Here is a 56837-nt window from a genome sequence, read left to right as displayed (position 1 = left end):
AGTCGCACCGGCGGCTGCAGGCGCTGCGGCCGGGCGCGCTGTGGGGGTTCGCCAGCGCGCCGGCCGGCCACCACGACGGTCCGGGCTGGCACGACGACGAGCACGAGGTGCGGCGCTGGTGCCGGCTGGTGCGTTATTACGGCGTACCGTGCTCGGAAGAAGATCTTGATCTCGCGGTGCCGGGCGTGGACGTGCCGCAGGGGGTGACGATCATCCATCCGGGCGCGAAATCCCCGGCCCGGCGCTGGCCTCCGGACCGCTACGCGGCCGTCGCGCGACGGTTGCGGTCCGCCGGTCACCGCGTGCTGATCACCGGTTCCGCTGCCGAGAGAGACTTGGCGGTACGGGTGAGCGAGCTCGCCGGGATGACCGAGAACGACGTCCCGCGCACCGGCCTGGCGGAACTGGCGGCCCTGGTCGCCGGGGCGCGCCTGGTGATCAGTGGCGACACCGGCATCGCGCATCTCGCCACGGCCTATCGCACCCCGTCGGTGGTCCTGTTCGGGCCGGTCGCGCCCGCACGCTGGGGACCGCCCGCCGACCGCCCGTACCATCAAGCGCTCTGGCACGGCACCCACAGTGAGCGGGGGGACCTCCCGGGCCCGGTCCATCCCGCCCTGCTCGCCATCGGCGAGGACGAGGTCCTGGCCGCAGCCGAACGGGTACGCCATGCGGCTGCGGCGCACTGACCTGCGCAAGGCCGGCTACACGCGCCGGCCGGCCGGGAAGAACTTCAGCTATCTCGACGTGGACGGCGAACCGCTGCGCGACGACGACCAGATCCAGCGGGTCAAGGACCTGGTCATCCCGCCGGCCTGGCGCGACGTGTGGATCTCGCCGGATCCGCGCGGCCACATCCAGGCCACCGGGATCGACGCGGCCGGCCGCAAGCAGTATCTGTACCACCGGGCCTGGCGGGCGCAGCAGGACCGGGCCAAGTTCGACCACGCCCTCGAGGTCGGCGAGCACCTGCCCGCCGTCCGCGACCGGATCCACGCCGACCTCACCGGCCGCGGCCTCAACCGGGAACGGGTCCTCGCCGCGATCGTCGCGCTGCTCGACATGGGCATGTTCCGGGTCGGCGGGGAGGAGTCGGCGTCCCGCGAGGAGGATCCGACGTTCGGGCTGTCCACGCTGCGGCCCGCGCACGTCCGGTCCCGCGGCGGGTGCGTGCTGCTGGAGTTCCGCGGCAAGTCCGGGGTCGAGCACGCGGCGACCGTCGGCGACGGGGAGGTGTGCGCGGTGCTGCGCGATCTGCGGCGCCGGCGGCGGGGCGAGGAGCGGCTGTTCGCGTACTGGGACGCCGCCCGGCGCCGGTGGCAGGAGATCCGCGCCGGAACCGTCAACGACTACCTGCGGGAGATCAGCGGCGAGCAGATGACCGCGAAGGACTTCCGCACCTGGCACGGCACCGTCAGAGCCGCCGAGGTCCTGGCCGAGGCCGGGCCGCAGCCGACCGAGACGAAACGCCGCAAAGTTGTCGCGCACGCGATGCGGGAGGTGGCGGACCTGCTCGGCAACACCCCCACGGTGGCGCGGAACTCGTACGTCGACCCCCGGGTCCTGGAGTCCTACGCCGAGGGCGACGTGATCCCGGCGTCTCCGCCGCCCGACTCGTCCGCGGAAGAGGCCGTCATCGACCTGCTCACCGGGGACTCTGCTTGACTTGCCGGTATGAGTGGCTGGGAGGTGCGCCTGATCGGCTCCGGCGGGCCGGGGGAGACGGTGGCCGAGGGCATCGCCGCGCTGCTGCGCGACCTGGTCGCCGACGGCGCCGCCCTGGGCTGGGCGCATCCGCCCGCGGTGACCGAGGTGCACGATCTGGTCGCCGCGATCACCGCCGGGATCCCGTCCGGTGACGCGGCGATGGCCGTCGCGGTGACGTTCGGGCCGGGCGGCGCGGAGCGGGTCGCCGGGTTCGGGTACTGGCGCAGGGACCACCGGCCGCACGCCGACCTGGAGAAACTCGCCGTCGACCCGGCCGTGCGGGGCCGCGGGCTGGGCCGGACCCTGCTGTCCACACTGATCGCCGCCGCGCTGCGCCACCGCGTCGACGTCCTCACCCTGGACCTGCGCGGCGACGACAGCGCGGCCGCCGCCCTCGGCAAGAAGGCCGGCTTCCACGCCGTCGGGGAAACCCGCTACGCCCTGGACCTGCGCGACCTCCGCTGACCCGCCCTCACCAGTCCATCCAGCCGTCCAGCGGCGGCTTCTCCAGGTACTGCGGCTCGTCGTAGTCGATCGCGGTCAGCCACTGCGCCCCCGGCATCACCCGGTAACCCATCTTCCCCGCCAGCTCCCGCACCACCACCGGCATGTGCGCCGCCCCGAACACGATCGCCACCTCCATGTCCTCGGCCGCGAACTCGCCGTCGATCTCCCGGATCACCCCGAGCAGTAGCTCGTCTCGTTTGATCGTCTCCTCGTCCCGGTCGAACACCGTCCGGTCGGTGACGTCCAGCTTCTTGTTGCCCAGCCAGTCGCCGTCGCCGGTGAGCGCCATGTGCAGCGCCAGCACCGGCGTCAGCACGGTCACCACGGCCCGCTCGTCGGCGGCCATTCGCCGTTCCGGGTCGGCGTCCGGCAGCAGATAGGCGTCCGGGAAGATCACCGGCACGCCCAGTGACCCGTAGTCGATGTCCTGATGGACCAGGTCACGGCTGGCGCGCTGGCGGGCCAGGCGCAGCGCCCGCGCGTACAGCAGACCGGTCGAGCTGGGCCCGTCCCACACCTCGGCGATCACCGCCTGGCAGGACCGGAGCCGCTGCCAGATCGCCCAGTAGTAGTCGGCGTGCCCCATGTGGATCGTCGGAACGAGAACCCACCGCAGACCGGCGCCGCCCCGCCGGAGGACGGTCACCGACGTCCGGTATCCAGTGACGCTCATCTCCGTGAACTGCATTCCGCCAGCGTAGGTACCGGGGTAAACCCCGGCTGGTTGTCAGGGCCGCCTCGACGCCGTCGAGACAGCCCTCAGAACCAGCCGCACAAGATCTCAGAACAGGGATTCCGCCTGCGGCGGGTCGAGAACCTCGCGTAACGCCGCCAGTTCCCGCCGCCAGGCCCTCGCGGTCTGCTCCTCGAACCAGGCGTCGGCCATCCCACCGGCCTCCACCCGGTTCAGGGCCTTGAGTGCGGTCTCTCGCAGATCCCTGGCGAGTGACGGTATCCGTTCATCCGGGCCATAGACCGACGCGACCGGGACACCGCCCGCGCATCGTCGCCGGCGGCATCGTCGTCCTCGGCGGCGTCGACGAACCGCTCCAGCACCTTCCGGATCATGTCCGGCCGTGCCTCCGGCGGAGCGTCGTCCAGGTCACCGGCGAAGTCCGCCGCACCGTCGTTGTCGAACGGCTCCGGTCCCCAGGCTCCCACGTGATCAACCTAGGTAAGGGTGAGCCGGGCCGTGAGCAGGGGGACGCCGGGGCCGGACAGGTCGGGGAGGGCGGCGGCGCGGCCGGTGGCGGCCATGCCCAGGGCCTCGGCCGGGCCGGTCAGCAGCGGGCCGTCGCCGGTGGACCAGTCCAGGTCGGTGGCGGACAGGCGCAGGCCGGTGAGCCGGCCGGGCGGGGCCAGAGCCGGGGCCGCGGTGGGGGAGACCAGGTAGTCCAGCAGGATCCGCCAGTGCCCGGGCGGGACGTCGGCGGGCAGGCCGAGCGGGCGGGCGATGTCCCGCAGGTGCACGCACGTCTCGGCGAACGGGCCCATCGGGCCGACCCGGGGCGGGTCGACACGGTCGTTCGCGTGCTGCCGGAGCAGGGTGATCAGTTCGGCGCGGGGGCGGCGGGCGATCTGGCGGGTGAAGTGGTCGACGGTCCGGTCGGTGTCGCCGCGGTAGCGAATCGCGGCCAGGAAGAACCGCCCGAACCCGACGAGCATCGGCTGGACGAAGTGGGCCGCCATGTGCTGGACCGTCCAGCCCGCGCAGAGTGTCGGCTCCTGCCAGGCCGCGTCGTCGAGGCCCTCCAGGAAGTCAGCGATCATGAGCCGGTTTCCGCTGGTCAGCCGGTAGACGTCGGTCATTCGGCACCACCGCGGGTCTCGGTCTTCTCGGTGCTTGCGGCGCGCATGTCCCTTTCGGCCCTTTCGTCGAGTGCGGCTCGCTCGGCTCGTTCGGCGCTCTCGGTGCTTCCGTTGCTTTCGTTGCTTTCGGTGCGGAGGGCGGTGGCGCGTCGGCGGACGTCGCGATTCAGGGAGGTGAGGACCCGCAGCGCGGCGGCGATCTCCTCGTCGCTGTGCTCGGGGGCCATGGCGCCGAGGTGGGTGAGCTCGTCGGCGCGGATTCGGGCGAAGGTGGCGGCGCCCGCCTCGGTCGGGGCGATCAGGACGGACCGGCGGTGGGCGGGGTTCGGGCGGGACTCGACGAGACCCAGCGCGGCCAGGTCGTTGACGTGCCGCTGGATGCCCTGGCGGGCCAGGTCCAGGCGGTCGGCGATGTCGGGGACGGTCATCGGGCCCTGTTCGGCCAGCATCTCCAGCACCGCCCGCATGCCCACGCTCAGGCCGTCGTCGCGCAGGGACGCCTCGACGACCCGGGCGGAGTTGAGCACCAGGGGGCGGACGTGGCGCAGGAGGTCGTACAGCATCGTGCCTCGCTCCAACATGACAACGATGATGTCATATCGAGGGCGATTGCAGGGTTGTTTCCCGGGAGTCGTCCTCTGGGTTCCTCACCTCCGCGTCCGCACTCGGTGCGCGCCGATGGTGCGAAGTCGGCCTTCGCGCCGGGGGCCTCAGTGGTCACGGCTCAAGATCGCTGCGCGCGAGCGCCGATCCCGTCGAGGGATGGCGGACGCGGACGGATCTGGAACGCGTACAAGCGCTGACTCCCCCGAGGCTGTCACCGGAGTTCCAGGAGGACCGTCGCGCCTGCGGTGGTGAGGTGGCCGGCCAGCAGGCGCAGCTCCATCTCGGTGCCCGGCCGCCCGGGGCCCTGCAGTTCCGCGACGGCGGCCGGCGCCTCCCGCAGCGGGACACCGCGGTCGCGGAGGACCTTCATGACCGCGAGCCGAGGCCCGGCAGTCAGGCGCAGGCGGTAGGTGCCGCACCGGTCCAGCAGGGCCCGGCGCAGATCGGCGGGCGGCTCGTCGTGGCCGCAAGGGCATGGCCGTTGACGTCGTCCATGACGGGGTGGCTGCGCTGGACCCGGTCCGCGCGTCCCGCCTGGCCCCCACCGAAGCGCTGGCGGCGGTCTAGGCGCGGTCGGGCGGTTCCGCGGCGGCGCGGACCAGTTCCGTGACCCAGTCGACGGCGACCTGCGCCTGGGTGGGTGGGCCCGAGTGCAGGCCGTTGACGATCAGCCAGATCCGGTCGGCGAGGAGTTCGTCCCCGCCGATCCGGGCGACCAGACGATCGAGTTTGGCGCGGCTGTCGGCCAGGAAGCTCTGCGCGACCCGGGCCGGCTCGTCGGACTCTCCGGGGAACTCGGTCAGATAGTTACGGAAGGCGCAGCCCCGGTAGCCGGGGCGGCGCACCATGTCGGCGATCTCGGTGACCAGCGCGATCAGCCGGTCGGCCGGATCGACCGGCCAGCGGAGGGCTTCGGTGGTGGCGCGCTCCCGTTCCCGGCGGACAAGCGTGAGATATGCCGCCGCCAGCTCCGCTTTGCTGGGAAAGTGTTTGTAGAGCAGGTTCTTGCCGCAGCCCGCCGCCTCGACCACCTGTGCCATGCCGACGGCGCGGACACCGTACTCGTAGAAGAGCCCGGCGGCCGCGGTCAGGATCGTGTCCCGTGTTCCGGGAGCGGGCGTCCGTGCCATGATGCCCACTTTAACGGACCGATCAGTCCAATCGGACATGTCACCCGATAACCCTGATCCTGCCATCCTCCAGGGCGAGGGTCCGGTCCACCAGATCGAGGCCTTCGCGGCGATGCGCGAGCACCAGCACGGTACGGCCGGAGGCGGCGTCCAGCAGATCCGCCATCAGATCCGTGGCACCCGCCTCGTCGATGCCCTCCGTCGGCTCGTCCAGGATCAGCAGATCCGGCTCGGCGAGCAGCGCCCGTGCGGTCGCGAGCCGCCGCCGCTGTCCACCGGAGATCGTGCTGCCGCCGGTACCCAGCCAGGTGTCCAGCGGCAGCCCGCCCAGCCCGACCCGGCCCAGCACCTCGGCAAGCCGATCATCGCTTGCGGTGGGCGCGGCGAGACGCAGATTCTCGCGTACGGTCGACGCGAACACATGCCCCGTCTCATCCCCGACGAGCACCGTGTTCCCGCCGGACCGGACGACTCCGGCCCGCGGTTCCAGCAGGCCGGCCAGCACCGCGGCCAGCGTCGACTTCCCGCAGCCGGACCGTCCCACGACCGCCGTCCGCGACCCCGCCGCCAGCCGTAGCTCGAGCCCGTCCAGCACCGGACCGGACTCCGCATCCCAACCGGCCACCAGCCCGCTCACCCGTACCCCACGGGGTCCGTCCTTCTCGTGGTGGATCTCGTCCGGCTGGTCGTCACGGCTTTCCCCGGCGCCCATGCCGGCGGCGGTCCCGTGCTCGCCGGCGCCGGTCAGCGTGGCGACGCGGTGTGCGGCGCCCGCGGCGCGGCGGCGGGCGACGGCGGCCTCCGGCAGGGCGACCAGCGTCTCGCCGAGGACGACGGCGCCGAGCAGTGTCACAGCGCTCCATTCCGCGGACAGCGTGCCGCCCGCCAGCACCACGGCGACCCCGGCCACGGCCACGCCCCAGCCCGCATGGGCGATCGCCGCGGCGAGCCCGGCCGTCCGCGCCGCCCGCGCCTCCAGGCCGGCGAGGGTGCGGCTTCGCTGCCGGGGTACGCCCGGACGGCCACCACCGGCGGCCAGTTCCTCGACGCCGTCGACGGTCTCGACCATGGCGTCCCGCAGCTCGGCCCGGGCCGTACCGGTGGCCGCCTCCTGCCGATCGGCCTGCCACGCGGCGACCGCCGGGGCCAGCACACCGGCGACCAGCACGCCGAACACCAGCGGGACCGCCACCGCCGGAACGAGCCATGCCACCACGGCCAGGCAGACTCCCGCCGTGACGGCCGCGGCGACGGCCGGCAACCGGCCCCGGAGCAGGCCGTCGACCCGGGCGTCCACATCGTCGACGAGGCGGGTGAGGAGATCACCCCGCCGGCGCAGGCGCGGTCCGGGCACGTGCGGGATCAGGGCGGCGTAGACCCGGGCCCGCTGCCGGCCCAGCCGTGCGAACGCGACATCGTGGGCCACCAGCCGTTCCAGGTACCGGAGGAGGGGCCGTGCGACGGCGCTTCCCCGTACCAGCACGACAGCCGCCGACAGGCTGAGCACCGGCGGCAACGACGACGCCCGCACCAGCAGCCAGGCCGCCGCGGCGGTCAGCACGATCCCGGCCAGCGACGACGCCGCCCCCAGCGACACCGCTGTCCCCGGCCGTCGCAACCACCCTCGCCGGGGCCTGCCCTCGGTCCCGGCCCTTGACTCGTCTCTGCCCCCAGTCCTGTCTCCAGCCCTGTCTCCGGCCTCGGTCTCGGTCCCCGCGTCGAGGGGCCTGGCCGGTGGAGGCGCGGCGTCGAGTGCGGCCCAGGAGGGGCGCTCGCCGCCGGAGTGGATGGTGGCGGTGACGGTACGGCCGGCTGCCGCGGACGAGTCGATCTGGAGGATGCCGCCGGTGGGCGGGAGCAGGCCGACGACCCGGTCGGCGGCGGTGAGCAGGGCGGGGCGGTGCGCGACCACCAGGACCGCGCAACCCCGTGCGGCGAACTCGTGCAGCCGGTCGATGATCAGGAGTTCGGTGGTGAGGTCGAGATGGGCGGTCGGCTCGTCCAGGAGCAGCGTGACCACCGAGCTCGGCTGTTCGGAGAGGGCGCGGCCGGCCCGGTGCAGAAGGACGGCCAGAGCGAGGCGTTGCCGCTGGCCGGCGGAGATCCCGGTGACGTGTTCGCCGAGCGGTGTCTCCGGGGTGATCTCGGCGGCCAGTCCGGTGTGGCGCAGCGCTGCTCGTACCTCGTCCCGGGTGGTCTCCGGAGGAAAGGCCTCGGCGACGGTACGGGCGTGCGGCAACGCCGGCCGCTGCGGCAGATAGAACGTTCTGCCGACGGCGATCGCGCCTGCCTCGGCGGGGTGCAGCCCGGCCAGCACGCGCAGCGCTGTCGTCTTCCCGGCCCCGGACACTCCGCGGAGCGCGACCATCTCCCCGGCCCGGACCCCGAGTTCGTCCAACCGTACGGCGTCACCCCAGGCGCCCGGATAGGTCGCGCGCAGTCCGGCCACCCGTACACCCCAGCGCCCGTCCGCCCCGAACACCTGCCGCGCCGCCCGCCGCACCCGGGCGGCCTCCAGCCCCGCCACCACGTCCGTACCGGAGACGTCCGGCCGGCTCACAGTGCTGTCTCGCCCGGTCCGAGACGGCCCGACGGCATCCGACTGCGGCGCGGAGTCGCTCAGCTGGTTGTCATGGCTGTCTCGTGTGGGTTGAGACAGCCATGAGGGCCGGCCGGGGCTGTCCGGCTGGTTGTCAATGCTGTCTCGGGGCGAGTGAGACAGCATTGAGGGCCTGCCGGGTCTGTCCGGCTGATTGTCGTGGCTGTGGTGAGACAGCGCTGACGGCCGGCTGGCGTGGTGGGGCGGGGGAGCGGTGAGGATGGTGTCGACGTCGGCGATGACGGCGGCGGCGTCGGCGGAGGCGTGGTAGCGGGCGGCCATCTCGCGGAGCGGACGGTACGCCTCGGGGGCCAGCAGGATCACCAGCAGGGCCGGGCCCAGGTCCATCGTGCCGGCGGCGACGCGCAGGCCGGCCTGGACCGCGATCAATCCGACGGAGAGGGTGCCGACCAGGTCCAGGGCGGTCGACGAGAGGAAGGCGACCCGCAGGACCCGGAGCGTGGCCGTGCGGTGCCGGTCGGTCAGGTCGGCGATGACGTGGATCTGGCGTTCGGCGCGACCGTACATCCGCAGCGTGGCGAGCCCGCGCACGACGTCGAGGAAGTGGCCCGCCAACCGTGCGTCCGCGGCCCAGCGCTGTTCGGCGCGGGCCTTCGTGGCCCAGCCGATCAGCGCGCCCAGGATCGGGATCAGCGGCAGCGTGAACAGGGCGATCGTGGCGGACGCGGGGTCGGCCACGGCCATGATCAGGACGACCAGCGGGGGGAGGAGGACGCCGAGGATGAGCGCGGGGAGGTATCCGGAGAACCAGGGGCGAAGGGCTTCCAGACCACTGCCGAGTACGGTGCTGAGCCGTCCGGAACCGAACGCGGCTACCCACGCGGGGCCGCGGTGGACGATACGGTCCAGCAGGGACTGCCGTAGTTCGTCGGTCACACGGGCGGCGGTTCGCTGGGCGGCGATCTGTTCGGCCCAGGCCAGTAGCCCGCGTACCACGAACGCCCCGGCCAGCAGCGCGATCCCGGCCATCGGCACAGGTGTGCCGCCGAGGACGAAGCCGGCGGGGAGGTTGTCCGAGACGGGGCCGGGCAGGAGGCCGCCTCCGGCCACGATCCAGGTCAGCGCGAGGGCGATGGCGATCGTCGCTGCCGCCTGCCCGATTCCGATCAGGGTGAGCAGGGCGATTCCGGAACGGCTCGCCCTGGCGTGGCGCAGGAGCCGCGGGTCGATCGGCCCCCTGGCGGCCCGCGCGGCGCTAGTGGTAGCCGCATTACCAGTAGTAGCGGCGCTAGTGGTAGCTGCATTACGGGTAGCAGCGGCGCTGGGGGTAAGGGCGGCGCTGGTGGGAGCGGCAGCGGTGGACGTCTCGAGGGAGGGCCCGGGGGTCACGAGGGAACCCGCTCGCTGGCGATGCGGCGCCGGAAGACCCAGTAGGACCACGCCTGGTAGAGCAGGACGCCGGGAAGGATGAGGACGCCCGCGACGGTGATCAGCTTCAGGGCCTCGGGGCCGGCCGCCGCCGACGTCCGGGTCAGGGACCATGCCGGGTTCAGGGTGCTGCGCAGGACCACGTCCCCGTGGACCGTGAAGACGGCGACGACGGCGGTGGTGACGGCGACCGCGACGGCGGCGAAGGACGTCGCCTCCCGGGAGCGCCGGGCCTGCAACCCGGCCACGAACACGAGGGCGGCGGCGAGGAGGACCAGGCGGTTACCCGTACCGATGCCGGTCAGAAGCAGTGCGACGGCGCCGAAGGTGCCGGTGTGCCGGGCGATGTCGCGAGCCCGCCGGCGGACCGGCCCGGTGGTGCGCAGCGACAGGAAGGTGGCGCCGAGCAGCACGGCGGCGAGCAGCGCGGCGAGTGCCCCGAGACCGGCGGCGGGGGTGAGCAGCGGGCCCAGGCTGCGGCCGAGCCCGGCGCCGGTGACCTCGCCGCCGGGGCCGAGGGCGAGTCCGTCGACGAGGATGCCGAGGACGGCGCCCCACATCAGCACGATGCCGGCGGAGCTGACGGACAGCAGGATGTCGGCGCGCAGCCGCCAGGTCGGCGAGTCGTGTTTGCCGCGGAACTCGAGGGCGCAGCCGCGGATGGCGAGGAGCAGCAGGATCGCGACCATCGGCAGGTAGAGGGCGGACATCAGGGCGGCGTACCAGTCGGGGAACGCGGCGAACGTGACACCGACGGCGGCGACCAGCCACACCTCGTTGCCGTCCCAGAACGGGCCGACGGTGCGGACGATGGCGCCGCGTTCGTGTTCGCCGCGGCCGGTGAACATCAGCATGCCGACGCCGAAGTCGAAGCCTTCGAGGACGAAGTAGAGCACCCAGGCGAGGACGAGGACCGCGAACCAGAACGTGATCATGAAAGGTCGCTTCCTAGTAGGCGGGGGCGGGCTCGGGCGCTTCCGTGGCGGACTCCGCCGGAACGAGCGGCTTGCGGGACAGGTGGACGACGAGACGGAACCAGACGAGCGCGAGCAGGCCGTACACCAGCGTGAACCCGGCCAGTGACGCGATCACCTCGGCGCGGGTGAGGCCGGGGGAGATGCCGTCGGCGACCGTGGAGATGCCGAACGCGAGCCACGGCTGCCGGGCGGTCTCGGTGAAGATCCAGCCGAACGTGTTGGCGGCCGCCGGGATCATCGGGGCGATCAGCACGAACCGCGTGAGCCAGCGCGGCGTTCCGCCGCCGGGTTGCAGGATCCGGGGGAGCAGCGGTACGCGGCGGGTCGTCTCCCAGGTGGACCAGAGGTGGTACGCGGCCAGCGCCATCCCGAGCACCCCGGCACCGATCATGAGCCGGAACGTCCAGAACGCCACCGGGATCATCGGCACGTAGCTGCCGGGACCGAACTGGGCCACGTACTGCGCCTGGAGGTCGTCGATGCCCTGCACGGTGCCGCCGAACGACCCGGTGCCGAGGAACGACAGCAGTCCCGGGATCTCGATGCTGAAGAACGGCCGGTCGTGGCCGAGTTCCCCGATCGCGAAGAGGGAGAATGGCGCCGCGGTGGTGGTCTCGTAGAGGGCCTCGGCGGCGGCCATCTTCATCGGCTGCACGGCGGTCATCACCTTGCCGAGGTGGTCGCCGCTGATCGCGGTCACGGCACCGCCGATGAGCATGGTCCACGCGCCCACCTTCGACAGGGTCAGGAACGCGCGGTCGGCGACGGCGCGCCAGATCCCGATCGCCATCAGCAGGCCACCGCCGGCCATCGCGGCGCCGCCCATGGTGTGCGGGAACGCGGCGAGCACCACCTCGTTGGTCATCAGGTCGGTGAAGCTGGTGAGGTGGGCGCGGCCGGTGGTCTCGTCGAACGCGTACGCCACCGGGTTCTGCATGAAGGAGTTGGCGGCCAGGATGACGTACGCCGACAGCAGCGTCCCGACGGCGACGACCACGATGGTGGCGGCGTGGACGCGGCGGGGGAGCCGGTCCCACCCGAAGTACCACAGCGCGAGGAACGTGGCCTCGAGGAAGAACGCCAGCATGCCCTCGATCGCGAGGGTCGGCCCGAAGACGTCGCCGTAGAACCGGGCGAACGCGCTCCACCCCAGCCCGAACTGGAACTCCTGCACGAGCCCGGTGACCACGCCGACGGCGAACGTGACGATCAGCAGCTTGCCGGTGAACTTGGTCAGGTGCAGGTACTTGTCCTTGCCGGTGCGCATCCAGGCGAGCTGGAGCCCGGCCGCGGTGGCGGACAGGCAGATCGACACCGGCACGAACAGGTAGTGGTAGATCGTCACGACCGCGAACTGCAATCGCGTCAGGTCGAGCACGTCCATGGCAACCCCTCTACGACGATTCGTAGTAGATACTACGACGCGTAGTACGACGTCTTGAAGTAGAGTGGCTCACATGGCGAGGAACGATCTCGAGCGCGAGGTCATGACGAAACTGTGGGACGCGCGCGAGGCGCTCACCGTCCGGCAGGTGCACGAGCTGCTCAGTCGTGACCGCGACCTGGCGTACACGACGGTGATGACCGTCCTGGACCGGCTCGCCAAGAAGGGCCTCGTCGTCCAGCAGCGCGCCGACCGCGCCTACCGGTACGCCCCCGCGCAGACCCGCGAGGAGATGACCGCCGGTGTGATGCTCGACGCACTCAGCGCCACCCCCGACCGGGACGCCGCCCTCGCCTACTTCGTCGGCCAGTTGCCGCCCGAAGCTCTGACGGCGCTGATCGAGAAGGCCCGTAACATCGAGCGGTGACCGCCCTCCTGCTCGGCGCCCTCGGCCTGACCCTGTCACTGGTCGTGCCGACCGTCCTGGCGCGTGCCCGCTGGACCGACCGCGCCCCGGTCGCCGGCGTCCTGCTCTGGCAGTCACTGACGCTCACCGCCGTACTCTGCGCCCTCGGTGTGGTCCTCGCCGCTCCGGAGGAGATGGCCCGGGCCGCCGGCGCCCACCACCCGGAGACCGTCGCCGCGCTGCTGTTCTCCCTGGCCGTCGCCGCGACCATCGTGATCCGGCTGATCGTCTCGCTGGTCCGGGTCAGCTCCCGGGCCCGCGCCCGCCGCGCCCGGCACCGGATGCTCGTGGACCTGCTCGACCGGGTCGAGCGCCACGAGGATCTCGGCGGCGAGGAGGTACGGGTCCTCGACGGCCCCCTGCCGCTCGCCTACTGCGTGCCCGGCCGTCAGCCCCGGGTGGTGCTCAGTGACGGGGTGCTGCGCGTGCTCGACCGTGACCAGGTCGACGCCGTCCTCGCCCACGAGCGCGCCCACCTGCGGCACCGGCACGAGCTGGTGATGGAGTCGTTCACGGCGTTCTATCAGGCGGTGCCGCGGCCGCTGCGCTCGAAGGTGCCCCTCGACGCCGTACATCTGCTGCTGGAGATGGTGGCGGACGACGCCGCACGGCGCCGGACCGGCCCGGGTCCGCTGCGTGCCGCCCTGGCGACGCTGGCCGACGCCGTCCCCCTGGCGGAGGAGGTGACCGCCGACCCGGAGGGGGAGTCCCGGCGCCGCCGGCTGGCCCGCCTGTCCGATCCGGACCGCGCCTCCGCCGCCCTCACCGTGGCCGGCGCGGCCGCCGCGACCGGCCTGCTGGTGCTACCCACCGTGATCTTGGTGGTGCCGTGGCTGGGCAGGGCCGTGAACACCTGGCCTTTTTGATCACGCTCCGTGTTGCTGACAGTGCGTAACGTGCGGCGGCGTGTGCGACCTTCATTTGCCGCCTTGATCCGAGTACGGTGGTCCCCGGTTCGGCAGCCCCCCATCGGTCAACCGGCTGATCTGGCGAACCACCGCCTAATCGCGGATGCGAACCGGGGAACCGAGCAACTGGGGTGAAGCCGCCTTCCTGCGGAGGGCGGCCGGGCAGACTTCCCGCCCGAACCCGTCAGCTAACCCGGTCGGCGGCCGAGTGGGAAGAAAGGACAACGCGCTTACGTGAAACGGATGCGCACCCTGCTGCTGTCCGTCATGGCCACGGTAGGCATCGTTCTCGCGGGTCCGTCCGTCGCCTACGCCACTCCCTCGCCGTCTGACGTCGAGGCGCAGATCGACGGAGAGTGGAACAAGCTCGAGCCCGTCATCGAGGACTACAACAACACCCACAACAAGCTGACCAAGCTGCGGACGCAGCAGAAGTCGCTCGCCAAGACCCTGGCCCCGCTGCAGAAGCAGGTGGACGCCGCGATGGTCGAGGTGCGTGGGCTGGCCGTCGACGCCTACATCGCGGGGCCGCCCAGCGTGGCCAACGCGCTGCTCAGCGGTGACCCGGACGGGTTCGCCGAGAAGCTCACCCTTCTCGACCAGCTCGCCCAGAACCGCAAGGCGTCGATCGTCGAGGTCACCAAACTGCGGGACAAGTACGCCGCCGACAAGGCCGCGGTCGACAGGATGACGTCGGAGATCACCGTCCGGGACACCGACCTCAAGCAGAAGAAGACCGCGATCGAGAAGGAGATCACGAAGCTCCAGCAGCTCCGGATCGCCGCGTACGGCAAGGCGAACGCCGACGACGGCCCGCTGCGCACCGGCCCCTGCCCGGTCACCTACACGAACGACAAGGGCGGCCGTGCCGCCCAGAAGGCGTGTGACCTGATCGGCAAGCCGTACGTCTTCGGCTCCAACGGCCCGAACAGCTACGACTGCTCGGGTCTGACGCAGGAGGCGTGGAAATCGGTCGGGGTGCACCTCGAGCACTACACGAAGGATCAGTGGGGCTCCACCACGCCGGTGAGCCGCGCGGAGCTGAAGCCGGGCGACCTGGTCTTCTACTTCTCCGACGTGCACCACGTCTCCATCTACATCGGAGGCGGCATGGTGGTGCACGCTCCGCACACGGGTGACCATGTGCGGATGGCGACCATCGACCGGGGGCCCATCGCCGGTTACCGCCGGCCGGGCTGATCGCCGATCATCCCGCGGAGACCGCCGTCGCAGTCCGACGGCGGTCTCTTTCGTGTCAGGCGCGGCCGTCGGCCAGCGCCGGCAGGCCGGGCACCCCGTCCAGGTCCTGCAGCTGCCGGTGGACGTGGTCGCCGAGCGCCGAGCGGTAGCCGACGGCCAGCTGGTCCAGGCGGGCGATCTCCTCGATCACGGCCGCCCGGCTCCGGGCCAGATCGTCCATCGCCTCGGTGTGGCTGCGCTGCGCGTCCGCCTCGATGGCGCCCGCGGACCGCTCCGCGTCCCCGGTGACCTGGTCGGCCTCGGCCCGCGCGCCGGCCAGCAGATCCGCCGACTCGCGCTGGGCGTCCCGGACGTGCTCGTCCGCCGTCCGCTGCGCCATCATCAGCACCCGGACGTCACCGTCACCGGCCGGCGGGCCGGCCGGCGCCGACCGCGCCTCCTCGTGAGCGCGCTGCAGCCGCATCTGCATCTCCCGGGCCTCGTGCTCGGCCCGGGCCAGGCCCTCGCGCATCTGCCGCAGCCGGGCGGTCAGCTCGGCGACCTCGGAGTTCAGCACCGTCGTGACGGCCACCCCGGGATCGCCGCCGGTATGCCGTAACCGCTCGCTGAGCGCGCCGTTCTCTTCGATCAGCCGGACCAGCTCCTGCCCGGCCTCGTCCAGGAAGGCGTCGACCTCCTCCTCGTCGTAACCGCGCTTGCCTATCGGCGGCTTCCGGAAGTCCACGTTGTGGATGTCCGCCGGAGTGATCGCCATCAGAACCTCGAATTCCCGCCGGGACCGGTCCTGCGACCCGGCGTCGCTTGTCGACAGCCCCTTGCCCGGCAGTGTCACCGTTCAACCACAAGGAGCGGCTCGGCGAATCGTATCCGTGCGTGGCCACCCCGTCGCCGAAAGTGGACCGGCGTCACCCGCTGGCCAGGCCCCGGAACAGCGCGAACAAGGCCGAGTGGGGGAGTTTCAGATCACATTCGCGTTCCCGGTGGAGCACCCCGTCCGGGTGGCGGGCGGGCTGGGCCGCGCCGGGCATAATCGCTTGTCATGAGCGATGCCTTGATCAACAGCCTGCTGGCGGCCGTCGAGGCCCGGCCCGACGACCTGACGCTGCGGCTGCACCTGGCCGAGATGCTGGTGGCCGCGGGCCGCGGCCCGGAGGCGATCGGGCACGCCGCGGCGATCCTCGCGCGGGAGCCGGGCAACACGGCGGCGCAGCAGTTGATGACCCGGGCGCTCGGCGGGCCCGCTCCGGAGCCCGCGCCCACCACGGAACGCCCGCCGGCGCGGGAGATCGACTGGGCCGCGATGGAGGAGCAGTTCGGCGACTCGGTGCCGCCCCGGTTCGCGGGGGCCGACGGGGCGCCGGATCCGGTGCGCGGGCAAGCCGACCGGGCGTTCGACGTCGAACGGTCGGCGATCACCCTCGACGACGTCGGCGGCATGGCCGACGTGAAGCAGCGGCTCGAGGTGTCGTTCCTCGGCCCGCTGCGCAACCCCCAGCTGCGGACCCTGTTCGGCAAGAGCCTGCGCGGCGGGCTGCTGCTGTACGGGCCGCCCGGCTGCGGCAAGACGTTCCTGGCGCGGGCGGTCGCCGGGGAGATGGGCGCCGCCTTCGTCTCGCTGAGCATCACCGACGTCCTCAACATGTGGATCGGCAGCTCGGAACGCAACCTGCACGACCTGTTCGAGTCCGCCCGCGGCCACGCCCCGTGCGTGCTGTTCCTGGACGAGATCGACGCGCTCGGCCACAAGCGCAGCCAGTTGCAGTCGTCGATGCGTACGGTGGTGAACCAGCTCCTCACCGAACTGGACGGGGTGGACGGCGGCAACGACGGGGTGTTCGTGCTGGCGGCCACCAACGCGCCGTGGGACGTCGACGCGGCGCTGCGCCGGCCGGGCCGTCTGGACCGGACCGTGCTGGTGCTGCCGCCGGACCGGCCGGCCCGGGTCGCCATCCTGGAGTACCACCTGCGGGACCGGCCGATCGCCGGGATCGACCTGGGCGCGGTGGCCGCGGCGACCGAGCACTACTCCGGCGCGGACCTGGCGCACCTGTGCGAGACCGCCGCCGAGTTCGCGATGCGCGACTCCATCGCCGGCGGCGAGGTCCGCATGATCAACCAGGCGGACATGCTGGCGGCGGCGCGGGAGGTGCGGCCGTCGACCGACGCGTGGTTCGGCACGGCCCGGAACGTGGCGATGTTCGCCAACGAGAGCGGCGAGTACGACGACCTGGCCGCGTACCTCAAGAAGCGCAAGATCCGTTGAGTGCCGCGGCACGGGCGCGGGCGCTCGCCGGCGTCGGCCGCCTCGACCAGGCCGAGCGGGCGGTCCGGGACGGCCTCGCCGAGGCGCCGTCCGACGCGGAGCTGCTGGGCCTGCTGGCCGGCCTGCGGCGGCTGCGGGGCGATCATCAGACCGCCCTGGAGTACGCCGACGCCGCCGTGGCCGCCGCCCCCGGCCGGTCACCGGTGCACATCGAACGCGCCGAGTGCCTGCTTCTCCTCGACCGCCGCGCGGAGGCCACCGACGCGGCGCGGCGGGCTGTCCGGCTCGCCCCGGACCGTCCCGAGCCGCATCGTTGCCTGGCCCGCTGCCTCGCCCTGAGCCGGGACTTCACCGGCGCCCGGGAGGCGGCGACCCGCGCGATCGCCATCGCCCCGCACTCGGTGCCCGACCTGATGACCCTGGCCGAGGTGGAGCGCGGCGCCGGCCGCCGGGACGCCGCCCGCGCCGCGACCGCCCGGGCCCTGGCTGAGGATCCGGAGGACGCCGAGGGCCGCTGGATGACGGCGCTGCTGGACGCGGAGCGGTTGCGGGTCCGGGAGGCGATGCGCGGCTTGCGGCGGCTTGCCGCGGACCATCCCGATCGGTACGGTGCCCCCGCCCTCACCTGGCCGGTCCGCGGTCTCCTCGCCGGCCTGCGCGGCGGTCTGCTCGCCGGTGTCCCGCTGGTCGCGGTGCTGGCGGCGGCCGCTCACTGGTGGCCCCCGGCGCTGCTGCTCGCGCGGGGCGCTGCCGTCGTGCTGGCGCTGGTCCCGGCGGCGCTGGCGGTGCGGGTGCTGGTCCCGGCGGGCCGGCTGCCGTGGATCTGCCTGGGCCTGCTGCCGGCGCGCACGCGCCGGGCGGTCGGTGCGGGCCTGGTCGCCGCGGGCGTCTCGGTGCCGCTTCTCCTCTGGTACGCCGTGAGCGCCCCGTGGACCCTGCTGCCCCTGATCTTCGCCGTCCTGGCGGTGCTGCTGGCCACCGGAGCCGTCGAGCGAACGTGAACGGCGTGTCACATCACTCGTACGCCGGGAATCTTGCGCAAACTGCAAGATCGCTGGATGCTAGGTCCCCTTGACCGACGGGGGAGCCGCATGGGCACAGCACAGCACGCCGGAAAACCCCGTGCGCTGCGGGAACTCGCCCTGATCGGCGCGCTGTTCCTCGTCTACAAGACGGCCCGGGTCGCCGCGAACGGCCACGTCGCCGAGGCGTTCAGCAACGCCCGGGCGATCTGGGACACCGAACGCTGGCTGCACCTGCCCAGCGAACTCACCGTCCAGCGGACCCTGCTCGGGTGGGACGCGCTGATCGAGGCGGCGAACAGCTACTACGCGTACGTCCACTTCCCCGCCACCGCCCTCTGCCTGATCTGGCTGTACCGGTACCGACCCGCCCACTACCGCTGGACCCGCAACGTGATCGTGCTGCTCACGGCGGGCGCGCTGGCCGTCCACTTCCTGATCCCGCTCGCGCCGCCCCGGATGCTGACCGAGACCGGGATGCTCGACCTGGGCCGCCTCTACGGCCCCGCCGTCTACGGCCCGCCGGAGACCGACCAGATCTCCAACCAGTACGCGGCCATGCCGTCCCTGCACGTCGGCTGGGCCCTGGTCGCCGCGATCGCCCTGATCGCCGCCACCACGAGCCGGCACCGCCTGCTGTGGCTGCTGCACCCGGCGATCACGCTCCTGGTCGTCGTCGCCACCGGCAACCACTACTGGCTCGACGCCGTCGCCGCGGCCGCCCTGCTGGCCGGCGCTTACACGCTCCTCCGTACCCAGCGGCCCTCCGCCGTTCGCCCCGCCGTCGTCCTCCCCACGCCACGGCGGAGCCCCGAGGCGCTGTCGCACACCCCACGCCCCGAGCGCGCCTGACAGCTAGATCTATGTGCGGCTGGTTCTCATGGCTGTCTCACACGCCCGGAGACAGCCATGAGCACCAGCCGGTCGGTGTCGCTGCGGAACCCGCCGGCCCACACCGCTCCAGGCGTGTTGAGTTCGGCCGTCATACGCGCCCCGATTCCACACGCCGTTGGGTGTGTTGAGTTCGGCCGTCATACGCGCCCCAACTCAACACGCTGGCTGGGTTTCAGCCGGACGCTGCGGACCGCCCGCAGCAGGCCGTGGACGAGCACCCCGCACGCGACCCCCAGGACCCCGCCGAGCACGAGGGCCACGCCCGGCGGCACGTCGTTCGGGGGCGCGACCAGGACCAGGGCCGGTGTCGCGTACGCCGCCCACCGCCGGGCCCGCTCCGACCCCGCCGCGGCCAGGGGCACGAACCCCCACAGCAGGTACCAGGCGTGCACGACCGGGCTCAGCAGGACCAGAACGACCAAGGTCTGCCCCAGGCCGGCGACGATCCCGGGGCCGGTGGCCCGCCACAGCAGCACGAGGGCGATCACCCCGGCAGCGAGCAGCCCCGCCAGCCAGAACACCTGCCGGGCCGGGCCGCCGAACAGAGCGCCGAGGTCGGTGGTCACCGACATCCAGGTGCGGGCGAGGGTGGGCGTACGCAGCGCCGGAACCCAGCCGAACCCGGTCCCGGCCACCGCCGTCACCGTGACGGCGGTCCCCACCGCCGCCAGCAGGGTCCCGCCGATCGCGCGCGGCCGGCGGAACCGCCCGGCCGACCGGCCCGCCCACAGCACCACCAGGAACGCCAGCCCGGCCAGCGCGGGCCCTTTCACCAGCCCGGCCAGGGTGATCAGAACGGCGCCGAGCACCGGCCGCCGGTGCAACGCCAGCAACAGGCCCGCACACATCAGCCCGATCATCACCGCCTCGTTGTGCGCGTCGGCGACCAGGTGCAGCAGCAGGAGCGGGTTGAGCACGCCGAGCCACAGCGCCGCCGCCGGATCCACCCCGCACGCGCGGGCGATCCGCGGCACCGTGACCGCGATCAGAACCGTCCCGGCCACGGCGAGCAGGCGCATCCCGATCAGGCCGGGCCACACCTGGTCGCCGGTCAGCGTGGTGACGGCCCCGGCGAGGCGGAGGAAGACCGGGCCGTACGGGGCGGGCGTGTCCTGCCAGATCGGCGGCACGTTGACGGCGAGGTCACCGCCGAGGGCGGACGGCCCGAACCGGTACGGGTCCAGCCCGGCCACCGTCATCGCGCCCTGCGCCAAATAGCTGTAGACGTCCCGGCTGAAGATCGGCCCACTGACCGCGAAGGGCAGCGCCCACAGCACCCCGGTCCGGATCAGCGCGCCGGGTTCCGGCAGCGCCCGGCCGATCGCCCACCAGGCCAGCAGGAGCAGTGTCATCCCGAGGTAGACGACGGCGGTCGGCCACAGGATCGCCGTGGTGGCGTGGTGCGGGATCTGGGTGGTGTCCTCCGCCGGGCCGACACCGGCGTGGATCCCGCCGAGCACGACCAGCACACTGCCCAGGAACCCCAGCCACCGGGTCCTGCGGTCGTCATTCGTCAACGGTCCCCACCAGCGGCGATCGGGGTGCCCCACCGGCACCGGCGCGCCTCACCGTAGCGATCGTGGGGGAACACCCGGCACAACTGGGGTGAACGCTCAGCGCCGGTAGTGCCGCGGCAGCTCGGTCAGGCTCCGCACCCGGGCCACGCCGGCGCCGGCGTGGACGCCGGCACGGTCCACCAGCACCGCGGGAAGGCCGGCGGCCCGCGCGCCCTGTACGTCCTTCTCGACGGAATCACCGACCATCAGCGCCCGTTCCGGGTCGACGCCCAGCAGCGCGGCGGTGTGCCGGAAGGCGCGCGGATCGGGTTTCCCGGCGGGCAGCATCGACGAGGCGACGAGCACGTCCACCGCGGCGGCCAGGCCGAGCCGGTCCAGTTTGGCGCGCTGCTGGGTCTCGTCGCCGTTGGTCAGAACCACCGTGGCCAGCCCGGCCGCCCGGACCGCGTGCAGGGCGGGCAGCGCGTCGTCGAAGGCGGTCCAGCCGGCCTCGTACCGTCGCAGATAGCCGGCGAACAGGGCGTCCGCCTCGCGGTCGCTCAGCGCGGCCCCGGCCAGATCCCGGACCCGCTCGCGCCGCTGCCCGGCGAAGGTGATCTCCCGCTTCTGGTAGCGCGCGTAGTGCCGCTCGGAGATCGAATCCCAGCGCTGTTCCAGGCCGGGGTCGCTGATGCCGAGGTCGGCGGCCCAGGCGAGCAGGGCAGCCCGGGCCGGGGTCCGCTGATCGACGAGGGTGTCGTCGAGGTCGAAGAGAACGGCGTCGATCACGTGCGGAGAAGTTACCGGACGCAGCGAACCGCCGGCCCGATGTTCCGGGCCGGCGGTTCGGTGAGGTGCTGTCAGGCGGCGGCCTTGTACAGGGCCTCCGGGGTGACGGCGCCGGCCAGCAGCCGGCCGTCGTCGGTGATCAGGGCGGTGAACAGCGAACCGTTCAGCAGGCGGCCGCTGCCCCACGGGCCGCTGACCTTCTCCAGGGTGTCGAGGAAGCCACTGGCCAGCTTGCCGGCCTCGATGCCGCCCGGGGTGGAACCGGCCTCGGCCGACGCGGCGGCCTTCTCCAGCTCGTCCAGCTTCGGCGCCTTGGTGACCAGGATGGACGTCCAGCCCTTGCCGACGACCTTGAGGTCACCGCTCTTCTCGGCCTGGGCCAAGGCCTTCTCGGCCTCCTGCTCGTTCGTGGCGTCCGGCTTGCCCTTGTGGCCGTCGGCCGGGAGCGTCTCCTCGGTGATCTTCGCGCCGGCCGGCGGGTTGAACGCGAACTGGTCGTCGCCCGGAACCGCGAAGCTGATCTGCTCGAACGCCACCCGGAACGCCGGGTTGGTGTTGTTCTTGGCGAAGACGTCGACGCGGAGCGGGATGTGCTGCTCCGGGTCGATCGCCAGCCGGACCTGCCCGATCTTCGACGTGTCGTCGCGCGGGCTCAGCACCAGCTCGTACGCCGTCCGCCCGGCCACCTCGGCGGTGCCGGTGGTGGTCACCGCGGTGGTGGCGTCGATGGCGGCGAGCGCGGCGTCGGCGGCCTCCTGCGGGCTGCTGGGCAGTCCGCTCGGGGCGACCGGCGGCGTCTTGTCCGTCACCGAGGCGGGCAGTTTCACGTGGGTGCCGGTGTTGTCGGTGCTGCTCCACACCCACACGTCGGTCCCGTTGCGGATGACGTCGGTCTCGCCGGTCGCGCCGAGCAGGGCGAACCGGGCCTTCTCCTCACCGGCGTACCAGACGCGGGCGGTGTTGCTGCCGGCGATCAGGCTGGTCAGCCCGCCGCTGCCCTGTACGTTGCCGAGCAGCCCCGCGATGCCCGGAAGCCCCAGGTCGGCGCTCTGCACGACGGTGCCGGACAGCCCTTCCGGGTCGGCGTTCTGCAGGTCGACGAGCAGTTGTGCGGCGCTGCGCTCGGGCAGCGCCGGGTCGGCGTTCGCCACGATTGTTCCGGCTGCCGCGCCGCCCCCGATGACCGCCAGCGCCGCAGCCGACGGGACCAGCCAACGGAGCGCGGGCCTGGACCTCAATACGGACACGTTGTCCACCTCCCGAATCTCTGCGACCCATCGTGCTTCAGAAGGCCTGTGATCCGGCTGAGAAGGTCCCCTAGGGGTCTTCCCTGCATATAGCCTAATACTGGACAAAGGAGACGTAATGGCTGAATATGAGGGGCATCCGCTGCCCCGCCCCGACGAGGAGATCGTCGACCAGGGCCTCGGATTCGACCTGGCCACCATGCGCCGGCGGCAGGTGCTGCGCGCCTTCGGGCTGGGCGCGGTCGCCGTCGGGCTCGGCGGCTGCGGCAGCGACACGGGCGAGCAGACCGCGACCCCGGGCGCCAGTTCCGCGGCCACGGACGCGCTCAGCGAGATCCCGGACGAGACCGCCGGGCCCTATCCCGGCGACGGATCCAACGGGCCGAACGTGCTCACCGAGAGCGGGGTGATCCGCAGTGACATCACGTCCAGCTTCGGCACCGCGACCGGCAAGGCGGAAGGCGTGAAGATGACCCTCACGCTCACCATCAAAGACCTGGCAAGAGCGGGTGCGGCGTACGCCGGGGCGGCCGTCTACGTCTGGCACTGCAACCGTGCGGGGGAGTACTCCCTCTACTCCACGGCGATCGCGAAGGAGAACTACCTGCGGGGCGTGCAGATCGCCGACAGCGCCGGCACGGTGACCTTCACCAGCGTCTTCCCGGCCTGCTACTCCGGCCGGTGGCCGCACATCCACTTCGAGGTGTACCCCGACCAGGCGAGCATCACCGACGCGAGCAAGGCGATCGCGACCTCGCAGGTGGCGCTGCCCCAGGAGATGTGCGACACGATCTACCAGGAAAAGGGGTACGAGGCCTCGGTCACGAACCTCGCCCAGGTGTCCCTGGACGGCGACAACGTGTTCGGCGAGGACTCCGCGGCCCTGCAGCTGGCCACCGTCACCGGCTCGGTGATGACCGGGGTGCAGGTCACCCTCGACGTCGGCGTGGACGGCACCACCACCCCGACCGGCGGGCAGAACACCGGCGACGGCGCGCCGTCCGGGGCGCCGGGTGGTCCCGGCGGGCCGCCGCCGTCCGGTGGCCCGGGTGGGATGCCGCCGCCGAGCCGCTGAGAACTCACTGAGAGCCGGTTAAGCATTCCGGCCGCCACGTGGCAGGGTGTGGGAGTGCGGGTGCTGGTGGTGGAGGACGAGGCGCGGCTCGCCGCTGCGTTGCGGCGGGGCCTGCAGGCCGAGGGTTTCGCGGTGGACATCGCCGGTGACGGCCAGGACGGCCTCGAGATGGCCCGGCACGGCGGGTACGACGCGATGATCCTGGACGTGATGCTGCCGCGCCTGTCCGGGTACCGGGTGGTCCGGCAGCTGCGCGCCGAGCGGCACTGGCTGCCGGTGCTGATGCTCAGCGCCAAGGACGGCGAGTACGACCAGGCCGACGGCCTGGACTGCGGCGCCGACGACTACCTGACGAAACCTTTCTCGTACGTCGTCCTCCTCGCCCGTCTCCGGGCCCTGCTGCGCCGTGGCGCCCAGGCCCGCCCGGTCGTCCTCGCCTTCGGTGACGTGGAGCTCGATCCGGCGGAACGCCGTGTCCTCGTCGCGGGCGAGGAGGTCACCCTGACCGCCCGTGAGTTCGCCCTGCTGGAATACCTGATGCGCCGCCCCGGTCAGGTCGTCTCCAAGACCGAGCTGCTCGACCACGTCTGGGACGCCGCCCTGGAGACCGCGCCGAACGCCGTCGAGGTGTACGCCGGCTACCTGCGCCGCAAGATCGGCCGGGAGCGGCTGGAGACCGTCCGCGGCGCCGGGTACCGCCTGGCCGTCGTCTCCCCGGGCGGCTAGATGGCCCGCCTCAGGGAGCTGAGCCTGCGGGCCCGGCTGCTGCTGGTCTCCGCGACCGGCCTGGTGCTCGGCCTGGCCGCCGGCGGCGCGCTGCTGGTGCTGGTGCTCGGGTACGCGCAGATCCGCTCGGTGCACAGCGAGGCGATGTCCACCGCCCGCGGCGTCGCCGCCCTGATCGGCCAGAACTCGCTGCCCGCGGTCATCAACGTGGACCCGGGCGTGCAGGTGCAGGTCATCGACGGCAATCGCGCCGTGGTGGCCCGGTCGCGGACCGCCGACGCGATGACCCCGATGCTGAGCCGCGCCGAGCTGGACGGTTTGCGGGACGGGCACGGCATCAAGATCCCCGGGTACCGGATCGGCGACCAGGGCGACGTCCGGGTCGTCCAGGTCACCACCGGCCCGCCCGGCGCGCCGGTGCGGATCCTGGTCGCCCGGTCCACCGAACAGATCACCCAGAGCGTGCACGTGCTCGGGATCAGCCTGCTCATCGGGTTCCCGCTGCTGGTGGTGCTGCTGGCGGCGGGGCAGTGGCGGGCGCTCGGCGCGGCCCTGCGCCCGGTGGACGCGCTCCGGGCCGGAGCGGAGGAGATCACCGGAGGGACGCGGGCCGGGCGGTTGCCCGTACCCGACTCGAAGGACGAGGTGCACCGCCTCGCCGTCACCCTCAACGACATGCTGCACCGCCTGGACGCCGCCCGCGCGCGGCAGCGCGCCTTCGTCGCCGACGCCGCCCACGAGCTGCGCAGCCCGCTCACCAACATGCGCACCGAACTCGAGGTCGCCCAGCACCTGCCGGACGACACCGACTGGCCGGAACTCGCCGACGACCTGCTCGCCGACGTGCAACGACTGTCCCGGCTGGTCGACGACCTGCTGCTGCTGGCCCGCTCGGACGAGGGCGTGATCACCACCCGGCTCGAGGAGATCGACCTGGCCCAGTTCGTCGGGGAGGCCGCCGAACGCTACCCGGACGTCGAGTTCGACGACCCCGGCGCACCGCTCCCGGCGCTGGCCGAGCCCGACGCGCTGGCCCGGGTGATCACGAACCTTCTGGACAACGCGGTGCGGCACAAACGCTCCCGGGTCCGGGTCGCCGCCTTCCGCGAGGGGGACGAACTGGTCGTCGTGGTCGCCGACGACGGGCCCGGCATCCCGGCGGCCGACCGGGAGCGGGTGTTCCAGCGGTTCACCCGCCTCGACGACGCCCGGGCCCGCGATGCGGGCGGCTCCGGCCTCGGCCTCGCCATCGTCCGGGAGCTGGTGCGCCGGCATCGCGGCACGGTCACGCTCGGCGACGCTCACCCCGGGCTATCGGTTACGGTACGGCTCCCGAAGTCCTGTTAGGCTCCCGCCCGGCAAGATCATCGACGTGGTGGAGCAGCCCCATGACATCCCGCCTCTGGCACGGCGCCCTCGCGCTGATCGTCGTCGCCTCACTGATCACCCAGATCGTGCTGACCGCCCAGGGCGCACCCGGCCCGGACGGCGTGGTGCAGCCGGTGGTCACCCGCTTCGTCCGGCTGTTCAGCTACTTCACCATCCAGAGCAACATCCTGCTGCTGATCGTCGCGGTCACCCTCACCGTGAACCCGCACCGCGACGGCCGGCTGTGGCGGATCGTCCGCCTCGACGCCGTCCTCGGCATCGTCATCACCGGCCTGGTCTACGCGACGGTCCTGGCCGGCGCCGCCAACCCGACCGGCGCGGGCTGGTGGTCCAACCTCGGCTTCCACTACGTGGCCCCGTGGTGGGCGCTGCTCGGCTGGCTGCTGTTCGGCCCCCGCTCCCGGATGGACGCCCGCACCCTGGCGTGGGCGGTCCTGTGGCCGGTCGCCTGGCTGACGTACACCCTGGCCCACGGCGCGATCACCGACTGGTACCCGTACCCCTTCACCGACGTCACGAAGTTCGGTTACCCGGCGGTGCTGATCAACCTGACGGCGGTGGTGGTGATCGCGGTGATCTTCGGTGCGGTGCTGCGCCTGCTCGACCCGCGCCTTCCCGGTGGCTCTCCGGCAGCCGCCGAGCCGGCTGCTCCCATGGTGCCGGGCCCGAGTCCCCGCGCGGAGCCGGTGACTCGTCACGGCGAGTGACGCCACCGATTGCCGAGGTGGTGACCTCTCCTCCGGGTCTCCATGATTTCGGTTGCGCTCGACGGAGGGAAGCCGACCGCGTCGCAGCCACGGCATCAGCCCGTGGGGCCGCGAGAACATGAGCCCCGGCGCCTACACCGAGATCGCCGCGCCGCAAGCGCCTTCCCGCCGCACGACGACTACTGATGGTTACGTGTCTCCACGGCGGAGCAGGCCGCCGTCGGCGGCGAACGGGGCGCCGGTGACGTACGAGGCGTCGTCGGAGAGCAGGAACAGAGCCACCGCGGCCACCTCCTCCGGGGTGCCGGTCCGCCCCCGGCCGCCAGCCCGGTGGCCCAGGACCGGGCCGCGGCGGTCCGCGCCGCCTTGGTGGCCGCGTAGACGCTGGTCATCGCCGCACCCCCGGACGCCGAGGTGGACGCCGGCATTTCCCGGGCCGCCCCGTCCCGCCGTCCGGGGTCGGCGCCGGTCACCGTGACCCGGCGGCGGGTGGCGAGCGCGCGCCGGCACCGGGTGGTCCGGCAGCCCGTGGAGGGTTCCGGGACCACGCGGGTCAGATGCCGGCGGTGAGGAGTTTCGCGGTCTCGCGGGCTTGGGCGTGTGCTTCGCGCCGGGCGGTGTCCGCGTCGGCGGTCACCAGGTTGGGGCGGAAGTGGATCGGGCTGATGTCGGTCACGCCGGTCCAGCGCAGCCACTCCTCGAAGTAGGGCGCTTGGAAGTCGGCGCCGAAAGCGGGACCGCGGTCCGGACCGTACACCGCACTGGTGTAGATCACGGCGGCGCGCTTGCCGCGCAGCAGCCCGGAGTAGCCCTGGGCGGGGTCGAAGCCGAAGGCGAGGCCCGGCTGGCTGACCACGTCGATGAACTGCTTGAGGATGTAGGGCACGCCGGAATTCCACATCGGCACGCTGAACAGGTAGGTGTCGGCGGCGTCGAAGCGGCGGAACGTGGCGGTCACCGAGCCCCAGGCGCGGGCAGCGTCACCGGACGGCTGTTCACCGGCGAAGACGGCCATCTTCGCGGCGACGGCGTCGGGCCCGAAGGCGGGCAGGGTCCCGTCCCAGAGGTCCCACTCGTCGATCGGCAGTGCCGGGTTCACCTCTCGGGCGGTGTCGAGGAAAGCGGTGGCCACGGCGAGTGACTCGGAGCGCGGGCCGCGGGGTGAGGCGGAGATGTGCAGCAGTGTCATGGCGTTCCTCCCGAACCAATTTGAATGCGTGCGCACGCACATTCTTACTCCGATGCGTGCGCACGCACAAGATTTGACTAGGCTGCGGTGATGAGCGACACCGATGTGGCCGCCTGGGCCGCCCTGCTGCGAGTGCACGCGGCACTCGTCCCGGTTCTCGACCGGGAACTTCAGGCCGCCTGTGCGTTACCTCTGACCTGGTACGACGTACTCCTGGAACTCAACTATGCGCCCGGCAGGCGACTCAGCATGGGCGAGCTCGGGCAGAGGGCGGTGGTGAGCCGCACCCGCGTCAGCCGGGTTGTCGATGCCCTCGCCGCGGCCGGCCTGGTGTCACGGGAGAGCAACCCCGACGACCGGCGGTCCGCCTACGCGACGCTCACCGAGGCGGGACGGGAACGGCTCAAAGCCGCCGCGCCGACCTATCTCGACGGCATCCGGCGGCATTTCACCGACCGGATGACGGGGCACGAGTCCCGTACGATCGCCGAAGGTCTCGCCAAAGTCCTGGCCGCGAGTCAGGACAGTGGACCGGACGCCGGGGGCGACCGCCAGGGGAGGTCAGGTCCGTTTCCGGGTGAGGGGTGAATACTTCCCCCGGCGGTGCCACAGCCCCGGCCCGGTGTGGAGGCCGCCGCCGGCCAGGACCGCCATGACGACGGCTCCGAGAGCTGCCGCACTGACGGATGCGGTGTCAGGCGGGAGTGCCGGCGAGGATCCACCGGCTGCGGCCCTGTCGTTTGGCCTGGTACATGGCGGTGTCGGCGGCGCGCAGCAGGGCGGCCGGCCGCCAGTCGGTGTCGGTGCCGTCGGTGCCGGCGATGCCGATGCTGGCGCCGACGGTGTACCAGCTGCCCTCGTGGTCGACGGGCATGGCCACGTCGTGCAGGATGCGGTCGGCGACCCGGATGCCGTCGGCGCTGCCGAGGCCGGTCAGGATGACGGCGAACTCGTCGCCGCCGAGGCGGGCGACCAGGTCGCATTCCCGTACGGCGGACTTCAGGCGCCGGGCCACCGTCTGCAGGATCGTGTCGCCGGCGGCATGACCGGCGGTGTCGTTGACCGTTTTGAAGCCGTCGAGGTCGAGGTACAGGACGGTGGAACCGGGCGGGCAGGCGTCGAGTTCGTCGCCGAGCGCGGCCCGGTTCAGCAGCCCGGTCAGCGCGTCGTGGCGGCTACGGTAGCTGAGCGTGCGTTCGGCCTGTTCCAGTGACCGCAGCGCGGTGGCGAACCGGGCCAGGATGAACCCGGCGATGGCGACCGTGGCGGCGAACAGCAGGGCGCGCTCGGACTCGATGTATTCGTGGCGGGCGAACAGGACCGCCGGCGCGGTCAGCAGGCCCACCCCGAGGAACCAGATCCGGGCGGGATGCAGGGTGGGCGCCTGGCGGGCCGTGACGGTCAGCTCGCCGCTGCTGACGTGCAGGGCGGCCGCGACGAGCAGGGCGTTGCTCAGCAGGATCACACCGGTCCCGACCGCCATGGCCAGCTCCAGCGAGGGGATGAAACTGGAGCCCAGGTCCGCGATGATCCGCAGGACGGCCGACAGCAGCAGCAACCGTGTCGCGCCGGTTCGCCGGCCCGGCGACAGCACCAGCAGCAACACCCCTGCCAGGATGGCGATGTCACCGAGCGGGCTCAGCACGTACAGGTAGGCGCCGAGCGGGTCCATGATCAGTTCCGCCAGGTACGGCGAGACGAAGACGACCCAGATCACGATCGACGACGCCACGGTCAAGGTGAGCATGTCCAGGACGGCAGGCCGCAGCCACCGTCCCGCCCGGCGCCGCGCCATCGCGACCAGTGCCGCGCCGTAGGCCAGATAGCCGATGGTCCACAGCACCGCCGACGCCGATCCGTCGTCCGGCCGCTGCAGCAGCGTGCTGATCGGGTGGACGGCATCCCCGGCCAGCCAGGCGACCTGCCCCAGTGCGACGTACAGCCAGGGCAGCCGGTCGCCGCTGCGGCGCCGGCTCACCGCCGACCAGCAGACGAGAGCCACGATGCCCGAGTACGCGCCGAAGTACAGCAGATCGCCGGCCGGTCTCCCGGACGTCAGACCCGCCGCCGTGGCGGCGAGTCCGGCCAACGCGAGATAGGGGATGAGCATCCGGCGGGTCATGACCCACCGCATCGGCACGGGACGCCCGGCCCTTAAAGCTCCGGCGAGGAGAGATGGTTCAGCGCCACGGCGCGCAGCCGGCCGTGGACACCCCCGTACGCCTCCGCCGCACCCAGATAGCGCTTGGCGACCTTGGCGAGCATCGTGTAGTTGGGGTCGCAGACGTTGCCGACCGGAGCCTCCCCGGCCTGGCTGATCAGCTGGTACGCGTCCGGCGGGTCCAGCCCGGCCAGGTCCGCCGTCCAGGTCACCAGGTCGTGCTGGCTCATCCGGTAGGCGTCCTCCAGTGGGCGCGCCGAACCCGCCGACATCAGTGCCTCGTCGTTCTCGAAACGCGGGTTGGCCGTGGTCACGCCCTTGATCACGTCGACGATGAGCACGGTGTTCATGGCCGATTCGGCAGCTCGACGCTGAAGTCGCCGCGCCGGGCGTGATAACGCACGACGCCCGCGGCGACGTCGACGTCGTAACGCCAGACCACCTCGTCGAGCGCCGGGTGCAGCATGGCCGTGGCGTGCGTGGTGGTCAGTGCCCCGAAGTGCGGGAACGTCGAGGAGACCGCCCAGTCGCGGGCCGGTGTGATCTCGGCGAAGTGCACGGCCAGGGTGTCACCCGGCTCGGCGCCCTCGATGTGGAACGGGCCGGTGACGGGGTTGAGGTAGGGGAATTCGCAGACCCGCGACGGCAACCGGCAGCTGGCGGCCGGGCTGGCCGCCGAGGCGTCAGCGTCGAGCAGTGGCGCATCCTGCGGGCGCTCTCCGACGGGCGCGGTCATGCGATGACCGACCTGGCCGAGGCGGTGCTGATGCCGCACCCCACCCTGACCAAGGCGGTCGACCGCCTGGTCGACAGCGCCGTGGCCTATCGCCGCCAGGACACCGCCGACCGGCGGCGGGTCGCCGTCTACCTGTCCGACCTCGGCCGCGACCTGGTGGCCCGGCTGGACCGCCGGGCCGCCGAGCATCACGCCGAGGTGGCGGCCGCGTTCGGCGCCGACCGCACCGAGCGCCTGATGCAGGAGCTGGAGGCGCTGGCCGTCGCCTGCCGCCCGTGACGCGAACGGGCGCGACGCGCCGGTGAGATCACGCCGCGTTCGCCTGCCGGCGGCTCGTGGCCTCGGGCGGGGCGGCCCGCCGCGCGGTCTTGTGCCGGTACATGTCGGCGTCCGCGGCCGACATGAGCCCGTCCGCACTCAGGTCCGTGCCACTCCCGTACGCAACCCCGACGGTCACCCCGAACGACAGTTCCTGCCCCTGCCACACGGCGGGCGCCGTCGCCGCGTCCTCGATCCGGCGCCGCAGCACGTCCGCGTCACCTGCCGTCGTGCCGGCGCCCAGGATCAGGAACTCGTCGCCGCCGATCCGGGCCGCGATGTCCTCAGCGCCCAGCGTGCCGCGCAGCCGGCCGGCGAACACCCGCAGCACCTCGTCGCCCGCCTCGTGGCCGTGCTCGTCATTGATCGCCTTGAACCGGTCGAGATCGCAGTAGAGAACGGCGACCCCGGCCCCGGACCGGACCGACTCCTCCAGCAGGGCGAAGAACCGGCGGCGGTTGACCAGCCCGGTCAACTCGTCGTGGTGCGCCTGGTAGCGCAACGCCTCCTGGTCGGCGGTCCGTTCCGCCATCAGCAGCCCGATCCGCGAGACGACCAGCGGGATCACCATCAGCGTGCCGAACGTCAGCAGCATGGTGTCGGCAGTGCCGCCGAACAGCTCGGGAACGCCACCGACGATCGGCACCATCGCCAGCACCAGCCCGAGATGCGACAGCCGCACCGGCCGCAGACGGCGCCGGCGCCACCCGGCCGGCTGGGTGAACTCGGTGGAACTCGGGTGCAGCGCCGCCGCGGCCAGCGCCAGATAGCCGATCATCGCGAACAGATCCACGAACGGCGAGTAGTAGTCACTTCCCGGCCGGGCCGACAACAACGACGACACCACGCTGACGACGGTCGCGCCGATGCTGATGAAGAAGTAGATCAACGACGTGCGGGCGGTGCCGGCGGTCCGCGCGATCCGCAGCAGCGCGCCCAGAGTGCCCGTCAGCAGCAGCATCTTCAGCAGATAGATCCCCTGGTCGGGGCCCTGCACGTCCAGCGCGAGCAGGTGCGGGCGCAACACGAACTCCCACACCGGGGTGATCAGGCCGACGCCGAGCAGGGCCGCGTCGATGACGCCGCTACGGTCGCCGTCACCGTGTCTGCGGATCACCTGCAACGCCGCCAGCATGATGCTGCCGTAGGCGAAGACCTGGAGCACCAGGGTCGCCGGGCCGTGGGCCCCGGCGTCCCGGCCGAGACCGAGCTCCACGAACCACAGGTAGTTGAAGACCGTGAACAGCACCGACGCCGCGAGCAGCAGGTACCAGGCGGTGCGGTTGACGATCCGGTTGATCCGCATCCCCACGGCGATCCCGGCCGCCGGCAGCGCGCCGGCCACCGTCACCACAGCGAGTCGTCCGGCCAGGCCACCGAAAGCCCACGCGGCCACCGCGCCGAGCACCAGCACGGCGAACCCGGCATGCACCAGGATGCGGTGCACACCGGCGCCGTGTCGCCGGCCGGCTCCGCGGTCAGGCACGGGGGAAGCCCATGGTCGGGTGGGGTGGGCCGCCCACCTGCGCGGAGAGGGCGTCGGCGAGTTGCCAGAGGACGGCGTCGTCGATCGCCGAGGCGCGCTCGGCGATCGAGGCGATCACGGTCTCCCAGTCCGCGGTCCGCATCTCGATCGGGGTGTCGCCCGTCTGTTGCCGGGCGGCCTGGAAGATGGGCCAGAAGCGCGGTGGGTCGGCGAGCACCGCGGTGATCCGCTGCCATTGCGACGGTGGCAGGACGACCGTACGGGAGACGTCCTCGATGTTGAGGGAGCCGGGGGTGGTCGTGGCGATGCGGAACGCGCGCCACGGGGACCACTCGCCCGCCGCCGCGGGGCGGATCCGCCAGCGGTAGGACTCGCCCCGCCCGAGGCGGAAGTCCCGGCGCGGGTACAGGGTCACGGAGCCGGCCCCGGCCACGGCGAGCAGCGTCGCCCAGCGGACCCGGTGGGAGGAAGGGCGCGGATTCGTCACGGCTCGTCACGTCGGCAGGCGCCGTCCTCGACTTGACGATTTCTCCCGAGAGACCGCACACCCGGCCGGTCGGTGTTCGTACGGTCGCAGCCGCCGTTCTGGTGGCGGCAGGCCACCTGGCGCCCGTGAAGACAGTGGCGGCAGTCACTGCGGGGCGCGATACTCGCGGCTATGCGGGGAGCGATTCGAGGGTACGCCGCGGTGCTGGCGCTGCTGGGCGCCGCGGCCTGTGACGGCTCGCCGCCGGAGCCTCCGGTGGCGTCACCAGCCGTGCCACCGCTCCGGTGGCCCACGGTGGCGGCCGGGGCGCCGTGCCCGGTGACGGCGCCGCAGCCGTGGGCGGGCCCCGGGCAGGCGGCCCCACAGGTGCTGGGGGACGGGCCGGTCTATCCGGTCGCCACCTACTTCGGCGAGGGTACGGTCCTCGACCTGCGGCCCGCCGACCGGCAGGCGGACGGCAGCTACGAGAAGAAGGTGCGGTGGATCGCCGCCGGGTACACCGGGCCGGTGCTGCTGCGGGCCGCCCGCCTCGACGGGCCGGGTGCCGCGAGCGCGAAGTTCTCCTATCGCGGGGAGTCCCGGGACGGCGGGCATTTCGTGGTCCTCACCAGCGAGAACAGCGATCTGCCCGGCACCACCACCGTCGCCGGGCCCGGCTGTTACGCCTATCAGGTGGACGGCACCGGGTTCAGCCGGACCATCGTGTTCGCCGCCGCCCGCACCGGCGAGTGACCGGCGGGGGCGCGCATCGCGTCCTCGTAGATCGCGCGCGCTTCGGCGGCCGCCGGTGAGCCCCCGGCCGCGGGGGTGACGAACTTGTAGCCGACCTGCCGGACGGTGCCGATCATCGACTCCGAGTGCGGCCCGAGTTTGGCGCGGAGCCGGCGGACGTGGACGTCGACCGTACGGGTGCCGCCGAAGTAGTCGTAACCCCAGACCTCCCGCAGCAGCTGATCCCGGCTGAACACCCGGCCCGGGTGCTGGGCGAGGAACCGGAGCAGCTCGAACTCCTTGTAGGTCAGCGCCAGGGACTCGCCGCGCAGCCGGGTCGTGTAGCTGTGCGGGTCGATGGCCAGGTCACCGATCCGGATGACGTCCTGCCCGGTCGCCGTCTGCGCCCCGCGCCGGCTCACCGCCAGGCTCAGCCGGGCCGCCACCTCCGCCGGGCCGGCGGTCGTCAGGACGAAGTCGTCGACACCCCAGTCGGTGGCGACCGACACCAGGCCGGCCTCGTGCACGACTGCGATCAGCGGCACGTCCGGCCGGGTCCCGCGGAGCAGCCGGCAGGCGGCGCGCGCCTGGGTCAGCTGGTCCCGGGCGTCGACCAGGACCGCTGTCACGTCGGGCGCCTTGGCGGCCTCGGACCGGTCACCCCGCCCGGCGATCCGGACGGTGTGCGGCAGCAGGTCCAGCGCGGGCAGCACGTCGGCGTTGCTGTCGGTCAGCAGGAGCAGGTTCATGGCGTCCTCCACGGCACCTCGGAGCGCGAGCACGCCGGGGAAGGCGCTGGCCAGCACGCTAGTGAGGGACTGTTTCCGGCGGATATCGCGGCGATGATGATCCGGGACGGCTGGCGGGCGTCGGCTACCGTCGCCAGCGCCAACCAGTGAAGATCTCGAGAAATGGACCATGATGCAGAAACGCTGGCCGACAGTGATCCTGATGGCGACGATGGTCGCCTTGAGCGGATGCACGGTCAACGTGAACACCCCGGCAGCCGACGTGACGGCGCCTCCGGCCGGGACCGCCACCACGACCCCCACGGAAGCGGCCGAGACCACGGCGCCGGTGGCCGAGCCGGTGCTCGACCCGGCGGCCGGGGCGACGACCACACCTCCGCAGACCTCGATGTACGCGTTCGTGAGCGTGTTCCGGGAGAAGCTGCCGGAGCTGGCCACCGGCCGTGCCGACGAGGAGCTGCAGACCATCGCCGACACGGTCTGCGGCGCGCTGGCCAAGGGCGCGACGAGCGAGGACGTCGTCGACGGGACCCAGCGGATGGCGTCGCGGGACGGGCTGCCGGTCGACTACGCCACCGCCAACGAGGTGATCAAGCTGGCCATCGACACGTCGTGTCCGGGGCAGGCGTCGCGGGTCGACGAGTTCTGATCCCGAGGGCGTCAGCGCCGGCGGAGGGGTGACGGCGAGGAGCTGAGACGCCCCTCACGCCGGTAGTATCCAGCGTCGGTTCGAATACTGGAGCGTCGATGACCTACCCCCCGCCCCCCGGACAGCCACCCTATCCGCCGCCGGGTGAGCCGCTCCCGCCACCCGTCGATCCGTACCATTCGCCCCAGCCGACCGAGTTCGTCCAGGGTCAGCAGCCCGCCTACGGCCCGCCCAGCTACCCTCCGACGGCGTACGGTCCGCCCACCTACGCCCCGCCGGCGTACGCCCAGCCGTCCTACCCGATGACGCCGCCGGCCCGGTCGCGGACCGCGGCGATCACCCTGTTGTCGGTGGCGATCGCGCTGGTCGTGGTGATCGGCGGCGGCACCGTGATCTACCTCGCGGGTGACCGCTCCGACGACAAGAAGGGCAGCGACGTCTCGCAGCGACAGAGCGCGAGCCCGAGCCCGAGCGCCGGTCCGTCCGAGGCGCCGGGCAAGGACCGGATCACGGTCAAGGAGCCGGCCACGCTGAACGGCCAGCCCAAGATCGAGCTGCCGGAGCTGGACTCGCTCACCACCGGGATGGAGAAGGAGCTGGAGGGTTACCCGGGCGCGGCGAACGCGTTCGGGGCCGTCTACGGCTCACTCTCGAAGAAGAAGATGACGGTGGCGCTGGCCGCCGAGGTCGACATCGACGACCCGCGCATCATGCTGGACACCATGTTCCAGTCGTTCAGCAAGACGTATCAGCTCACCAGCGTCTCCGAGGCCAGCACGGGTCAGCTCGACGGGGTGGCGCAGTGCGGCAGCGGCGTGATCGGCAAGGACGATCTGACGCTGTGCGGCTGGGCCGACGAGGGCAGCGTCGGACTGTTCCTGTTCTTCTACGAGACCGCGGTGGACGTGAAGGGCGACTTCCCGGGCATGCGCGCCGAGATCGAGACGAAGGCCTGACCCACCCCGGTTGCGGTTGGGGTGGGGACCGCCCGGATCGGTCAGGTCGTTCGGCGCGGGGCCGAAGGACAGCTCGTGACGGGTGATGGGACGGTGCGCAAGCGGTGGAGCCGGCTGGTGGAGGCCCCGGCGACGGCCCGGTCGGCGATCGCCGGCACCGCCGTGGGCATCGTGACCCTGGCGGTCGCGGCGACGATGGCGACGACCGGGACGGTCACCACCACCGATGAGGTACGCCGGGTGCAGACGGTCACGCAGAAGCTGAACGGCATCTCCGTGCAGATCAACGCGGAGGACGCGGCGCTGCGCCAGTACCTGACGACCAAGGGCACCGAGTACCGGCGCGACCAGCTGGCGGAGACGCTCGGCGGGGCCCGGGCGAACCTGGACTGGCTGCAGCAGAACAACGGGATCGACCGGGCCGAGCTGGACGCCATCCGCGGCAGCTACGAGAACTACAACCGGATCGTGCTCGACATCATGACGCACGCCGAGAGCGGCGCCGACGTCGACGGCTACACCGATCTCGCCTCGATGACGTTCGCGCCGCTGCGGGACAACGTGCTGCGGATCGGCGACGACCACCAGCGGCAGCTCACCGAGTACCTGCAGGAGGTGAACCGGCGGGCCGACGTGCTGCAGGCGATCGCGCTGGCCACCATCGCGGTGGTGGCGGCGCTGTTCGCGGTGTGCGCGACGGTGCTCGTCGGCTATCAGCGCCGGGCCGAGCGGCAGGCGGCGAACCGGCTGCACGAGGCCACCCACGACCCGCTGACCGGGCTCGGCAACCGGGCGAAGCTGCACCGTGAGCTGGACGCCGCGGTCCGGTTCGGCCGGCAGGCCGAGGAGCCGTTCAGTCTGCTGCTGATCGACCTGGACCGGTTCAAGGAGGTCAACGACACGCTCGGCCACCACGCCGGTGACGAGCTGCTGGTCGAGGTGGCGAACCGGCTCGTCGAGGGCTGCCGCGCCGACGACGTGGTGGTCCGCCTCGGCGGCGACGAGTTCGCGCTGATCCTGCCGGCCGCCCCGGACCACCCGGAGGCGATCGCCGCCGGGCAGCGGATCCTGGCGGCGCTGCGCCGGCCGATCATGCTGGGCGGCCTGCTGGTCGACATCGACGCCAGCATCGGTGTCGCGTCGTACCCGCGGGACGGCCACGACCCGGCGGAGCTGCTGCAGCACGCCGACGTCGCGATGTACGCGGCCAAGCGGCGGCACGGCGGGGTGGCCGGTTACGACCCGGACCAGGACAGCGGCGACACCAGCCGGCTGGCCCTGCAGAGCGAGCTGCGGCAGGGCATCGGCCGCGGCGAGCTGGTGGTGTTCTACCAGCCCAAGGTCGACGTGAGCACCCGCCTGCCGTGCGGCGCCGAGGCGCTGGTGCGCTGGCAGCACCCGGTGCGGGGGCTGCTCGGCCCGGACACGTTCATCCCGCTGGCCGAGGACAGCGGCCTGATCGACCTGGTCACCGCCGCGGTGCTGGACCAGGCGCTGGCCCAGATCAGCACGTGGACGAGGCTCGGCCACGAGCTGCCGGTGTCGGTGAACATCCCGGCCCGGTCGCTGACCGACGACACGTTCCCGGAGGTCATCGCCGAGGCGCTGGCGGCTCACGGCGTACCGCCGAAGCTGTTGACCTTGGAGATCACCGAGAGTGCGGTGATCGCCGACCTGTCGCGTGCCGGGAAGGTCCTGGCGCGGCTGCGGGAGCAGGGCGTCAACATCTCGATCGACGACTTCGGCACCGGGTACTCGTCGATCGCCCATCTGCGGGACATGCCGCCGCACGAACTGAAGATCGACCGGAGCTTCGTGATGAGGATGTGCGAGAACGCGCGGGACGAGACCATCGTGCGCGCGGTGGTGGACCTGGCCCGGAACCTGCGGCTGCGGGTGGTGGCCGAGGGGGTGGAGACCGAGAGCGCGCTGCGCACGCTGGGCGAGCTGGGTTGCCACGAGGCGCAGGGGTACCACATCAGCCGCCCGCTTCCGGCGGCCGACCTGACCGCGTGGCTGGCCGGGTCGGGAATGGCGATCACCCCGGCCTGAGACGGCCGGCTCCACTACCGTGAGCGTGTGGATCGTCGCAGCCTGCTGACCTCGGTGCTGGCGGTCGCCGGCGGTTCCGGGCTGACGGCCGGCTGCGGCGGATCGTCCTCCGGCGGCCCGGCCGAGACCCTGGACGTGCTGCTCGGCGAGTCGGTGCAGGCGACCAGCCCGATGGTGGCCGCGGAGCAGTTCTTCGCCACGAAGGTCGCCGAGCTGACCGGGAACCGGTGCCGGGTGACGGTGAAACCCGGCGGGCAGCTCGGCGACGAGCAGCGCATGGCGGAGATGCTGCGGACCGGCAAGCTGGCCTTCTGCAAGACGCTGCTGGCGAACCTCACGGCGTACGACAAGCGGCTCGCGGTGGCCAGCCTGCCGTACGCGTTCACCGGCCGGGACCAATGCCTGGACAGCATGCGCGGCGAGTTCGGCCGCCGGTGCGCGGCGATCCTGGCCGAGCACGGCCTGGTGATGCTCGGTTTCTTCTACGCCGGGGACCGCAACTTCTACAACCGGGTACGCCCGATCCACGCCCCCGCCGACCTCAAGGGCCTGCGCATCCGGGTGCCGCAGAGCATCGCGTCGATCGACATGATCAACGCGCTGGGCGCCACGGCGGTGCCGCTGGCCACCAACGACGTCGGGTCCGCGCTGAAGCAGGGCCTGGTCGACGGCGCCGAGAACAGCGTCGTCTTCTACCTGACCGAGAAGCACCAGGCGCACGCGCCGTACTTCTCCTGGAGCCGCCACCAGCACGGCGTCGACGTGCTGCTGGCCGGTGCGACCTGGCTCGCGGACCGGCCGGCCGACCTCCGCGACGCGATCATGCAGGCCGGTGTCCTCGCCCAGGAGGAGGAGATCCGGCTCTGGGCGGCGGCCACCGAGGAGAAGACCACCCTGGCCACGCAGCAGGGCAGCCGGTTCAACGACGTCGACGTGGCGGCCTTCCGGAAGTCGCTGGCCAAGGTGATCAGCGCCCATCGCGGCGCCTTCGGTGATCTTGCCGCGCTGCTGCCGTCGTAAGTTTCGGAATTCCCGGCCGATTGTTTCGGCACCTCCTCGCCGCACATCACGCTTATTTTCGTCCTGCGTGACATCTTGACACCGTAGTTCGCCTCTTCATAGTTTGAGCGCCATCTTTCTGAAACATTCCGAAACTTTCGGTACGAAGAGGTGGGCTTATATGGCACCGAAGAGGCACCTTGCGGTGGCCGTGGTGGCGGCGCTGACCGCCCTGGGTCTGGTCGCCTGCTCCGGCGGGGACGACGGCGGCGCCGAGGCCGGCGGCGACGTCACGATGGACTTCTGGCACAACGCCACGACCGGGCCGGGCAAGGCGTTCTGGGAGAAGACGGTGGCCGACTTCCAGACCGCCCACCCGAACGTCAAGATCAAGATCCAGCAGCTGCAGAACGAGGACCTCGACGGCAAGCTGCAGACCGCGCTGAACTCCGGTTCCGCGCCCGACATCTTCCTGCAGCGCGGCGGCGGCAAGATGGCCGCGATGGTCGAGGCCGGCCAGCTCAAGGACATCACCGGCGACATCAGCGCCGAGACCAAGCAGGCGGTCGGCGAGGCGGCGCTCAAGACCGGGCAGGTCGACGGCAAGGCGTACGCGGTGCCGGTCGCGATCCTCCCGGGCGGTCTCTGGTACAGCAAGGACCTGTTCACCAAGGCCGGCGTCACCTCCACACCGGCCAGCCTGGACGACCTCAACCAGGCGGTCACCAAGCTCAAGGCGGCCGGCTCGCCGGTCGCGCTGGGCGCCAAGGACGCCTGGCCCGCCGCCCACTGGTACTACTTCTTCGCCCTGCGCGCCTGCAGCCCGGCCACCCTGGACGCGACCGCCAAGGACAAGAACTTCAGCGACCCCTGCTGGACCACGGCGGGGGAGAACCTGAAGGCCTTCGCCGACACGAAGCCGTTCCAGGAGGGCTTCCTGACCACCTCGGCGCAGCAGGGCGCGGGCAGCTCGGCCGGCCTGATCGCCAACCACAAGGCGAGCATGGAGCTGATGGGCGCCTGGAACCCGGGCGTGATCGCGTCCCTGACCAAGGACACCAAACCGCTGCCCGACCTGGGCTGGTTCCCGTTCCCGTCGGTGCCCGGCGGGCAGGGCGACCCGGCCGCGGTGATGGGTGGCGCGGACGGTTACTCCTGCGCGGCCGACGCGCCGAAGGAGTGCTCCGACTTCCTGAACTACATCCTCACCAAGGACGTGCAGGAGGGCTACTACAAGGCCTTCAACGCGCCGCCGGTCAACAAGGACGCCCAGGGCGCGGTCACCGAGGAGTACCTGAAGGCGGTGCTCGACGCGTACAACAAGGCGCCGTACGTGTCGCAGTGGCTGGACACCCTGTACGGCCAGAACGTCGGCAACGCCCTGAACGTCGGCGTGGTGAACCTGCTCGCCGGCAAGGGCGACGTCGCCGGGATCATCCAGGCCGTCAACGACGCCGCCAAGAAGGGCTGAGGGGCTTGGTGGCAGTGACACCGGGCACGCGTGTCCGGGCCGGGGGTGGCGTCACCGCGCCATCGCCGGCCCGGCGCCGCCGGCGCGGCATCGGCTGGGCACAGCGGCTGGAGATCGCGGCGCTGTCCGGCCCGGCGGTCCTGATGTTCCTCGGCTTCGTGATCGCCCCGGTCGCGATGGCCGCCTACTACGGCTTCTACCGGTGGAAGGGGTTCGGGCCGCCGACGAACTTCGTCGGGTTCGACAACTACGTCACGATCTTCCAGGACAAGCTGTTCCACGACGCGCTGTGGCACAACGCCCAGATCGTCGTGCTGTCGCTGGCGTTGCAGGGCCCGATCGCACTCGGTCTGGCGTTGCTGCTGAACCGGCGGATGCGCGGGCAGTCGATCATCCGGGTGCTGATCTTCGTCCCGTACGTGATCGCCGAAGTCATCGTGGGAACGGCCTTCGCCCTGCTGCTGCAGGCCGGCGGCGCGGTCAACGGCATCCTGCGGTCCGTCGGCCTGGGCGGGCTCGCCGCGGACTGGCTGGCCGATCCGGACCTGTCCCTGTGGACCCTGATGGGGATCCTGACCTGGAAGTACGTCGGGTTCGCGGTGATCCTGTTCCTGGCCGGGATGCAGAACATCCCGGAAGAGCTGTCCGAGGCCGCTGCGATCGACGGCGCGTCGTACTGGCAGACCCAGTGGCGGATCACCCTGCCGCTGCTCGCCCCCACCATCCGGATCTGGGGCTTCCTGTCGATCATCGGCGCGCTGCAGTTGTTCGACCTGGTCTACATCATCTGGGGCCAGTACGTCGCGTCGACCGCCGGCACCTCGACCATGGTGACGTACATGGTCGCCGAGGGCCGCAACGCGGGCAACTACGGGTACGGCAGCGCCGTGGCGGTCGTGCTCTTCAGCATCTCCATGTTCATCGCGCTGATCTACCAGCGCTTCGTGCTGCGCAGGGACACTCAGGATGGCCAGTGAATCCCGGCGGGGCAATCCCGCCGTCTACGCCGCCGCCCTGGCGCTGATCGGCGTCATGCTCGGGCCGGTCCTCTACATCATCATCGGCGGTTTCCGGACCAACTCGCAGATCACCATCGATCCCGCCGGCCTGCCCGACCCGTGGCAGTTCGGCAACTACACCGATGTGCTGGCCAGCGACGTGTTCTGGCGGCAGGCCGGCAACTCGACGATCGCGGCCGGGGTGACCACCGCCGGCGTCGTGGTGCTCGGCGTGATGGCCAGTTACGTGCTGGCCCGCTACCGGTTCCGGGGGCGCGGCGCGCTGTACGCGCTGTTCGCCGCCGGGCTGATGTTCCCGATGACGGTCGCCATCACCCCGCTCTACATCCTGATCAAGAACCTGGGCCTGGTGAACACCCTGCCCGGTGTCATCCTTCCGCAGATCGCGTTCGGGCTGCCCACCACGATCATCATCCTGGTGCCGTTCCTGCGGGCGATCCCGCGGGAGATCGAGGAGGCGGCGGCGATCGACCGGTGCAGCCGGCTCGGGTTCTTCTGGCGGATGGTGCTGCCGCTGTCGGTGCCCGGCCTGATCACCACCGGCATCCTGGCGTTCATCAACAGCTGGAACAGCTACCTGCTGCCCCTGTTCATCCTCAACGACCAGGACAGTTTCACCCTGCCGCTGGGCGTGCAGGCGTTCACGTCGCAGTACTCGGTGGACACCGCGAAGGTGCTGGCGTTCACTTCACTGTCGATGATCCCGGCGCTGGTGTTCTTCAGCCTGTTCGAACGCCGCATCGTGGGCGGCCTGACCGGCGCGGTCAAAGGATGAGCCTCATGGAAGCACGCGACCCACAGAAAGGGCACCCAGACATGACATCCCAGCTGCACGTGGCGACCACCGGATCCGACGACGCGGACGGCTCGGCCGAGCGGCCGTTGCGGACCATCAACCGGGCGGCGGCGCTGGCCCGGCCCGGGGACACCGTGGTGGTGCACGCCGGAGAGTACCGGGAGTGGGTGACACCCCGGCGCGGCGGTCTCAGCGACAGCCGCCGCATCACCTACCAGGCCGCCGAGGGCGAGCACGTCGTCATCAAGGGCTCCGAGCGGATCACCGGCTGGGAGCCCGACGGCGGGACCGTGTGGAAGGCGATCGTGCCGAACGCGCTGTTCGGCGACTTCAACCCGTTCGCCGAGGAGATCGCCGGCGACTGGATCGTCTACGCCGAGGGCGCGCCCCGCAGGCACCTCGGCGACGTCTACCTCAACGGCGTCAGCTTCTACGAGGCCGGCTCCCGCGCCGAGGTGTCCGAGCCGGAGAAGCGCACCGAGGCCCTGGACGCGTGGACCGGCGCCACCGACCGGGTCCGCGACCCGGAGCGGACGCTGCTCGTCTGGTACGCCGAGGTGGCGGCGGAGACGACCACGATCTGGGCCAACTTCCAGGGCGCCGACCCGAACGTGGAACTGACCGAGGTCAACGTACGCCGCTCGGTCTTCTATCCGCTCGTCCCGCACCTGAACTACATCACGGTGCGCGGTTTCGAGCTGGCCCAGGCGGCCACCCCGTGGACGCCGCCGACCGCCGACCAGCCCGGCCTGATCGGCCCCCACTGGGCCAAGGGCTGGATCATCGAGGACAACCACATCCACGACGCGAAGTGCTCGGCCATCGCGATCGGCAAGGAGGCGTCGACCGGTCACCACTACGCCACCGAGCGCGGCGACAAGCCCGGCTACCAGTACCAGCTGGAGTCGGTCTTCGCGGCCCGGCAGATCGGCTGGGACCGCGAGCACATCGGCTCGCACATCATCCGCCGCAACCACATCCACGACTGCGGGCAGAACGGCATCGTCGGGCACCTGGGCTGCGTGTTCTCCACCATCGAGGACAACCACATCCATCACATCGCGATCAAGCGGGAGTTCTACGGGTACGAGATCGGCGGCATCAAGCTGCACGCGGCGATCGACGTGGAGATCCGGCACAACCGCATCCACGACTGCTCGCTCGGCACCTGGCTGGACTGGCAGACCCAGGGCACCCGGGTCTCCCGCAACGTCTACCACGACAACAACCGGGACCTGTTCATCGAGGTCAGCCACGGCCCGTTCCTCGTCGACCACAACGTCCTCGCCTCGCCGGCGGCGATCGAGCTGTGGAGCCAGGGCGGGGCGTTCGTCAACAACCTGGTCCTCGGCACGGTGTGGCTGGAGCCGGTGATGGACCGGGCGACGCCGTACCACCTGCCGCACAGCACCCAGGTCGCCGGGTACGCGTTCATCGTCGGCGGTGACGACCGGTGGATCGGCAACCTGTTCGTCGGCGGGGACCCGGCGGCGGCGTACGGGGCCAAACCCGAAGGGCAGTCCCCGGCGTACGCGGGCACCGCCGGTTACGACGGGTACCCGGCGTCGTTCGCCGAGTACCTGCAGCGCATCGACGAGCAGCCGCCCGGCGACCACCAGCGGTTCCTCAACGTCAAGCAGGCGGTGTACGCCCGGCGCAACGTCTACGCCGCCGGGGCCCGCCCGTTCGCCGGCGAGGACGGCCCGGTGCTCCTGGACGGCGGCTCCGCCACCGTCGTCACCGACGGCGACGAGGTGTACCTGGTCACCGACCTGCCGGACGGCCTGTACGCCGCCGACGCGGCCCCGGTCGCCGGCCGGGACCTGGAGCGGGTGCGGTTCGCCGACGCCGAGTTCGAGGAGCGGGACGGCAGCCCCGCGGTGATCGCCACCGACGTGACCGGCGCCGCCAAGGACCCGGAGCGGACATATCCGGCGGGCCCGCTGGCCGGCCTCACCGCCGGCACCCGCCGCACCCGCCTCTGGTGACCCCTCCCGCGTGTGGAGTTCGGCCGCTATGCGCGCCCGAACTCCACACGCGCGGCAGCTCGCCACCCTGCTCCGCGCCGAGGGCATCCGCTGACCCCGCCGTCCGCTCGGTCCGCTGCCTACCATCCGGCTGGTTCTCACGGCTGTCTCCCGCCCGTCGAGACAGCCGTGAGAACCCGCCGCACAAGATCCACCGCCCGGCCGGGCCCGGCGCAGCTGTGGGTCAGCGCGCGAAGCGGGGGCGAAGAGAGAGCGCGGATCGGTTGCAGAGCCGGCCGGGGTGGGAAATCGGCTGATCAGAGGACGGGGGACCGGCCGTACGCCCATTGTGGGGTCGGGTGTGCGGGTGGTCGGGAGTGTGTCAGTGGACACGTAGGGGACATTAAGCCGTCATCGTTCATTTAGCGGCCGTAGGTTCGATAGCCGTCCCGGACGGCTCAGCGGCGTGCGCCCGGCTGACATCGGACCGGAGAAGTGGAGCGCGCTCGGTGACTGTGACGACGGACCTGCGACTGATCGAACTACCCGACATCGACCTGCTGCCGGACCTGGAGGCGGCGGGGACGGCGGAGACGCCGGCGGTGTTCCGGACCCGGTCGGTGCCGGTGCGGCGCACGCTCGTCGACATCCTCGACGCGACGGTGGAGGCGCATCCGGGGGCGCGGGCCATCGACACCGACGGGCGGACGCTGACCTACCGGGAGCTGGCGGCCGAGGTCGCGGCGCTGCGGGCGGTGCTGCACGGGCACGGGATCGGCGTGGGGGACCGGGTCGGCATCCGGATCTCCTCGGGTACGGCGGACCTCTACCTGGCGATCCTCGGGGTCCTGGCGGCCGGGGCGGCGTACGTGCCGGTGGACGCGGACGACCCGGACGAACGGGCCGAGCTGGTGTTCGCCGAGGCGGGCGTGTGCGCGGTGCTGGGCGACGGGCTGGACGTGTCGGTACGGCGTACCCCGCAAGGAAGGACCGTCCGGCCGCAACCCGGCGACGACGCCTGGATCATCTTCACCTCCGGCTCCACCGGCACCCCGAAGGGGGTCGCGGTGCCGCACGGCGCCGCCGCCGCGTTCGTCGACGCCGAGGCGCAGCTGTTCCTCGCCGACGAGGACACCGAGCCGCTCGGGGAGTCCGACCGCGTGCTGGCCGGGCTGTCGGTGGCGTTCGACGCGTCCTGCGAGGAGATGTGGCTGGCCTGGCGGCACGGCGCCTGCCTGGTGCCGGCCGCCCGGTCGCTGGTGCGCAGCGGCGTCGACCTGGGTCCGTGGCTGGCGGGGCAGCGCATCACCGTCGTCTCCACGGTTCCGACGCTGGCCGCGTTGTGGCCGGTCGGCGCGCTCGAGGACGTCCGGCTGCTGATCTTCGGCGGGGAGGCGTGCCCGCCGGAGCTGGCGGAGCGGCTCGCCGTCGAGGGGCGCGAGCTGTGGAACACGTACGGGCCGACCGAGGCGACGGTGGTGGCCTGCGCGGCCCGGATGACGGGGGAGGGGCCGGTCCGGATCGGGCTGCCGCTGGCCGGCTGGGAACTCGCCGTCGTCGACCCGTCCGGGGTTCCGGTGGCGATGGGGGAGACCGGCGAGCTGGTGATCGGCGGCGTGGGCCTGGCACGGTACCTGGACGCCGCCAAGGACGCCGAGAAGTTCGCGCCGCTGCCCGCCCTCGACTGGTCCCGGGCGTACCGCAGCGGCGACATCGTCCGCGCCGAGCCGGAGGGCCTGCTGTTCCTCGGGCGCGGCGACGAGCAGGTGAAACTCGGCGGCCGCCGGATCGAGCTGGGTGAGGTGGACGCCGCGTTGCAGGCGCTGCCGTACGTGGCCGGCGCGGCCGCCGCCGTGAAGCGGACCGCCGGCGGCAACCAGCTCCTGGTCGGTTACCTGGTGACCCGGGACGGGTTCGACCTCGCCGCCGCCACCGAACGGATCCGGGAGCAGCTCCCGGCCGCGCTGGTGCCGCTGCTGGCGGTGATCGAGGACCTGCCGACCCGTACGTCCGGGAAGGTGGACCGCGCCGCCCTGCCGTGGCCGCTCGCCGTCACCGGCGCCGCGGACGCCGCCGCGCTGACCGCCACCGAGGAATGGCTGGCCGGCGGCTGGGAGGAGATCCTCGGGGTCCGCCCGGCCGAGGCCGCCGCCGACTTCTTCAGCAGCGGCGGCAGCAGCCTGAACGCCGCCCAGCTGGTCGCCTGGATCCGGCAGGCCCAGCCGCGGGTGTCGGTCGCCGACGTCTACCAGAACCCGCGGCTGTCCGCGATGGCGGCGGTCCTCGACTCACTCGGCACCGAGGCCGCGGTCCGCCGCGAGATCAAGCCCACCCCCCGGCGTACGGGGTTCGTCCAGGCGCTGCTGATGCTGCCGATGCTGGCGCTGGTCGGGCTGCGCTGGCTGACCATCGTCGCCGCGCTCGGCAAGGTCACCGGGATCGCCCCGGGCGTGTCCTGGTGGGGGATCGGGGCGGCCTGGCTGCTGCTGTTCAGCCCGCCCGGCCGGATCGGCATGGCGGCCGGCGCGGCCCGGCTGCTGCTGCGCGGCGTCGGCCCCGGCGAGTACCCGCGCGGCGGCAGCGTCCACGTGCGGCTGTGGGCCGCGGAACGGTTCGCCGAGCTGACCGGCGCGACCGGTGTCGCCGGCGCCGGCTGGATGATCACCTACGCGAAGGCGCTCGGCGCCCGGCTCGGCCAGGACGTCGACCTGCACTCCGCGCCGCCGGTCACCGGGTTGCTGAAACTGGGCCGCGGCGCGGCGATCGAGCCGGAGGTCGACCTGTCCGGCCACTGGGTCGACGGTGACGTGGTCCGGATCGGCATGGTCCGGGTCGGCGCGGGCGGCCGGGTCGGCGCCCGCAGCACCCTGATGCCGGGCGCCCGGATCGGCAAGAACGCGAAGATCGCCGCCGGGTCGACGGTCACCGGGGCGGTCCCGGCGGGCCGGCGCTGGGCCGGCTCACCCGCGGTCCCGATGCCGGACAAGGGCGCGACGGCCTGGCCGCAGCAGCGCCCGGCCCGGGGCCGCTCCTGGGTGGCCGTCTACAGCGTCACCGCGCAGCTGCTCGGCCTGCTCCCGGCGGTGGCGGCGCTGCCCGCGCTGGCCCTGCTCGGCTGGGCGTGGGGCGACGCCGGCCGGATGGCGGCCGCCGTCCCCGCCGCGTCGGCCGGCTACCTGCTGACCTACGCCCTGATCGTGCTCGTCGCGGTCCGGCTGCTCAGCATCGGCCTGAAGGAGGGCTTCCACCCGGTCCGCGGCCGGGTGGCGTGGCAGGTGTGGACCACCGAGCACCTGATGGGGATGGCCCGGGTCGCGCTGTTCCCGATCTATTCGAGCCTGTTCACGCCGGTGTGGCTGCGGCTGCTCGGCGCCAAGGTGGGCCGCCGGGTGGAGATGTCCACGGTGCTCGCCGTCCCGGCGATGACGACTGTCGACGACGGGGCGTTCCTGGCCGACGACACCATGGTCGCCACGTACGAGCTGAGCCACGGCTGGCTGCGGGTGGCTCCGGCCCGGATCGGCAAGCAGGCGTTCCTCGGCAACTCCGGGATGGCCGCGCCGGGCCGGTCGGTGCCCAAGCGCGGGCTGGTCGGAGTGCTGTCGTCGGCGCCGCGCAAGGCGAAGAAGGGCTCGTCCTGGCTGGGCGCGCCGCCGATGCCGCTGCGCCGGACAGTCGAGGCCGCCGACGCCAGCCGCACCTTCGACCCGCCGCTGCGGCTCAAGGTCGCCCGGGCGCTGATCGAACTGTGCCGGATCGTCCCGGTGGTCGCCGCCGGCGCCCTCGCCGTCACGGTCCTCGGGGCTCTCGCCACGATCTGGCAGACGTACGGGCTGCCGGCCGCCGCGCTGGCCGCCGGCCCGGTGCTGCTGGCCGCCGCGATCGTCGCCGGGCTCACCGCGACCGCCGCGAAATGGCTGCTGGTGGGCAGGTTCCGGGTCACCGAACGGGCGCTGTGGACGTCGTTCGTCTGGCGCAACGAGCTGGCCGACACGTTCGTCGAGGTGCTCGCCGCGCCGTGGCTGCTCCGGTTCGCCACCGGCACCCCGCTGCTCACCCTCTGGATGCGGACCCTCGGCGCCAAGATCGGCCGGGGAGTGTGGCTGGAGACCCTGTGGCTGCCCGAGTACGATCTGGTCCGGCTCGGCGAGGGCGCGACCGTGAACAGGGGGTGCGTGGTGCAGACCCACCTGTTCCATGATCGGATCATGAGCATGGATGCTGTCACCCTGGGCGCGGGCGCCACCCTCGGCCCGCACGGCATCGTGCTGCCCGGCGCCCGCATCGGCGCCCGCACCACCGTGGGCCCCGGCTCGCTGGTCACCCGCGGCGACGCGGTGCCCGAGGACTCCCGCTGGCTCGGCAACCCGATCGCGACCTGGCCGGCGACGGCCGCACGCCGGGCATGACCCCACCGGCCGGGCCGGTCGCCGCCTCGCCGGGCGCCGACCGTTCGACCGACCCGTACCTCCCGGAGCACGGCAACGGCGGCTACCGGGTGCTGCACTACGACCTGAACCTGGACTACCGGGTGGTGTCGAACCGGCTGACCGGCCGGGCCGTCGTCACCGCCCGGGCCGGGCAGCCGCTGTCCCGGTTCACCCTGGACCTGGCGTCCCGGCTGCGGGTGCAGGAGGTGCGCGTCGACGGCCGGCCCGCCAAGTTCGACCACCGGCCGGGGAAACTGCGCGTCAAACCGGACCGGCCGATCGGTTACGGCGCGACCTTCAAGGCCGAGATCCGGTACGCGGGCAAGCCCGGTCCCGTCTCCGGCCGGTGGGGTGACATCGGCTGGGACCATCTGTCCGACGGGGTGCTGGTGGCGAGCCAGCCGAACGGGGCGCCGTCCTGGTTCCCGTGCAACGACCGGCCCGGCGACAAGGCCACTTTCCTGGTCACGTTCACCGCCGCGTCGGCGTACACCGTGCTGGTCACCGGCGACCTGGTGTCCCGGCGGCGGGCGGCCGGCAGCACCACCTGGGTGTACGAACGCGAGGAGCCGACCGCGCCGTACCTGATGAGCGTCCAGATCGGGCGGTACGACCTGGTCGAGCTGGCCGCCGGGCCGGTCGTCCAGCGGGCCGCGATCACCCCGCGGGCCCGGACCGCCGTGGACCGTGACTTCGGCCGGCAGGGCGAGATCATGGCGGTCCTGACGCGGCTGTTCGGGCCGTACCCGTTCCGGGAGTACGTGGTCGTAGTGACCGCCGACGAGCTGGACGACCCGGTCGAGGCGCAGGGCATGGCCGTCTTCGGGCGCAATCATGTCGACGGGCGGCGCACCCACGAACGGCTCGTCGTGCACGAACTCGCCCACCAGTGGTTCGGCAACAGCCTCACGGTCGCCGACTGGCGGCACATCTGGCTCAACGAGGGCTTCGCCACGTACGCCGAATGGTTGTGGTCCGGAGCCTCCGGCGGCCCGTCCACGAACGCCCACGCCGCCCAGTGGCACGCCTGGGTCGCGGTGCAGCCGGCCACCCTCGCCGTCGCCGACCCCGGCGTGGACCGCATGTTCGACACCGTCGTCTACAAGCGCGGCGCGCTGGCCCTGCACGCGTTGCGCGCCCGGGTCGGCGAACAGGCGTTCTTCGCGCTGCTGCGCTCCTGGGTGGCCGAGCACCGGCACCGGACCGTGACCACGGCCCAGTTCCGTGAGCACGCGGCCCGGTTCTCGGCGGCGCCCCTGGACGACCTGTTCACCGCGTGGCTGGACCGCCCGGCCCTGCCGCCGCTGCCCGTGGTGCGCTGACCGGGGCGGGCGTCACCCGTACGCCGGCGCGCGGCCGAGGACGATCCGCTGGGCGTCGCGCAGTTCGGCGCCGGGGTCGATGCCCAGCTCGTCGGCGAGGCGCCGGCGGATCCCGTCGAACGCCAGCAGCGCCATCGCCTGCTGTCCGGTGCCGGCGAGGGTGACCACGAGCCGGGCGTGCAGGCCCTCGTGCCAGACGTGCCGGGCGGCCAGTCGCCGGACCCGGGGCAGCACCTCCGGCAGCCGGCGCAGCGACTCGCCCAGCCGGGCCAGCCGGATGGTGGCCTCGACGAGCTCGTCGTCCAGGGCGGTGACCAGCGGATCCCCGTCCAGTTCCGGGACGTCCGGGACGGCGTGGTCGCCGCGCCACAGGTCGAGGGCGCCGCGCAGCAGATCGAACGCCAGGCCGGGCGGGGCCGGGGTCCGCCGCCACCGTTCCAGCCGCCGCCGGAACTCCAGGATGTCGATCTGGTCGTCGCCGGTGTTCAGGCAGTAGCCGCCCGGCGTCAGCGTCACCGTCGGCGGCCCGTCCCCGCCGAGGTGCCGGCGCAGGCGGCTGACGTGGGCCTGCAACCCGTTGAGGGCGTTTGCCGGTGGCTCGCCCGGCCAGATCAGCCGGATCAGCTCCCCGGTGCTCACCGGCTGGCCGGGGGTGAGCGCCAGGCGGGCCAGCACCACCCGGTGCCCGCCGGGTTTCATCGTGACCGGGGTGCCGGCCCGGGTCAGCAGCAGCGGCCCGAGCAGCGCGATCCCGGCCCGGCCGGACGGGACGGCTGGCTCCGGGCGGGGCCGCCGTGCCGAGCCGGCGAGCCGCCGGCGCTGCCCGGAGTCGAGTTGCAAGGCCTCGGCGAGCGCGGCGATGGACACCGCCTTCGGGTGGCGGCTCCGTCCCTGTTCCAGGTCGCGCACCGTGCCGACGCCGAGGCCGGCCCGGGCGGCCGCCTGATGCTGGGTCAGGCCCAGGCGCTGTCGTGCGGTGCGAATCCGATGACCGATGGTGTCGTCCACAGTCCTGTCCCCCGTGACCTGTGTGATCCCCCTGTAGCGGACCGTCCGACCGTAGTACGGGCCGGGTACGGGCAGTGACCCCTAAGCACCGCGTAAGGGGTACCCCTCATGCTTCCCCTGTGCCCCGGTGAGACGGGGAAATCAATCGACGAACATCGATCAACAGTCCTATCGGGACATTGATACGGGGGAGCCGTGCGACGACGTCATCGAGCACTGCGGGCGGGCCTGGTGCTGGCCCTGATCGGGGTGGCCGCGCCCACCCTCGCCGGGCCGGCCGCGCCCGCGTCCGCCGACACCGTCCGGGCCTGCGACCCGGCCGGCAGCACCAGCGCCGACGCGCGGATCGCCCGGGACCTCAACAGCCGGCTCACCGGCGGGCTGCGCGGCTACATGACCGCCTACCGGGTGTCCTGCGCCCGGGTCGTCGCCGCCGCGGTCCGGGCCCGCGGCCTGGACCAGCGAGCCGCCGAGATCGCCATCACCACCGTCGTGGTGGAGACGACGCTGCGGAACCTGCCCGGCGGCGACCGGGACAGCGTGGGCCTCTTCCAGCAGCGGCCCTCGCAGGGGTGGGGCACGGTGGAGCAGATCCTGGACCCGGAGTACGCCACCGGCAGGTTCCTGGACAAGATGCTGCGGGTCCTCGACGGCGGCTGGCGTACCGAGCCGATCGGCAAGGTCTGCCAGGCCGTGCAGATCTCCGGGGTGCCGGAGGCCTACTACGAGGACACGGCGGACGGGGTGGCCATCGCCGCCGCCGTCTGGCAGCCGCCCGCGCCGGTGACGCACTCGCAGCCGGCCGCGGTCTACGAGGACGACACGGCGGTCACCCAGGCGTTCGGCCGCGGCCTCGACGGCGGCCTGACCAACACGCGCCGGCTGGCGAACGGCACCTGGTCGGCGTGGTCCACGATCGGCACCTGGAAGATCGCCGGTAACCCGGTGCCGGTGTATCAGCCGAACACCAGGACCGTCGAGGTGTTCGCCCGCGGCAACGACGGCCGGCTCGTGCACGTCTGGGAGGGTGACTCCGGCTGGTCGGTGTGGGGCAACATCGGCACCTGGAAGATCAAGGGCGACCCGGTCGCCGTCTACCAGCCGAACACCAAGACCACCGAGGTGTTCGCCCGGGGCAGCGGTGACGAGCTGATCCACACCTGGCGCAAGGCCGGCGGCACCTGGTCGGACTGGGGCGCCATCGGCACCTGGAAGCTGAACGGGTCGCCGGTCGCCGTCCATCAGCCGAACACCGGCAGCACCGAGGTCTTCGCCCGGGGCAACGACAACCGGCTGATCCACACCTGGCGCAAGCCGGACGGCACCTGGTCGGACTGGGGCGGCATCGGCGAGTGGCACATCACCAGCGACCCGGTCGCGGTGTATCAGCCGAACACCACGGTCACCGAGGTGTTCGCCCGGGGCAGCGGCGACGAGCTGGTGCACACCTGGCGCAACCCGAACGGCACCTGGGGCGACTGGGACGCCATCGGCGCCTGGGACATCGACGGTGACCCGACGGCGGTGTACCAGTCCCACCTCGGCGTCACCGAGGTGTTCGCCAAGGGCAACGACGACCGGCTGATCCACACCTGGCGCAACCCGGACGGCACGTGGGGCGCCTGGGACACGATCGGCGCCACCACGATCACCAGCGACCCGGTCGCGGTGTACCAGCCGAGCACCAGGACCACCGAGGTGTTCGCCCGCGGCGCCGACGGCGAGCTGGCCCACACCTGGCGCGCGGCCAACGGCGCCTGGGACGCCTGGGACGCCATCGGCGCCTGGCGACTGAGCTGACAGCGATCAACCCGCACCCATCTTCTCGCGAGGTGAAAGATCATGAGTAATCCGCCCACATCGATTTCGGCCCGCCGGCGCACCGCGTGGGCCGCGCTGGCCGGCACCGCCGTCGCCACCCTCCTGACCGTCCCGTTCGCCCCGTCGCCTGCCGTGGCCGCGACGATCCGCGAGACCATCGTCAGCAAGGCCACCGGCCAGCTCGGCAACGACGCCTGCGGCGGCCAGGAGTACTTCGACAGTTGCGGCATGAACTGGTGCGCCGAGTTCGCCCGCTGGGTCTGGGACCGGGCCGGCGTCGACGACATCAAGGGCCTCAACGGCTGGGCACAGTCCTTCAAGAAGTACGGCGAGGACCGCGGCCTGTTCCACAGCCGCGCCAGCGGATACACCCCGCAGGCCGGCGACGCGATCGTCTTCGACTGGAACCACGACTCCGGCGACGCCCACCCGATCGACCACGTCGCCATCGTGACCGGCGTCAGCGGCGGCGAGGTCAAGACGATCGGCGGCAACCAGGGGGGCGGAGGCATGTACAACTCCATCGTCAGCCGGGGCAGCTTCGCCCTGTCCGACGTCGACATCATCGGTTACTCGGAGCCCGACATCCCGGCGACGCCCGCCCCGGACGCGGCGCACCCGCAGCCGGCCGCGGTCTACGAGGACGACACGGCGGTCACCCAGGCGTTCGGCCGCGGCCTCGACGGCGGCCTGACCAACACGCGCCGGCTGGCGAACGGCACCTGGTCGGCGTGGTCCACGATCGGCACCTGGAAGATCGCCGGCAGCCCGGTCCCGGTGTATCAGCCGAACACCAGGACCGTCGAGGTGTTCGCCCGCGGCAACGACGGCCGCCTGGTGCACGTCTGGGAGGGTGACAACGGCTGGTCGGTGTGGGGCAACATCGGCACCTGGAAGATCAAGGGCGACCCGGTCGCCGTCTACCAGCCGAACACCAAGACCACCGAGGTGTTCGCCCGGGGCAGCGGCGACGAGCTGATCCACACCTGGCGCAAGCCGGACGGCACCTGGTCCGAGTGGGGCGTGATCGGCACCTGGAAGCTCAACGGCGCGCCGGTCGCGGTGTACCAGCCGAACACCGGCAGCACCGAGGTCTTCGCCCGGGGCAACGACCACCGGCTCATCCACACCTGGCGCAAGCCGGACGGCACCTGGTCGGACTGGGGCGGCATCGGCGCCTGGCACATCACCAGCGACCCGTCGCCGGTCTACCAGCCCAACACCGGCACCACCGAGGTCTTCGTCCGCGGCACCATGGGCGAACTCATCCACACCTGGCGCAACCCGGACGGCACCTGGTCGGCGTGGGACGCGATCGGCGCCTGGGAGATCGACGGCGACCCGGTCGCGGTGTACCAGGAGCACCTGGGGATCACCGAGGTCTTCGCCAAGGGCAACGACGACCGGCTGATCCACACCTGGCGCAACCCGAACGGCACCTGGGGCGCCTGGGACACGATCGGCACCACCAAGATCACCAGCGACCCGGTGGCGGTCTACCAGGCGAACACGGACACCACCGAGGTGTTCGGCCGCGGCGCCGACGGCAGGCTCACCCACACCTGGCGCGCGACCAACGGCACCTGGGACACCTGGAGCAACATCGGGACCTGGCAGCTCAGCTGACCTGCCGAAGCTGTGACGGGGCGCACCGGTGATCCGGTGCGCCCTTCCCCGTACGCTCCCTCGGATGAGCATCGGTAAAGGTGAGATCGCGCCCGACTTCGAGCACCCCGACCAGGACGGCACGCCGCGGCGGCTGAGCGAGCTGGTCGCGGACGGGCCCGTCGTCCTCTTCTTCTACCCCGGGGCGATGACCCGGGGCTGCACCGCCGAGGCCTGCAACTTCCGGGACCTGGCGGCGGAGTACCGGGAGGCCGGCGTGCAGCGGGTCGGCATCAGCAAGGACCCGGTCGCCAAACAGAAGGAATTCGCCGAGACGTACGGCTTCGACTACCCGCTCCTGTCCGACCCGGACTCGGCGACCATCGCGGCGTACGGCGTCAGGCGCAAGCTGGGTCTCGGCCCGCTGACCACCAAGCGGATGACGTTCGTGATCGGCGCCGACCGCAAGATCCTCGACGTGATCCACAGCGAGCTCGACATGAACCAGCACGCCGCGCAGGCCCTGCAGGTGGCGAAGGCCGCCGCGGATCGTCCATGATCGACGGATGCCTCGCCTGGGAAACATCCTGTCGTACCGGTCCAGCGGCTCGATCCTGAGCATCAACTCGAAGGATTCGATCCTGTCGGTCGGGTCCTACGGGTCGATCCTCTCGGTGGCGTCGTTCGGCTCCGTGCTCTCGGTCGCCTCGGTGGCGTCGTTCGGATCGGTGCTCTCGGTCGGGTCGTTCGGGTCGATCCTGGCCGTCGGCGCGTTCGGCTCGGCGATGGCGATCGGCTCCCCGGTCATCGCGGGAGCCGTCGCCGTTGCCGTCGCCGCCGGGCTGCTGATCCTCGGGCGGATCACCAGGTCCCTGACGGCGGCTCAGTGACGGATCAGCCGAGGCGCCAGAGCTGGGCGCCGAGGCCGTTGCAGGGGTACAGCGACAGGCGGGCGCCGTTCGCGGTGTTCCACTCGAAGTTGTCCAGGCAGCTGTTGCCGGCGACGTTGCGCAGCGACATCCAGCCGCTGCCCCGGTCCTGCACGATCCACTGCTGGCCGGTGGAGCCGTTGCAGGTGTAGAGGCCGACGTCGGCGTTCGACGCGGTGGTGCCGGTCAGGTTGGCCAGGCAGGTGCCGGTGTTGCGGTTGCGGATCTCGTAGTAGGCGCCGTTCCGGTAGTTCAGCTCGAACTGCTGGGCCGTGCCGCCGTTGCAGTCGTACAGCTTGACCAGGGCGCCGAGCGTGGTGTCCCGGTTGTAGTTGTCGACGCACCGGTTGCTGTACTGGCCCCGGATCCCCGGGTTGGTGACGGTGCTCGGAATCGGCTGGCCGAAGAACGGGTCGCCGTTCTCCCGCCAGAGCAACTGCTGGACGCGGGTGTGCCGGTTCGGGTCCTGCAAGGCGTCCGGCGTCGGGGTGGCGTAGTCGCGGGCGTGGTACACCAGCATGTCGGTGACGCCGTCCTCGGCGACGGTGAAGCTGCCGTGGCCCGGGCCGTACACGCCGTTGGCGGTCTGGAACACCGGGTTCGGGTGCTTGTACCAGGACGCCGGGTTGAGCAGGTCGGCGGTGTCCCAGGAGGACAGCAGGCCCAGCTTGTACCGGGAGTCGGTGGCCGACGCCGAGTACGCGATGTAGACGCGGCCGTTCTTGACCAGCGGCGACGGCCCCTCGACCACGCCGGCGACGCCCTCCTTCTCCCACGCGACGGTGGGCCGGGCGATCTCCACGGCGGTGCCGGTGATGGCGGTCGGGCCGTTCATCCGCGCCAGGTACATGTGGCTGTTGAAGCTGGTCGACGGGCTGTCCTGGGCCCACGCGAAGTACCGGACGCCCTTGTTGACGAAGACTGCCGCGTCCAGCTGGAACGACTCCCAGCCGGTGTTGAACCGCTGCGGCGCGCTCCAGGTGCCGGTCATCGGGTTCGCGCTGGTGTTGCGGATCCAGTAGAGCCTCTGGTCGAAGACGGCGGTGCTGGGCGACGCGGAGAAGTACATGTACCAGGCGCCGTCGATGTACTGGATGTCCGGCGCCCAGATCCAGCCGCTGAGCGCGCCGCTGGACGGGGCGACGAACGCGTTGGAGGTGGCGGCGGCGCCGAGGCCCTGGAGGGTGGTGGCCCGGCGCAGCTCGACGCGCTTGTAGTCGGGCACCGAGGCGGTCATGTAGTAGTAGCCGTCGGTGTGCTTGTAGATCGCGGTGTCGGCACGCTGCTGGACGACCGGATTCTTCACGGAGATGAACTGGGCGGACGCCGGCGCGGCGAACCCGGCCAGCATCACCACCGCGAGGGCCAGCACGCTGGTGACCTTGCGACGGAGGCGAGCGGGGAGACCCATCGTGACTTCCTTGAGGACGGGGGAAGGGAATGTGTGATCGTTAACATGCACGTCGATTCGACGTTCGTCAAGAAACATCCGCGAAATCTTGTTACGAAAGTCGATTCCTCGTAGCATGCCGGAAACTGTTGTGAGCGTTAACGGAAGGACTGCGCATGCGCGCCCGAAGTCTCGTCACCGCGGTGCTGACCGTGCTCACGCTCGTCGTGTCCCTGGCGGCCGTGCCCACGCCGGCCGGCGCCGCGCCCGGCGCGACCTTTCAGAACCCGGTCGTC

The 56837-nt window shown here is 72.1% G+C and carries 52 protein-coding genes, 1 pseudogene and 1 riboswitch (2 of these 54 running past the window's edge); of the genes and pseudogenes, 31 read left to right on the top strand and 22 right to left on the bottom strand.

What is annotated here, in order from left to right; genetic code table 11:
* The 3 genes in view from ACZ3II_RS26440 to ACZ3II_RS26430 are tightly spaced (at most 9 nt apart) and all read left to right on the top strand, a layout consistent with a single transcriptional unit that may run on beyond the window.
* Positions 1-689: the 3' portion of a glycosyltransferase family 9 protein gene (locus ACZ3II_RS26440; RefSeq protein WP_465520426.1), read on the top strand. The gene continues 241 nt to the left of window position 1, outside the view; only the last 689 of its 930 coding nucleotides appear in the window; the start codon falls outside the window, past its left edge; it ends in the stop codon at positions 687-689.
* Positions 670-1665: a DNA topoisomerase IB gene (locus tag ACZ3II_RS26435; RefSeq protein ID WP_465520425.1), complete on the top strand. Its 996-nt coding sequence runs from the start codon at positions 670-672 to the stop codon at positions 1663-1665. Before ACZ3II_RS26440 ends, ACZ3II_RS26435 begins: the two co-directional genes overlap by 20 nt.
* Positions 1666-1674: 9 nt before the next feature.
* Positions 1675-2172: a GNAT family N-acetyltransferase gene (locus ACZ3II_RS26430; protein WP_465520424.1), complete on the top strand. Its 498-nt coding sequence runs from the start codon at positions 1675-1677 to the stop codon at positions 2170-2172.
* Between the two features lie 7 nt (positions 2173-2179).
* Here ACZ3II_RS26430 and ACZ3II_RS26425 read toward each other — a convergent pair whose 3' ends face one another.
* The 9 genes from ACZ3II_RS26425 to ACZ3II_RS26385 all read right to left on the bottom strand — a co-directional run bounded on the left by ACZ3II_RS26425 (position 2180) and on the right by ACZ3II_RS26385 (position 12108).
* The gene (locus tag ACZ3II_RS26425) at positions 2180-2902 is read right to left on the bottom strand and encodes a hypothetical protein (protein WP_465520423.1); all 723 of its coding nucleotides are present in this window, start codon (positions 2900-2902) and stop codon (positions 2180-2182) included.
* Between the two features lie 218 nt (positions 2903-3120).
* Complete coding sequence (locus ACZ3II_RS26420) at positions 3121-3375, bottom strand: DUF4259 domain-containing protein (protein ID WP_465520422.1); 255 nt, start codon at positions 3373-3375, stop codon at positions 3121-3123.
* Between the two features lie 9 nt (positions 3376-3384).
* A complete protein-coding gene (locus ACZ3II_RS26415; RefSeq protein ID WP_465520421.1) occupies positions 3385-4023 on the bottom strand; it encodes a maleylpyruvate isomerase family mycothiol-dependent enzyme in 639 nt (212 codons plus the stop codon).
* Positions 4020-4604, bottom strand: coding sequence for a MarR family winged helix-turn-helix transcriptional regulator (locus ACZ3II_RS26410; RefSeq protein ID WP_465520420.1), 585 nt, complete (start codon positions 4602-4604; stop codon positions 4020-4022). Before ACZ3II_RS26410 ends, ACZ3II_RS26415 begins: the two co-directional genes overlap by 4 nt.
* 236 nt (positions 4605-4840) lie before the next feature.
* Positions 4841-4999: a hypothetical protein gene (locus ACZ3II_RS26405; RefSeq protein WP_465520419.1), complete on the bottom strand. Its 159-nt coding sequence runs from the start codon at positions 4997-4999 to the stop codon at positions 4841-4843.
* A gap of 193 nt (positions 5000-5192) precedes the next feature.
* On the bottom strand, positions 5193-5759 hold the full coding sequence (locus ACZ3II_RS26400) for a TetR/AcrR family transcriptional regulator (RefSeq protein WP_465520418.1): 567 nt from the start codon (positions 5757-5759) through the stop codon (positions 5193-5195).
* Between the two features lie 40 nt (positions 5760-5799).
* Entirely contained in the window at positions 5800-9708 is a 3909-nt protein-coding gene (gene cydC / locus ACZ3II_RS26395; protein WP_465520417.1) for a thiol reductant ABC exporter subunit CydC, read from the bottom strand.
* A complete protein-coding gene (cydB, locus tag ACZ3II_RS26390) occupies positions 9705-10682 on the bottom strand; it encodes a cytochrome d ubiquinol oxidase subunit II (RefSeq protein ID WP_465520416.1) in 978 nt (325 codons plus the stop codon). The genes cydC and cydB overlap by 4 nt, the downstream gene beginning before the upstream one ends.
* Positions 10683-10695: 13 nt before the next feature.
* On the bottom strand, positions 10696-12108 hold the full coding sequence (locus ACZ3II_RS26385) for a cytochrome ubiquinol oxidase subunit I (protein ID WP_465520415.1): 1413 nt from the start codon (positions 12106-12108) through the stop codon (positions 10696-10698).
* Positions 12109-12181: 73 nt separating this feature from the next.
* On the opposite strand from ACZ3II_RS26385, the gene ACZ3II_RS26380 reads away from it, so the two are divergent.
* From ACZ3II_RS26380 to ACZ3II_RS26370, 3 genes are all read left to right on the top strand, one after another.
* Positions 12182-12535 carry a BlaI/MecI/CopY family transcriptional regulator gene (locus ACZ3II_RS26380; protein WP_465520414.1) on the top strand — a complete coding sequence of 118 codons (354 nt, stop codon included), beginning with the start codon at positions 12182-12184 and terminating at the stop codon, positions 12533-12535.
* Positions 12532-13440, top strand: a complete 909-nt coding sequence (locus tag ACZ3II_RS26375) for a M56 family metallopeptidase (protein WP_465520413.1) — start codon at positions 12532-12534, stop codon at positions 13438-13440. The genes ACZ3II_RS26380 and ACZ3II_RS26375 overlap by 4 nt, the downstream gene beginning before the upstream one ends.
* A 122-nt stretch (positions 13441-13562) precedes the next feature.
* A riboswitch (cyclic di-AMP (ydaO/yuaA leader) is annotated at positions 13563-13700 on the top strand.
* Between the two features lie 25 nt (positions 13701-13725).
* Positions 13726-14682: a C40 family peptidase gene (locus ACZ3II_RS26370; RefSeq protein WP_465520412.1), complete on the top strand. Its 957-nt coding sequence runs from the start codon at positions 13726-13728 to the stop codon at positions 14680-14682.
* Between the two features lie 55 nt (positions 14683-14737).
* On the opposite strand, the gene ACZ3II_RS26365 is transcribed toward ACZ3II_RS26370, so the two are convergent.
* Positions 14738-15514: a DivIVA domain-containing protein gene (locus tag ACZ3II_RS26365; RefSeq protein ID WP_465520411.1), complete on the bottom strand. Its 777-nt coding sequence runs from the start codon at positions 15512-15514 to the stop codon at positions 14738-14740.
* A 207-nt stretch (positions 15515-15721) separates the two neighbouring features.
* Between ACZ3II_RS26365 and ACZ3II_RS26360 the strand changes: the two genes are divergently transcribed.
* From ACZ3II_RS26360 to ACZ3II_RS26350, 3 genes are all read left to right on the top strand, one after another.
* The gene (locus tag ACZ3II_RS26360; protein WP_465520410.1) at positions 15722-16945 is read left to right on the top strand and encodes an ATP-binding protein; all 1224 of its coding nucleotides are present in this window, start codon (positions 15722-15724) and stop codon (positions 16943-16945) included.
* A complete protein-coding gene (locus tag ACZ3II_RS26355) occupies positions 16942-17946 on the top strand; it encodes a tetratricopeptide repeat protein (protein WP_465520409.1) in 1005 nt (334 codons plus the stop codon). Before ACZ3II_RS26360 ends, ACZ3II_RS26355 begins: the two co-directional genes overlap by 4 nt.
* Before the next feature lie 90 nt (positions 17947-18036).
* Positions 18037-18819 carry a phosphatase PAP2 family protein gene (locus ACZ3II_RS26350; protein WP_465520408.1) on the top strand — a complete coding sequence of 261 codons (783 nt, stop codon included), beginning with the start codon at positions 18037-18039 and terminating at the stop codon, positions 18817-18819.
* Between the two features lie 179 nt (positions 18820-18998).
* Here the strand turns inward: ACZ3II_RS26350 and mptB are convergent, their stop codons facing one another.
* From mptB to ACZ3II_RS26335, 3 genes are all read right to left on the bottom strand, one after another.
* Positions 18999-20378, bottom strand: coding sequence for a polyprenol phosphomannose-dependent alpha 1,6 mannosyltransferase MptB (gene mptB / locus ACZ3II_RS26345; protein ID WP_465520407.1), 1380 nt, complete (start codon positions 20376-20378; stop codon positions 18999-19001).
* Positions 20379-20474: 96 nt separating this feature from the next.
* Entirely contained in the window at positions 20475-21146 is a 672-nt protein-coding gene (locus ACZ3II_RS26340; RefSeq protein ID WP_465520406.1) for an HAD family hydrolase, read from the bottom strand.
* Positions 21147-21217: 71 nt separating this feature from the next.
* Positions 21218-22393 carry a LolA family protein gene (locus tag ACZ3II_RS26335; RefSeq protein WP_465520405.1) on the bottom strand — a complete coding sequence of 392 codons (1176 nt, stop codon included), beginning with the start codon at positions 22391-22393 and terminating at the stop codon, positions 21218-21220.
* A 118-nt stretch (positions 22394-22511) separates the two neighbouring features.
* Here ACZ3II_RS26335 and ACZ3II_RS26330 point away from each other — a divergent pair, with 118 nt between their 5' ends.
* The 4 genes from ACZ3II_RS26330 to ACZ3II_RS26315 are packed head-to-tail and all read left to right on the top strand — an operon-like array spanning position 22512 to position 26290.
* A complete protein-coding gene (locus tag ACZ3II_RS26330; protein ID WP_465520404.1) occupies positions 22512-23468 on the top strand; it encodes a dioxygenase family protein in 957 nt (318 codons plus the stop codon).
* A 54-nt stretch (positions 23469-23522) separates the two neighbouring features.
* On the top strand, positions 23523-24194 hold the full coding sequence (locus tag ACZ3II_RS26325) for a response regulator transcription factor (RefSeq protein ID WP_465520403.1): 672 nt from the start codon (positions 23523-23525) through the stop codon (positions 24192-24194).
* A complete protein-coding gene (locus ACZ3II_RS26320; RefSeq protein WP_465520402.1) occupies positions 24195-25541 on the top strand; it encodes a sensor histidine kinase in 1347 nt (448 codons plus the stop codon).
* Between the two features lie 41 nt (positions 25542-25582).
* Positions 25583-26290, top strand: a complete 708-nt coding sequence (locus ACZ3II_RS26315; RefSeq protein WP_465520401.1) for a Pr6Pr family membrane protein — start codon at positions 25583-25585, stop codon at positions 26288-26290.
* Positions 26291-26479: 189 nt separating this feature from the next.
* Here ACZ3II_RS26315 and ACZ3II_RS26310 read toward each other — a convergent pair whose 3' ends face one another.
* Both ACZ3II_RS26310 and ACZ3II_RS26305 read right to left on the bottom strand, forming a co-directional pair.
* The gene (locus ACZ3II_RS26310) at positions 26480-26800 is read right to left on the bottom strand and encodes an SDR family oxidoreductase (protein WP_465520400.1); all 321 of its coding nucleotides are present in this window, start codon (positions 26798-26800) and stop codon (positions 26480-26482) included.
* 43 nt (positions 26801-26843) lie between these two features.
* Positions 26844-27479: an FMN-dependent NADH-azoreductase gene (locus ACZ3II_RS26305; protein WP_465520399.1), complete on the bottom strand. Its 636-nt coding sequence runs from the start codon at positions 27477-27479 to the stop codon at positions 26844-26846.
* Between the two features lie 90 nt (positions 27480-27569).
* Here ACZ3II_RS26305 and ACZ3II_RS26300 point away from each other — a divergent pair, with 90 nt between their 5' ends.
* Positions 27570-28067 (top strand): MarR family winged helix-turn-helix transcriptional regulator, encoded by a 498-nt coding sequence (locus tag ACZ3II_RS26300; protein WP_465520398.1) that lies wholly within the window; start codon positions 27570-27572, stop codon positions 28065-28067.
* Between the two features lie 106 nt (positions 28068-28173).
* Here ACZ3II_RS26300 and ACZ3II_RS26295 read toward each other — a convergent pair whose 3' ends face one another.
* A complete protein-coding gene (locus ACZ3II_RS26295; RefSeq protein ID WP_465520397.1) occupies positions 28174-29589 on the bottom strand; it encodes a diguanylate cyclase domain-containing protein in 1416 nt (471 codons plus the stop codon).
* Positions 29590-29633: 44 nt separating this feature from the next.
* Positions 29634-30289, bottom strand: a pseudogene (locus ACZ3II_RS26290) (acetamidase/formamidase family protein); the annotation flags it as partial.
* Between the two features lie 90 nt (positions 30290-30379).
* On the opposite strand from ACZ3II_RS26290, the gene ACZ3II_RS26285 reads away from it, so the two are divergent.
* Positions 30380-30655 (top strand): hypothetical protein, encoded by a 276-nt coding sequence (locus ACZ3II_RS26285; protein WP_465520396.1) that lies wholly within the window; start codon positions 30380-30382, stop codon positions 30653-30655.
* A 28-nt stretch (positions 30656-30683) separates the two neighbouring features.
* Here ACZ3II_RS26285 and ACZ3II_RS26280 read toward each other — a convergent pair whose 3' ends face one another.
* Together ACZ3II_RS26280 and ACZ3II_RS26275 are read right to left on the bottom strand one after the other, a co-directional pair.
* Complete coding sequence (locus ACZ3II_RS26280) at positions 30684-32180, bottom strand: GGDEF domain-containing protein (RefSeq protein ID WP_465520395.1); 1497 nt, start codon at positions 32178-32180, stop codon at positions 30684-30686.
* Positions 32173-32667, bottom strand: a complete 495-nt coding sequence (locus ACZ3II_RS26275; protein WP_465520394.1) for a hypothetical protein — start codon at positions 32665-32667, stop codon at positions 32173-32175. The genes ACZ3II_RS26280 and ACZ3II_RS26275 overlap by 8 nt, the downstream gene beginning before the upstream one ends.
* Before the next feature lie 171 nt (positions 32668-32838).
* Here ACZ3II_RS26275 and ACZ3II_RS26270 point away from each other — a divergent pair, with 171 nt between their 5' ends.
* Entirely contained in the window at positions 32839-33399 is a 561-nt protein-coding gene (locus ACZ3II_RS26270; RefSeq protein ID WP_465520393.1) for a hypothetical protein, read from the top strand.
* Here the strand turns inward: ACZ3II_RS26270 and ACZ3II_RS26265 are convergent.
* Positions 33336-34127 carry a winged helix-turn-helix transcriptional regulator gene (locus ACZ3II_RS26265; protein ID WP_465520392.1) on the bottom strand — a complete coding sequence of 264 codons (792 nt, stop codon included), beginning with the start codon at positions 34125-34127 and terminating at the stop codon, positions 33336-33338. The two genes, ACZ3II_RS26270 and ACZ3II_RS26265, sit on opposite strands and share 64 nt — an antisense overlap.
* A 169-nt stretch (positions 34128-34296) precedes the next feature.
* Between ACZ3II_RS26265 and ACZ3II_RS26260 the strand changes: the two genes are divergently transcribed.
* From ACZ3II_RS26260 to ACZ3II_RS26215, 10 genes are all read left to right on the top strand, one after another.
* Positions 34297-34776 (top strand): DUF732 domain-containing protein, encoded by a 480-nt coding sequence (locus ACZ3II_RS26260; RefSeq protein WP_465520391.1) that lies wholly within the window; start codon positions 34297-34299, stop codon positions 34774-34776.
* Positions 34777-34874: 98 nt separating this feature from the next.
* Complete coding sequence (locus ACZ3II_RS26255) at positions 34875-35732, top strand: hypothetical protein (protein ID WP_465520390.1); 858 nt, start codon at positions 34875-34877, stop codon at positions 35730-35732.
* A 75-nt stretch (positions 35733-35807) separates the two neighbouring features.
* Positions 35808-37784 (top strand): putative bifunctional diguanylate cyclase/phosphodiesterase, encoded by a 1977-nt coding sequence (locus ACZ3II_RS26250; protein WP_465520389.1) that lies wholly within the window; start codon positions 35808-35810, stop codon positions 37782-37784.
* Between the two features lie 27 nt (positions 37785-37811).
* Positions 37812-38804 (top strand): TRAP transporter substrate-binding protein DctP, encoded by a 993-nt coding sequence (gene dctP / locus ACZ3II_RS26245; RefSeq protein ID WP_465520388.1) that lies wholly within the window; start codon positions 37812-37814, stop codon positions 38802-38804.
* Positions 38805-38964: 160 nt separating this feature from the next.
* Positions 38965-40254, top strand: a complete 1290-nt coding sequence (locus ACZ3II_RS26240) for an ABC transporter substrate-binding protein (protein ID WP_465520387.1) — start codon at positions 38965-38967, stop codon at positions 40252-40254.
* An 8-nt stretch (positions 40255-40262) separates the two neighbouring features.
* Positions 40263-41231, top strand: a complete 969-nt coding sequence (locus ACZ3II_RS26235; protein WP_465520386.1) for a carbohydrate ABC transporter permease — start codon at positions 40263-40265, stop codon at positions 41229-41231.
* The gene (locus ACZ3II_RS26230; RefSeq protein WP_465520385.1) at positions 41221-42048 is read left to right on the top strand and encodes a carbohydrate ABC transporter permease; all 828 of its coding nucleotides are present in this window, start codon (positions 41221-41223) and stop codon (positions 42046-42048) included. The genes ACZ3II_RS26235 and ACZ3II_RS26230 overlap by 11 nt, the downstream gene beginning before the upstream one ends.
* A 41-nt stretch (positions 42049-42089) precedes the next feature.
* Positions 42090-44057, top strand: coding sequence for a right-handed parallel beta-helix repeat-containing protein (locus ACZ3II_RS26225; RefSeq protein WP_465520384.1), 1968 nt, complete (start codon positions 42090-42092; stop codon positions 44055-44057).
* Between the two features lie 488 nt (positions 44058-44545).
* The gene (locus tag ACZ3II_RS26220) at positions 44546-48445 is read left to right on the top strand and encodes a Pls/PosA family non-ribosomal peptide synthetase (RefSeq protein WP_465520383.1); all 3900 of its coding nucleotides are present in this window, start codon (positions 44546-44548) and stop codon (positions 48443-48445) included.
* Positions 48442-49788, top strand: a complete 1347-nt coding sequence (locus tag ACZ3II_RS26215) for a M1 family metallopeptidase (RefSeq protein WP_465520382.1) — start codon at positions 48442-48444, stop codon at positions 49786-49788. The genes ACZ3II_RS26220 and ACZ3II_RS26215 overlap by 4 nt, the downstream gene beginning before the upstream one ends.
* A 12-nt stretch (positions 49789-49800) precedes the next feature.
* Here ACZ3II_RS26215 and ACZ3II_RS26210 read toward each other — a convergent pair whose 3' ends face one another.
* Entirely contained in the window at positions 49801-50796 is a 996-nt protein-coding gene (locus tag ACZ3II_RS26210; RefSeq protein WP_465520381.1) for a BTAD domain-containing putative transcriptional regulator, read from the bottom strand.
* Between the two features lie 195 nt (positions 50797-50991).
* On the opposite strand from ACZ3II_RS26210, the gene ACZ3II_RS26205 reads away from it, so the two are divergent.
* The 4 genes from ACZ3II_RS26205 to ACZ3II_RS26190 all read left to right on the top strand — a co-directional run bounded on the left by ACZ3II_RS26205 (position 50992) and on the right by ACZ3II_RS26190 (position 55112).
* The gene (locus ACZ3II_RS26205) at positions 50992-52596 is read left to right on the top strand and encodes a PLL family lectin (RefSeq protein WP_465520380.1); all 1605 of its coding nucleotides are present in this window, start codon (positions 50992-50994) and stop codon (positions 52594-52596) included.
* Positions 52597-52638: 42 nt separating this feature from the next.
* Positions 52639-54243 carry a DUF8189 domain-containing protein gene (locus ACZ3II_RS26200; RefSeq protein WP_465520379.1) on the top strand — a complete coding sequence of 535 codons (1605 nt, stop codon included), beginning with the start codon at positions 52639-52641 and terminating at the stop codon, positions 54241-54243.
* 64 nt (positions 54244-54307) lie between these two features.
* Positions 54308-54781, top strand: a complete 474-nt coding sequence (locus ACZ3II_RS26195; RefSeq protein ID WP_465520378.1) for a peroxiredoxin — start codon at positions 54308-54310, stop codon at positions 54779-54781.
* Positions 54782-54788: 7 nt separating this feature from the next.
* Positions 54789-55112, top strand: a complete 324-nt coding sequence (locus tag ACZ3II_RS26190) for a hypothetical protein (RefSeq protein ID WP_465520377.1) — start codon at positions 54789-54791, stop codon at positions 55110-55112.
* A 4-nt stretch (positions 55113-55116) separates the two neighbouring features.
* Here the strand turns inward: ACZ3II_RS26190 and ACZ3II_RS26185 are convergent, their stop codons facing one another.
* Complete coding sequence (locus ACZ3II_RS26185; RefSeq protein WP_465520376.1) at positions 55117-56562, bottom strand: family 43 glycosylhydrolase; 1446 nt, start codon at positions 56560-56562, stop codon at positions 55117-55119.
* Between the two features lie 155 nt (positions 56563-56717).
* Between ACZ3II_RS26185 and ACZ3II_RS26180 the strand changes: the two genes are divergently transcribed.
* Positions 56718-56837, top strand: the beginning of a protein-coding gene (locus ACZ3II_RS26180) for a family 43 glycosylhydrolase (RefSeq protein WP_465520375.1). It continues 1371 nt past the right edge of the window; 120 of the gene's 1491 nt are visible here — the first part of the coding sequence; it begins with the start codon at positions 56718-56720; its stop codon lies beyond the right edge, outside the window.

The sequence above is a fragment of the Actinoplanes sp. NPDC019969 genome, from assembly GCF_055562375.1.
The sequence above is the reverse complement of the archived record's forward strand: the minus strand, read 5'-3'. Positions and strand labels throughout refer to the sequence as shown.

What these genes read in the sequence shown, in the direction of transcription:
- ACZ3II_RS26435 (WP_465520425.1), top strand. Translation starts at nt 670, where the DNA reads ATGCGGCTGCGGCGCACTGACCTGCGCAAGGCCGGCTACACGCGCCGG.
- ACZ3II_RS26430 (WP_465520424.1), top strand. Translation starts at nt 1,675, where the DNA reads ATGAGTGGCTGGGAGGTGCGCCTGATCGGCTCCGGCGGGCCGGGGGAG.
- ACZ3II_RS26425 (WP_465520423.1), bottom strand. Translation starts at nt 2,902, where the DNA reads ATGCAGTTCACGGAGATGAGCGTCACTGGATACCGGACGTCGGTGACC.
- ACZ3II_RS26415 (WP_465520421.1), bottom strand. Translation starts at nt 4,023, where the DNA reads ATGACCGACGTCTACCGGCTGACCAGCGGAAACCGGCTCATGATCGCT.
- ACZ3II_RS26410 (WP_465520420.1), bottom strand. Translation starts at nt 4,604, where the DNA reads ATGTTGGAGCGAGGCACGATGCTGTACGACCTCCTGCGCCACGTCCGC.
- ACZ3II_RS26405 (WP_465520419.1), bottom strand. Translation starts at nt 4,999, where the DNA reads ATGAAGGTCCTCCGCGACCGCGGTGTCCCGCTGCGGGAGGCGCCGGCC.
- ACZ3II_RS26400 (WP_465520418.1), bottom strand. Translation starts at nt 5,759, where the DNA reads ATGGCACGGACGCCCGCTCCCGGAACACGGGACACGATCCTGACCGCG.
- cydB (WP_465520416.1), bottom strand. Translation starts at nt 10,682, where the DNA reads ATGATCACGTTCTGGTTCGCGGTCCTCGTCCTCGCCTGGGTGCTCTAC.
- ACZ3II_RS26385 (WP_465520415.1), bottom strand. Translation starts at nt 12,108, where the DNA reads ATGGACGTGCTCGACCTGACGCGATTGCAGTTCGCGGTCGTGACGATC.
- ACZ3II_RS26380 (WP_465520414.1), top strand. Translation starts at nt 12,182, where the DNA reads ATGGCGAGGAACGATCTCGAGCGCGAGGTCATGACGAAACTGTGGGAC.
- ACZ3II_RS26370 (WP_465520412.1), top strand. Translation starts at nt 13,726, where the DNA reads ATGCGCACCCTGCTGCTGTCCGTCATGGCCACGGTAGGCATCGTTCTC.
- ACZ3II_RS26360 (WP_465520410.1), top strand. Translation starts at nt 15,722, where the DNA reads ATGAGCGATGCCTTGATCAACAGCCTGCTGGCGGCCGTCGAGGCCCGG.
- ACZ3II_RS26350 (WP_465520408.1), top strand. Translation starts at nt 18,037, where the DNA reads ATGGGCACAGCACAGCACGCCGGAAAACCCCGTGCGCTGCGGGAACTC.
- ACZ3II_RS26330 (WP_465520404.1), top strand. Translation starts at nt 22,512, where the DNA reads ATGGCTGAATATGAGGGGCATCCGCTGCCCCGCCCCGACGAGGAGATC.
- ACZ3II_RS26320 (WP_465520402.1), top strand. Translation starts at nt 24,195, where the DNA reads ATGGCCCGCCTCAGGGAGCTGAGCCTGCGGGCCCGGCTGCTGCTGGTC.
- ACZ3II_RS26315 (WP_465520401.1), top strand. Translation starts at nt 25,583, where the DNA reads ATGACATCCCGCCTCTGGCACGGCGCCCTCGCGCTGATCGTCGTCGCC.
- ACZ3II_RS26305 (WP_465520399.1), bottom strand. Translation starts at nt 27,479, where the DNA reads ATGACACTGCTGCACATCTCCGCCTCACCCCGCGGCCCGCGCTCCGAG.
- ACZ3II_RS26300 (WP_465520398.1), top strand. Translation starts at nt 27,570, where the DNA reads ATGAGCGACACCGATGTGGCCGCCTGGGCCGCCCTGCTGCGAGTGCAC.
- ACZ3II_RS26295 (WP_465520397.1), bottom strand. Translation starts at nt 29,589, where the DNA reads ATGCTCATCCCCTATCTCGCGTTGGCCGGACTCGCCGCCACGGCGGCG.
- ACZ3II_RS26285 (WP_465520396.1), top strand. Translation starts at nt 30,380, where the DNA reads ATGACCGACCTGGCCGAGGCGGTGCTGATGCCGCACCCCACCCTGACC.
- ACZ3II_RS26270 (WP_465520393.1), top strand. Translation starts at nt 32,839, where the DNA reads ATGCGGGGAGCGATTCGAGGGTACGCCGCGGTGCTGGCGCTGCTGGGC.
- ACZ3II_RS26265 (WP_465520392.1), bottom strand. Translation starts at nt 34,127, where the DNA reads ATGAACCTGCTCCTGCTGACCGACAGCAACGCCGACGTGCTGCCCGCG.
- ACZ3II_RS26260 (WP_465520391.1), top strand. Translation starts at nt 34,297, where the DNA reads ATGATGCAGAAACGCTGGCCGACAGTGATCCTGATGGCGACGATGGTC.
- ACZ3II_RS26255 (WP_465520390.1), top strand. Translation starts at nt 34,875, where the DNA reads ATGACCTACCCCCCGCCCCCCGGACAGCCACCCTATCCGCCGCCGGGT.
- ACZ3II_RS26240 (WP_465520387.1), top strand. Translation starts at nt 38,965, where the DNA reads ATGGCACCGAAGAGGCACCTTGCGGTGGCCGTGGTGGCGGCGCTGACC.
- ACZ3II_RS26230 (WP_465520385.1), top strand. Translation starts at nt 41,221, where the DNA reads ATGGCCAGTGAATCCCGGCGGGGCAATCCCGCCGTCTACGCCGCCGCC.
- ACZ3II_RS26225 (WP_465520384.1), top strand. Translation starts at nt 42,090, where the DNA reads ATGACATCCCAGCTGCACGTGGCGACCACCGGATCCGACGACGCGGAC.
- ACZ3II_RS26215 (WP_465520382.1), top strand. Translation starts at nt 48,442, where the DNA reads ATGACCCCACCGGCCGGGCCGGTCGCCGCCTCGCCGGGCGCCGACCGT.
- ACZ3II_RS26200 (WP_465520379.1), top strand. Translation starts at nt 52,639, where the DNA reads ATGAGTAATCCGCCCACATCGATTTCGGCCCGCCGGCGCACCGCGTGG.
- ACZ3II_RS26195 (WP_465520378.1), top strand. Translation starts at nt 54,308, where the DNA reads ATGAGCATCGGTAAAGGTGAGATCGCGCCCGACTTCGAGCACCCCGAC.
- ACZ3II_RS26190 (WP_465520377.1), top strand. Translation starts at nt 54,789, where the DNA reads ATGCCTCGCCTGGGAAACATCCTGTCGTACCGGTCCAGCGGCTCGATC.
- ACZ3II_RS26185 (WP_465520376.1), bottom strand. Translation starts at nt 56,562, where the DNA reads ATGGGTCTCCCCGCTCGCCTCCGTCGCAAGGTCACCAGCGTGCTGGCC.